The following is a 57,671-nucleotide window of genomic DNA, read 5'->3' as shown; positions in this document are numbered from 1 at the left end:
CCCGCCAGTACCTCACAGCGCCCGCGCGCTGGACATAACAATAAAATGCTTGAGGAGTACTCGCTGTGGAAAGCCGCAAATCCGAAGCCCCAACGCTGGATCTCTCACCACCGCACACTGGCTGGCTGGAACGCCTGTTCAAACTGCGCCTGCATGGCACCACAGTGAAGACCGAGCTGATCGCCGGCCTCACCACCTTCATCACCATGGCCTACATCATTTTCGTCAACCCCAACATCATGGCCGACGCCGGTATCGACCATGGCGCGGCGTTCGTCGCCACCTGTATCGCCGCCGCCCTGGGTTGCCTGTTGATGGGGCTGTACGCCAACTGGCCGGTGGGCCTGGCGCCGGGCATGGGCCTGAATGCGTTTTTCACCTACACCGTGGTCGGCACCATGGGCTACCACTGGGAAACCGCGCTGGGTGCGGTGTTTATCTCCGGGGTCCTGTTCATGGGGCTGACGCTCTCGCGCGTACGTGAATGGCTGCTCAACAGCATTCCGGTGAGCCTGCGCCATGCCATGGGCGCCGGCGTAGGGTTGTTTCTCGGGGTGATCGGCCTGAAAACCGCCGGCATTATCGTCGACAGCCCGGCCACGCTGATCAAGCTCGGTTCGCTGCATGAACCGGCACCGCTGCTGGCGGCCGTGTGTTTCCTGCTGATCGCGATTCTCAGCTACCACCGGGTGTTCGGCGCGATCCTCATCAGCATCATCGCCGTGACCCTGGCCGGTTGGGGCCTGGGCCTGGTGCACTACGACGGCATCCTCTCCACCCCGCCGAGCCTAGCGCCGACCTGGATGGCCATGGACGTGAAGGGTGTATTCAATGTGAGCATGATCAGCGTGGTATTCGCCTTCCTGTTTGTGCACATGTTCGACACTGCGGGTACCTTGATGGGCGTTGCGCAACGCGCCGGGCTGGTGAATGCCGACGGCAAGATCGACAACCTGTCCCGCGCCCTCAAGGCCGACAGTGCCTCCAGCGTGTTCGGCGCCATGGTCGGCGTACCGCCGGTGACCAGCTACGTGGAAAGTGCCGCCGGGGTCGCCGCCGGTGGCCGCACCGGGCTGACGGCCGTGACCGTGGGCGTGCTGTTTGTGGCGGCGATGTTTTTTGCACCGCTGGCGGGCATGATCCCCGCCTACGCCACCGCCGGCGCGCTGATTTACGTGGCGATGCTGATGATGGCAAGCATGGCCCACATCCATTGGGATGAAGCCACCGACAGCATTCCAGCGATTGTCACGGCGATCATGATGCCCCTGACCTTCTCGGTCGCCGACGGTATTGCCCTGGGTTTTATCACCTATGTGGCGCTGAAGGCCGGCACGGGCAAGTACCGCGAGATATCCGTCAGCCTGTGGGTGCTGTGCGCAATCTTTATCGCCAAGTTCATCTTTCTATAAAGCTGCGCAGCGGCACGGGCGAGGGCGAGTTCAATCGCGTCAGTGCGGCCCTGTTCGGTGGTGCCGGGGTTATCGCGCTGGTAAACGCTCGTTCGGGCTCACTTTGACAAAATAAACGGTGGGCGGTCGATTGCCATGACGAGGCCATTGAATGCCGGCGATGATCCGAACCAGTCGCCCATCGCCCATCGCCGCGCTGACCGTCGTCGACAGGGATGAAGCATGGTGCTGCCTGATGGCAGCTTTGAGCCATGGCTGCGTGAGCTTCGTCCCCACGGCAAGGGTGCCTCGATCCAGCCACTGAAAGGTGATGTAGTACAACGCGCTGGATTGGGGATGGCTGGCCACCCATTCATGGCTGAGTACCGGGCCGCGCCGGACTAGCCACGTCTGCAGGCTGAAGCCCTGCTGTTCCAATACCGCCCCGGTTGCCGCGCGCTGCGCGGTGTGCATCTGTGCCGAAAGCGGCGGGCCGCCGAACTTGAGCCTCGCGTCCAGCGCGATGGACGGGTTGAAGTCGACACGCGTGAAGCCCGGAGCCTTGCCTTCAAATCCAATGTACATATAAGCGCCGCGCCGTTCGGTGGGCCGCAGCATCATCAGCAAATCATCGGTCTGGCCCAGCCTGACGGGGTTTGGGGTCAACCATTTATCCAGCGTCGCACGCACATTGAGCAGATGGCTGGCGGTTACCGAGCGGGAAGAGTCTGCCAACTCGATCAACCTTGCGACGGCAAATTCCTGGCTGCTGTGGGTCAAGGTCGGGAAAGCCGTGCCGACCAGCGGCTCCAATGGTCCATCGAACAGGGGCGCGTGCAGTTGCCAATCGCCCGTTGCAGTGCGCGAAACCGGAATCGGTTGTTGATCGTGCGCGGTGCTGCTCCAGCGCTTGATATCCACGCGAGCGAATGACACCAGCGGTTCGTTCGGGGCGATAAACGCAATATTGCCCACCGGCGCATGATCGCCCTGGTGCAGCAGCCGGTAATAGCCGATCCCCGATTGCGTCGCCGTGTCATAGCGGGGGCCCACGTAGATGACATCGTAGGGGAACCCCGGCGGTTCCTGATGCACATGAAACACCCCGGCAACCGAGGATCCCAGCGGCTGGTTGTGGTTGCCCTGAATGCGCCAGTCGAACCAGTGACGGGTCGGCACGGTTGACTGGCGAATCCGCTCTTCGGTCAGAGTCCGCGCCGCCGGTGGTTGCCAGTCCACCCGCGTGGCCGGCGCACGCCAGGGGTTGAGCACTCCCGAGCTCGGCCCGGGTGCAGGCGCATCCGCACCCAGCAGCCAATCCTTGGGTTCATGCAGCGTCAGGATCAATTCATCCTGCCCTGGCGCCTCCTTGTTCTTCAGGCGAAAAAAACCTTCGTCGCCGCGCCGGTAGACCGGGTAGTGATGTGTATCGTCGATGACGAAGTGCTCGCCGCGCTTCACATAGACGCCTCTTTCCCCCGCGCCCTTCAACGCGATGGCGTCCTCAGGCACTCCCAGGACCTTGAACCGCTCCAGGGGTTTAAACCGAGTGAGCATCGAAGGTGGCCTGGGCGGCGCGGCGATAGGGCCAAACCTGGAAAGGGTGGAGCGATGCAACCGATGCAGGCCGGCGCTTATCGAACGTATCCCTGGGCGCGCCAGACTTCCCGGTTTCAACTTGGGACCGGGCACAAAGCTCAGCAAAAGGTCCACCGCCAGGAACACCGCGCCAAACATCACGGCCACCGCATCGCGAGGATCGCCCTCACGGTGATAACGCCGCGATATCAGCAGTAACTCATACAACTGATTACCCAGGCCAAAAAACGGCACGACCATCGACAGCAATGCTCGCCGGCGGGTATCGCTGAGTTCCTCCAGCCGCTGTTCCCGATACGTCTCCAGGGTCCTGCGGGAGTTGCTGCTGGCCTGCGCTCGACGCTGCAGGTCGAGTACCCGCGCCTGATACAACAATGCACCGGCATCACCGTGTGAGGTCGGTACCAGCGCCAGCCAGTTCAGCGGATCACTGGCAATTTGCTCAAGGGTCTGTTGTTCAATTTCCTCGGCCAGCGCCGTGGGCACCAGATGCCGGACCTTGAATGAACGCACGAACCCGGCGACGCGCCAGAGCCCTTGCAGCATCGTAACCCCCGGCAGGAAATTCAACGGATTGAGTAACGACGACCTCTTGAGCATTTCGCCAGGGTGATGATTGATGGCTTCGAACGCCCAGCCGGGCGCGACGTGACGGGCCAGCGCCGTGACGTGATCGGGCCGGGCACCGATTTGATTGAGATGCTCGCGAGCCTGCTGCAGGCTGGTGTGTTCGCTGATGCTCCTGGCATCCGGCGCGGCGGGCCAATAGACCACGCAGCCTTGGGAAACCCGGTCTTGAATCACCAGGACCCCGGCGATGTAGCGATCATGCTGCAGGGTGTGACCGACCAGATGCACCACGTGGAGTTGCAATTGGTGGCCGTTCTCGTGCAAGCCCTCGGGTGAATGCGCCGCCATGGCCGTCTTGAAGATGCTCTGCGCATTGGCCGTGAGGCCCTGTCGGATCGCCGAGTAGAGATTCGCGTCGATACCTGCCTGCACCGCACGCCTTAACAACTGCGGGAGCCCCCGCTCCGGCCTCTCAGGCGGGTAGAACTCACGGCGGATCAACGCCTCGTACTGCCCGCCGATATCCAGCGAGGACACCAGGTTGATCAAGTAGCCTGGGCTCAGGCGCTGCTTCCACACCGGTTGCAGGTAGGTAGCGTACTTGAAGCGCCAATAGGTGGGCCGCATCTGCGGGTCCAGGTTATGCAGCGCCAGTTGCAGCAGGCTGAACTGCGTACGCCCCTGGCTGGGGGTGAGCACCTCCTTGCGATCGCCCACCGTACAGGCGCTTTCCCACCCACAGAACCGGCCGTCGACCTGGTCGGGCATGTCGATGAAAGGGGTGTCGATGTTCAATTGTGGGTACAGACCATCCTCGCGTAGACGGGCGATCAGGTGTGTGCGGGCAAACTCGTGCACATCGGGCAGGCGCTGCCTGAGGCGCTCTTCAAATGCGAAGACCCCACCCAGGTAGCGACCCTGCACGCGCTTGAAACGGTTGACTTGGGCTGGCGTCGCTTGGGTCAGCCACGGCGGCAGTTTTTTTTTCGCTTCGGCGGCTTTTCGCACCAGATCGAAATGGCGGCGCGCATGAGTCAGGGCATCGTGGCCCGGCGCCTCCAACTGCTCGCGTAACTCAGTCGCCAGCAGCAGACGACTCAATTGCCCATCGTCGACCTCGTCGAAAATGTTGGCGCTGCGCTGCAGCAGAACATAGCCCTTGAGCAGCCGTTTTAGCGCGATCAGCACCGGGTTGCCTTCGATGGTCTGGTAGCGCACCGTCAGGGCCCGGGCGGCGACCTGCTCGCCCACGGTGAGACGTTGTTGCCGCTCGACATAGCGCCATATCAACGATTCATCACGGCTGCCGAGGCTGGCTCGCACGCTGCGGGATAACGCCGCCAGGCTGGGGAATGCCGCCACGCCACCCTGGCGCCCGAATGCGCACAGCACCACCGGCACCCGCCGTTCGGGATCACCCAGCGCCGCTGTCCGGGTCACCGCAAACACGCTGTGCAGGGCCTGGAAAGTCTCGGGCTCGCGGCCCACCAACACCGACAGCGCACACGTATCACTGCCCTCGCGTTTACTGGCCAGCGGTTGCTCCAGCACTTCGAGCAACAGATCCCGATGATCACTACGGATCAACTTGAGCCGGTGCTGCATCTGAACGTCACAGCGCAGCCAGTCTTTCAAGGCGTGGATGAACGACGTGGCGCGCTTGAGTTCTCCGGCGGGTCGCGCGCGCCAGAACGTCGCCTCGAACAGTTGCAAGGGCGCATCCTGTAACAGCGTACTCAGGGTGTCGGCGTGGACCTTGAGCTGGCCTTCAAGCGCGACGAAGTCTTGCAAGCCGGGCGTGTCTTTGCCGGGGTCCTGTGGGTCGAGCAGCGCCATCAAGCCTTTTTCATAGCGCTTGACCTGTTGCAACACCGTGTTCATCGCCAGCCCTGACGCGGTGCTGGCGAAAATGATTTCCGCGCGCCGCCGCTGCTGGTCCCAGTCCTGCAGCTCACGGCGTAGAAGCCCCAGCCGCGCCTTGCCGATCCAGTGTTTCCTGGCGCGTTCGATGTAGGCGAGAAAGCGTGCGGGGTTCGTGACCGTGGGTTGGGACTTGGCGGAAAACACCTGTGCGAGATTGATCGATACGGCACAGGCCAATTCGTTTTCCCATTGCGCGTCCAACACCGCCTTGGCGCTGAACGCCAACGCATCGTCCGTCATCACGGCCCCGTAGCCCGCGACAGGGGTGGCGACCGGCTCGCACACCTCGTGCCGGCGCCGCAGCGGCAGGCACTGCCACAGGTCGTCGAACAGGGCTCCATTGATCAGGGCCACCAGACCACACTGCAATTGGGCAAAGGACGGGTATTCGTAGAAGTTGCGATGCGCCCCCGGCAGATACATCACGTGGGGCATCCCCACCGGGTCGCTCTCGCGATAGATATGCAGGGCACCGGGGATCGGCATCAGCCGCGGTCCGATGCCCGGCCACATCACCTCGCCGACCTGCACACTGGCCCACCGCTCACCCGCGCGCTGGCGGGCCTCGGCCGTCGGTGCGTCCACCAGCGCCTGCACCATGACCTGCCCCGCACTCGACAACTCGTCCAATTGCCGCGCCACAAAAGCCTGGTGAGCGAACGATTGCTTGTGCAAATGCACCCAGCGCTCCTCGCGTGTGAGCCAGGAACCTGCAACCAATGCCTGCCAATAACCGCTGTGCGCCTGGGTAAGCCGATTCAACAGGTTGAGGGCGATGACCCGCTGCAACACTTCCAACGGCGTAAACGGCACGCGGCGGGTCGAATCGCCCTTCAGGCTCAGGACGGTGAACTGATTGAGGTTGATCGACACCGAGGGCAAGGCCATCAGGCGCAGCGCGCGGTCGGTCAAGCTGTCGACTTTCTGCGCGGCAGCCGGCGGCTTGGGTTCGGTAAAGAGCAGGGTGTCCGGGTCCAGGTCAAACGCCCTGCGCAGCTCGGCGCGAATCACCCGCAGCACCCTGGGCGCACGGAGGATCAAGCGGCTCAACTCACTGGCCGATTCGGCACATTGCAAGTCGGCGACGGCGAGCCGATTGATCAGGCGGCTGGGATGGGGGCTGCTGTTGATCCGCAACGTCAGTTGGGCACGCAGGGCCTGTAATGCATCGTCGTCAGATACATCGGGGTCGGTGGATGAGGTCACGGCGGTCTCTTCGTCAAGGAAAACACCTAGCCTATGCAGCGGGCTCCACCGTGGGGCTTTAGATAATTGAACGCTGCGCCGCGCAAAAAAAGCCCGCCGTGTGTGCGGGCGAAACCAACGAAGCGCTTGGGGAGTGAAGCGAGGCGGCGACTCAGCTACCGCGATAGGTGGAGTAGCTGTAGGGCGAAATCAGCAAGGGCACATGGTAGTGATCCTGTTCGGCACTGATGCCGAAGCGCAGCACCACCACATCCAGAAAGGCCGGCTCGGGCAACTGCACGCCCCGGGCGCGGTAGTAGTCACCGGCGCTGAACTGCAACTGATAAACGCCACTGCGGTAGTCATCCCCTTGCAGCAGCGGTGCGTCGCAGCGGCCGTCACTGTTGGTCACGGCGCTGGCGACCAGCGTCAGTTGCGCGCCGTCGACGCGGTACAGCTCAACCTGGATGGCGCTGCCTGGGCAGCCGTGGGCGGCGTCCAGTACGTGGGTGGTCAGTCGTCCCATGGGTCGGGGCTCCCTTGCATAAAGTGAGATGGGCCGCACCTTTACGGGGCATGAAAAAGTCGGCGAGGGGCTGATTAAGACACTTTCAACAAAAATTGTACACAATAAATTCCACAGCCCTGTTGACCACTGCCGCCACCGATCCTATAGGAGCGAGCTTGCTCGCGAAAATCGCCAACGATGACGCGTGCAGCCTGAATGAATGCGGTGTTCTTGAGTCCTTCGCGAGCAAGCTCGCTTCTACAAAGAACCGGCGAGGATTTATTTTAATTTAGCTGACCAGTCAGGCAGGTTTCTTGCTAGGGGTTAAGCACCCACCGTTCAGAAAAAATGCAGAAATTCGGGCTTACAATGTTGCCAATAAGTTGTATACAATCAGCCCATCGCTGTGACGCCACCCAGTCTTTCCGCTGGCCGCCACACACTTGCTACCACGCACAAGAAGGAAGACTGCAGTGAGCGCTGACTACCCACGCGACCTGATCGGTTACGGCAGTAACCCTCCTCACCCCCACTGGCCTGGCAATGCGCGCATCGCCTTGTCGTTCGTCCTCAACTACGAAGAAGGCGGCGAACGCAACATCCTGCATGGCGACAAAGAGTCCGAAGCCTTTCTCTCGGAAATGGTCTCCGCCCAGCCGTTGCAGGGCGAGCGCAACATGAGCATGGAATCGCTGTATGAATACGGCAGCCGTGCCGGCGTGTGGCGCATCCTCAAGCTGTTCAAACAATTCGATATCCCGCTGACCATCTTCGCCGTGGCCATGGCCGCCCAGCGCCACCCGGATGTGATCCGCGCCATGGTTGCCGCCGGCCACGAGATCTGCAGCCACGGCTACCGCTGGATCGACTACCAGTACATGGACGAGGCCCAGGAGCGCGAGCACATGCTCGAAGCCATCCGCATCCTCACCGAACTCACCGGCGAACGCCCGCTGGGCTGGTACACCGGGCGCACCGGCCCCAACACCCGGCGGCTGGTGATGGAGGAAGGCGGTTTCCTGTATGACTGCGACACCTATGACGACGACCTGCCCTACTGGGAACCCAACAACCCCACCGGCAAGCCGCACCTGGTGATCCCCTACACCCTGGACACCAACGACATGCGCTTCACCCAAGTGCAGGGTTTCAACAAGGGCGACGACTTTTTCGAGTACCTCAAGGACGCGTTCGACGTGCTGTATGCCGAAGGCGCCGACGCGCCGAAGATGCTGTCCATCGGCCTGCATTGCCGCCTGATCGGCCGCCCGGCGCGCCTGGCCGCGTTGAAGCGTTTTCTCGAATACGCCAAGGGCCATGAACACGTGTGGTTCACCCGTCGCGTCGACATTGCACGCCACTGGCACGCCACCCATCCGTACCCGGAGGCCGCCAAGTGACCGCGTTCCAGACCTTGAAACCGTCGAGCCTGAGCCGCGATGAGTTCGTCAACGCCTTCGCCGACATCTACGAACATTCGCCATGGGTCGCCGAAAAGGCCTACGACCTGGGCCAGGACGCATCGCTCGACCAGATCGAAACCCTGCACCAGCGCATGAGCGATATCCTGCTCCGCGCCGATCACGCCCGGCAACTGGCGCTGATCAACGCTCACCCGGACCTGGCCGGTAAAGCCGCCGTCCAGGGCCAACTCACCCAAGCCAGCACCGATGAGCAAGCTGGCGCGGGGATTCACCAATGCACGGCCGAAGAGTTCTCACGCTTCACCGAGCTGAACGCGGCCTACAAGGCCAAGTTCACGTTTCCCTTCATCATGGCGGTAAAAGGCAGCAACCGGCATCAGATCCTCGCAGCGTTCGAGACACGCCTCCACAACGCGGCGGACACCGAGTTCCACTGCGCGCTGGCCGAGATCAACAAGATCGCGCTGTTCCGCTTACTGACCCTCTAAACGACCATCCCCAGCCACTTTATCCAAGGCAGACAAGAAGAATGAAAGCTCACGCCGTACCTTTCGAGAAGTTCGTCAACCTCGCCGACGCCCGCCTCGGCACCAAAATCATCTCGGTGACCGATGACTGGTTCGCCGACGCCAATCGCCTGTTCCAGCCGACCCCGGCCGTGTGGAAGGAGGGCGTTTTCGATGACAACGGCAAGTGGATGGACGGCTGGGAGTCGCGCCGCAAACGCTTCGAAGGCTACGACAGCGCAGTGATCCGCCTGGGCGTGCCGGGCTCGATCAAGGGCGTGGACATCGACACGTCATTCTTCACCGGCAACTACCCGCCGTCGGCGTCCCTGGAAGCCTGCTTCCTGGCCTCGGGCGAGCCGGATGACACCACCCAGTGGGTGGAAGTGCTGTCGGCCGTCGAGCTGCAGGGCAACAGCCACCACTACCACGAGATCAACAACGACCAGGCATTCAGTCACCTGCGCTTCAACATCTACCCGGATGGCGGCGTGGCCCGCTTGCGCGTGTATGGCGTGCCGTTCCGCGACTGGTCTGCGGTGGGCGACAACGAACAGATCGACCTGGCTGCCGCCTTGAACGGCGGCCGCGCCCTGGCCTGCTCCGACGAACACTTCGGCCGCATGAGCAACATCCTCAACCCTGGCCGTGGCATCAACATGGGCGATGGCTGGGAAACCGCACGTCGCCGGACGCCGGGCAATGACTGGGTGATCGTCGCGCTGGGGCATGCGGGCGAGATCGAGAAAGTCATCGTCGACACCCTGCACTTCAAGGGCAACTACCCGGACACCTGCTCGATCCAGGGCGCCTTCGTCAAAGGCGGCACCGACAGCCAGATCGAAACCCAATCGCTGTTCTGGCGCGAACTGCTGCCGGCGCAGAAGCTGGAAATGCACGCCGAACACACCTTTGCCGAACAGATCAAGGCGCTGGGGCCGATCACCCACATCCGCCTGAACGTATTCCCCGACGGCGGTGTGAGCCGCCTGCGGGTCCTGGGCAAAGTCGCCAAGTAAGCGGTGAACCCCATCGCGGGCAAGCCCGCTCCCACATTTGGAATGCATTCCCCTGGGGGAGCGGGCTTGCCCGCGATAGCGATAGATCCAACAACACTGAATCCGGATAAGAAGCCAGCCATGCGCACACTGATGATCGAACCCCTGACCAAAGAAGCCTTCGCCCCCTTCGGTGACGTGATCGAAACCGACGGCAGCGATCACTTCATGATCAACAACGGATCGACCATGCGCTTTCACAAGCTGGCAACGGTGGAAACCGCCCTGCTGCAAGACCACGCGATCATCAGCATCTTCCGCGCCGACGCGCTGGAAATGCCACTGACCGTGTGCATGCTGGAACGACACCCGCTGGGCAGCCAGGCCTTCATTCCGCTGCTCGGCAACCCCTTTCTGATCGTGGTCGCGCCACTTGGCGATGCACCTGTATCAGGCTTGGTCCGCGCCTTCGTCACCAACGGCAGGCAGGGCATTAATTACCATCGCGGCGTCTGGCACCACCCGGTGCTGACGATCGAAAAGCGGGATGACTTCCTGGTGGTTGATCGCAGTGGCACAGGCAATAACTGCGATGAGCATTTTTTCAAAGAGGATGAGCGGTTGATCCTCGCCCCCCACCAATAAGAGAAGGCCGGATCACCCGACAACAAGGGTGACAGGCGAGAGGTAAAGACTGTGGAAGCACATCTGTTGGAATGGCTGAACCTCAGCGTGCGCTGGGTTCACATGATCACCGGCGTGGCCTGGATCGGCGCGTCGTTCTACTTCGTCTGGCTGGAAAACAACCTCAATCGCGTCAACCCCAAGAACGGCCTGGCCGGTGACTTGTGGGCGATCCACGGTGGCGGTATCTACCACCTGGAGAAATACAAACTGGCCCCGCCGACCATGCCGGACAACCTGCACTGGTTCAAATGGGAGGCCTATTTCACCTGGATGTCGGGCGTCGCGCTGCTGTGCGTGGTGTTCTACCTCAACCCGACGCTGTACCTGCTCGCACCCGGCAGCAGCCTGAGCGGCACCGAAGGCGTATTGCTGGGCCTCGGCTCGCTGTTCGCCGGCTGGTTCATCTACTCCTTGCTCTGCGACTCGGCCCTGGGCAAGCGCCCGGCCCTGCTCGGCCTGATCCTGTTCGTGCTATTGATTGCCGCCGCGTACGGCTTCAGCAAAGTGTTCAGCGGCCGCGGCGCGTACCTGCATGTGGGGGCGATAATCGGCACCATCATGGTGGGCAACGTGTTCCGCATCATCATGCCGGCGCAACGCGCGCTGGTGGCGGCCATCGCCGAGAACCGCACACCCGATCCGGCGCTGCCGGCCAAGGGCTTGTTGCGTTCGCGGCACAACAACTACTTCACCTTGCCGGTGCTGTTCATCATGATCAGCAACCACTTCCCGAGCACCTACGGCAGCCCATACAACTGGCTGATCCTCGCGGGGATCGCCGTAGCGGCGGTGCTGGTGCGGCATTACTTCAATACCCGGCATAACAGCCAGAAGTATGCGTGGACCCTGCCGGTGGGCGCCTTGGCCATGATTTCCCTGGCGTATGTGACCGGGCCCAAACCGGTGGAGCCCGTCGCCAAGGCTCCGGCGGCCATCGAGTACCAGCCGTTGCCGGAGACCGCGCAGGGGGGAGGATTGAAACCCGCAGCGCCCGCAACGCCGCCAGCGCAACCTGCAGCGGCACCCGCCCAGGCAACCATCGATTTTGAAAAAGTGCATGGGGTGATCCAGGAGCGCTGTGCCGTGTGCCATTCGGCCAAGCCCACCAGCCCGTTGTTCAGCACCGCACCGGCCGGGGTGATGTTCGATACACCGGCGCAGATCCAGCAGCAGGCCGCGCGGATTCAGGCCCAGGCCGTGGCCAGCCAGATCATGCCGCTGGGCAACATCACCCAAATGACCCAGCAGGAACGCGATTTGATTGGCACCTGGATCAACCAGGGCGCGCGCACCAATTAGATCGCCCGGGGCCGGCCACCTGCCGTGCCCCATTCTTGCCCTACGCGCTCTCTAACAGCGCACTTGAGCCAAGGCGTTGGAGCCAGTATTCTCCGCGCCCGCTCGAATCGACTCAAAAAAAACAGCCCATGTAAAAACTGACTGTAAGGCCAACTTATCCCAGCCCTACAGCGGCCTCCGACGTGCGCAAAAGTCCTCCGAATTCGGCTGCATCCCCGGCAGCCGACGGGAATTTTTTGGCTTTTTAAACACCTTGGCGCAGCTCTTGCTAAAAGCATTAAAGCTGACCGAACAGACGATTTTTGCAGCACACCAAAAGGCGCCACACCAGAGCGTCGGCGTAGAAAAAAAACCATAAAACTTTAACTCGGGAGCAACCGAATGAAACCTATGTTCAAAGGCCTGATGCTGGCAGGAACCCTGCTGGCCGGTGGGCAGGCTGTGGCTGGAGACTTGTTGCAGTGGCAAAACAACAGCCTCACGTACTTGTGGGGCAAGAGCTTCACCGTCAACCCGCAGATCCAGCAAACCGTCACATTCGAACATGCCGACGCGTGGAAGTATGGCGACAACTTCTTCTTCTTCGACCGCATCTTCTATAACGGCAAGGAAGACGGCAACGCCGGTCCGGACACGTACTACGGCGAGTTCAGCCCACGGTTATCATTCGGCAAAATTCTGGACAAGGACCTGTCCTTCGGCCCGATCAAAGACGTATTGCTGGCCTTCACTTACGAGTTCGGCGAAGGCGATAACGAGTCCTACCTGGTGGGTCCGGGTTTTGATTTGAACATCCCTGGTTTCGATTACTTCCAGTTGAACTTCTACCAGCGCCAGACCGAAGGCAATCGTGCGGGTGACGGCGTATGGCAGATCACCCCGGTGTGGTCGTACACCCTGCCGGTGGGCAACTCCAATATCCTGATCGACGGCTACATGGACTGGGTGGTAGACAACGACAAGAACGCCCGTGGCACTTACCACGCCAACCTGCACTTCAACCCGCAAGTTAAATACGACTTGGGCAAGGCGCTGAACTGGGGCGAGAAACAACTGTATGTCGGTTTCGAATACGACTACTGGAAGAACAAATACGGGATCGAGGATTCCGGCGCGTTCAAGACCAACCAGGATACGGCGAGTTTCCTGGTCAAGTACCACTTCTGACGCGTCACCTGTAGTGCGATTACGCCAGGCCGAGGAAGCGGGTTATTTCCTCGCGCTTGGCCAACGCATCGCGCCGTCCCAATTCAATCAACTCGCTGCAATACCCCGCCTCGAACAACAAGTAACTCAACACCCCCGCCCCGCTCGTCTTGGTCGCCCCTGGCCCACGTAAAAACAAACGCAACGCCGCCGGCAATTCCTGCCGATGGCGCGCGGCGATTTCGTCGATCGGCTGGCTCGGTGCAATCACCAGCACGTCCACTGGTGCCAGGCCTCGGGCCGCGCTGTCGGCCGGCTGAAAATGGCTGAACTGGTTCAGGCGTTCCAGCAGCTCGATATCACTTTCCAGGCTGTCAATGAACGTACTGTTGAGCATATGCCCGCCGATCTGCGCCAAGGTCGGCTGCTGGCCGGTGTAGCTGCGTTGCGCCGTCGGCTCATTGCCGCGTGGGTTGCCGCTGACACCGACCACCAGCACGCGGGTGGCCCCCAGGTGCAAGGCCGGGCTGATGGGCGCCGATTGCCGCACGGCGCCGTCACCGAAATACTCCACGTCGAGTTTCACCGGGGCAAACAGCAAGGGGATCGCCGAACTGGCCAACAGGTGCTCAACCGTCAGTTGGGTGGGCACCCCGATGCGACGATGGCGCAACCAGGGGGCGATGGCGCCGCCGCCTTGATAGAACGTCACCGCCTGCCCGGATTCGTAACCGAAGGCGGTCACCGCCACCGCATGCAAATGCTGACGGCGGATCGCTTCGTCGATACCGTCCAGGTTCAAGCGTTCCTGCAACAACTCGCGCAACGGCGAGCTGTCGAGCAAGGCCACCGGGACGCGTGCGCCCAGGCCCAGCAGGCTGTGGAGACAGAAGCGGCTCGCCTGGTGAATCACCCCCGGCCAATCGCTGCGCAATACCAGATGGCTGCGAAAGCTCTGCCAGAAGGCGGTGAGACGTTCGATGGCGGCGGTGAAGTCCATGGCGCCGCTGGCCAGGGTCACCGCATTGATCGCCCCGGCCGAGGTGCCGACGATCACCGGGAACGGATTGGGCGCCCCCGGCGGCAACAGTTCCGCAATCGCCGCCAATACCCCCACCTGATACGCCGCTCGCGCCCCGCCGCCGGAAAGAATCAAACCTGTCACCGGTTCAGCTGGGCGCATTGCATCACTCCGTGTTGGGAAAGGTCAGTCTTATCGACGGCGTTTTTCGTACAGCTTGGGTTCACCCGGCGGCCGGCTCTTGAAGCGGCGGTGGGTCCACAGGTATTGCTCGGGGCATTCGCGCACCGAGGCTTCGACCCACCTGTTGATGCGCAGGCAATCAACTTCATCGCTCTCGCCGGGAAAGTCGGTCAACGGCGGATGGATCACCAGGCGGTAACCGCGGCCGTCGGCCAGGCGCTCCTGGGTGAACGGCACCACCAACGCCTTGCCCAAGCGCGCAAACTTGCTGGTGGCCGTCACGGTGGCGGCCTGGATGCCGAACAGCGGCACGAAGATACTTTGCTTGGCGCCGTAATCCTGGTCGGGTGCGTACCAGATGGCGCGGCCGGCGCGCAGCAGCTTGAGCATGCCGCGCACGTCTTCACGCTCCACGGCGAGGGAATCGAGGTTGTGGCGCTCGCGGCCACGGCGCTGGATATAGTCGAACAACGGGTTGCCGTGCTCGCGGTACATGCCATCAATGGTGTGCTTCTGCCCCAGCAGGGCGGCGCCGATTTCCAGGGTGGTGAAGTGCAGGGCCATGAGGATCACGCCCTTGCCATCCGATTCGGCCTGCTTGAGGTGTTCGAGGCCTTCGACATGGGCCAGGCGCGCCAGGCGCGGCTTGGGCCACCACCAACTCATGGCCATTTCAAAAAAGGCGATCCCGGTGGAGGCGAAGTTTTCCTTGAGCAAGCGCTGACGTTCCTGGGCGGATTTTTCCGGGAAGCACAACTCCAGGTTTCGCGCGGCGATGCGGCGACGTTCACCGGCCACACGGTACATGCCGGCACCGAGCAGACGACCAATGGTCAGCAGTGCACGGTACGGCAGTTGGGTCACCAGCCACAGGAGGCCGAGTCCCAGCCATAACAGCCAAAAACGCGGATGAAGAAATACAGCTCGAAAACGCGGGCGATCCATTACAGATTCCGGTAAAGACAAGGGCCGCGCATTCTACAACGGTTCGACTCGGCTTGCGGCCAGTGGATGTTCTCGTTATAAGTCTCGACACTTTTCGTGACAAGCCGCTTTTGCCGACCATGAGCCAAACCGAACCGCTAGACCAAGATCCCGTGTTCCAGCTAAAAGGCAGCATGCTCGCCATCACCGTGCTGGAACTGGCCCGCAACGACCTCGACGCCCTGGACCGCCAGCTCGCCGCCAAGGTCGCCCTCGCGCCGAACTTCTTCAATAATGCCCCGCTGGTGCTGGCCCTGGACAAACTGCCGGCCGGCCAGGGCGCCGTCGACCTGCCCGCGCTGATGCGCGTGTGCCGCTCCCATGGCCTGCGCACCCTGGCGATTCGCGCCAGCCGTATCGAAGACATTGCCGCCGCCATCGCCATTGAACTGCCAGTATTGCCGCCGTCGGGCGCGCGCGAGCGTCCCCTTGATCCTTTGGTCGGAGAAGTGAAGAAAAAACCGGAAAAACCGCCGGAGCCGACGATCAAGCCTACAAAGATCATCACCACGCCCGTACGCGGTGGACAGCAGATTTACGCCCAGGGCGGCGACCTGGTTGTAGTCTCCTCGGTCAGCCCCGGCGCGGAACTTCTCGCCGATGGCAACATCCATGTATACGGCCCGATGCGCGGGCGTGCACTCGCCGGCATCAAGGGTGATACCAAGGCGCGTATTTTTTGCCAGCAGTTGACCGCTGAACTCGTATCCATCGCAGGCCAGTACAAGGTTTCCGAAGATTTGCGCCGTGACCCGCTGTGGGGGGCCGGGGTGCAGGTCAGCCTGTCGGGCGATGTGTTGAACATCATCCGTCTTTAACGGATACTGCCGCATTTTCCAAGCATCTCTAAACTCTGATAGCACAGCGAAACCGGCAAGACTTGCGTAGGAATAATTGGAAGTTGGCGTTTCCCCCATGGAAACCACATCTTTTTCCTACGAAGGCTGTCCGCCTGCGGCGAGTTCCAAGAGATGTTTTTCAGGGACTGAAAGTCCTTTTTCCTTAGGGGTGAAACACCTTGGCCAAGATTCTCGTGGTTACATCCGGCAAGGGTGGTGTGGGTAAGACCACCACCAGCGCCGCTATCGGTACCGGCCTCGCTCTGCGCGGCCACAAAACAGTCATCGTCGACTTCGACGTCGGTTTGCGTAACCTCGACCTGATCATGGGCTGCGAACGCCGCGTGGTGTATGACTTCGTCAACGTGGTCAACGGCGAAGCCAACCTGCAACAGGCCCTGATCAAGGACAAGCGCCTTGAAAACCTGTACGTGCTGGCCGCCAGCCAGACCCGTGACAAAGACGCGCTGACCAAGGAAGGCGTAGGCAAAGTCCTCGCTGAACTGAAAGAAACCTTCGAATACGTGGTCTGCGACTCCCCGGCCGGTATCGAAACCGGTGCTCACCTGGCAATGTACTTCGCCGATGAAGCCATCGTGGTGACCAACCCGGAAGTGTCCTCGGTACGTGACTCGGACCGTATGCTCGGCCTGCTGGCCAGCAAGTCCCAGCGCGCCGAGAAAGGCGAAGAGCCGATCAAGGAACACCTGCTGCTCACCCGTTACAACCCTGAGCGCGTCAGCAACGGCGAAATGCTCGGCGTTGAAGACGTCAAGGAAATCCTCGCGGTGACCCTGCTGGGCGTGATCCCGGAATCCCAGGCCGTCCTGAAGGCATCCAACCAGGGCGTCCCGGTGATCCTCGACGACCAGAGCGACGCCGGCCAGGCGTACAGCGATGCGGTCGATCGCTTGCTGGGCAAGACCGTGGAACATCGCTTCCTCGATGTTAAGAAGAAGGGATTCTTCGAGCGTATCTTTGGAGGCAACTAAACAATGAAATTTCTCGACTTCTTTCGCGCCAACAAAAAGCCAAGTACCGCGTCGGTAGCGAAAGAGCGTCTACAGATCATCGTGGCGCACGAACGCGGCCAACGCAGCACCCCGGACTACCTGCCAGCCTTGCAGAAGGAACTGGTCGAAGTGATCCGCAAGTACGTCAATATCGGCAACGATGACGTGCATGTCGCTCTGGAAAACGACGGCAGTTGCTCGATTCTGGAACTCAATATCACCCTGCCTGATCGTTGATCGACCAGGCGGCTGCCACGGCGGCTCGTTCACCTTGATCCCTTAACGGGAGCCGGGTGGGCGAGCCGCCGTTGGCGTTTGTTACGAGGCTGTTTAATGCCGTTGTCCAACATCCATATCCTTCATCAGGACGACGCTGTCCTGGTAGTGAACAAGCCGACTTTGCTGCTTTCGGTGCCTGGCCGCGCCGACGACAACAAGGACTGCCTGATCACACGCCTGCAGGAAAACGGCTACCCCGAAGCCCGCATCGTCCATCGCCTGGACTGGGAAACCTCGGGAATCATCCTGCTGGCCCGCGATGCCGATACCCATCGCGAACTGTCCCGCCAGTTTCATGACCGTGAAACCGAAAAGGCCTACACCGCCCTGGCCTGGGGTCAACCGGAACTGGACAGCGGCAGCATCGACCTGCCCCTGCGCTACGACCCGCCGACCAAGCCGCGCCACGTGGTGGACCACGAATTCGGCAAGCATGCGCTGACCTTCTGGAAGGTGCTGGAACGTTGCGGCGACTGGTGCCGCGTCGAGCTGACGCCGATCACCGGGCGCTCGCACCAGTTGCGTGTCCACATGCTTTCCATCGGCCATCCGCTGCTGGGCGACGGCCTGTACGCCCATGAACAAGCCCTGGCCGCCTGGCCGCGCCTGTGCCTGCACGCGAGCATGCTGAGCTTCACCCACCCGCAAAGCGGCGAGCGGCTGCGCTTCGAGTGCCCGGCGCCCTTCTAAAGCTGGCAATACCATCAACATATGGGAGGCGGCTTGCTCCCGATGGCGGAGGCTCAGTCACTGTATTTTTTGACTGAACCACTGTAATCGGGAGCAAACCCCCTCCCACATTTGTTCTGTGCACTTCTTGCCATCGAACGGTAAACTCCGCGCACTGCTGTCTGGAGCTATTTATGCGCGAAGCGTTGAATCAAGGCCTGATCGACTTCCTCAAGGCCTCCCCTACTCCTTTTCATGCCACTGCCGCCCTGGCCCAGCGCCTCGAAGCAGCCGGTTTCCAGCGCCTTGACGAGCGCGAAACCTGGACCACCGAAGCCAACGGTCGCTACTACGTGACCCGCAACGACTCCTCGATCATCGCCTTCAAGCTCGGCCGTCACTCGCCGCTGCAAGGTGGTATTCGCCTGGTCGGCGCCCATACCGACAGCCCGTGCCTGCGGGTCAAGCCCCAGCCGGAGCTGCAGCGCCAGGGCTTCTGGCAATTGGGCGTGGAAGTCTACGGCGGTGCGCTGCTGGCGCCGTGGTTCGACCGCGACCTGTCCCTGGCCGGCCGCGTCACGTTCCGCCGCGACGGCAAGGTCGAAAGCCAACTGATCGACTTCAAGCTGCCCATCGCCATCATCCCCAACCTGGCCATTCACCTGAACCGTGAAGCCAACCAGGGCTGGGCAATCAACGCGCAGACCGAACTGCCGCCGATCCTCGCGCAATTTGCCGGTGACGAGCGCGTGGACTTCCGCGCCGTGCTCACCGAGCAACTGGCACGCGAGCATGGGCTGAACGCCGACGTGGTGCTCGACTACGAGCTGAGCTTCTACGACACCCAGGCCGCCGCCGTGATTGGCCTCAACGGCGACTTCATCGCCGGCGCACGCCTGGACAACCTGTTGTCGTGCTATGCCGGCCTGCAAGCCCTGCTCACCAGCGAAAGCGATGAAACCTGCGTGCTGGTGTGCAACGACCACGAAGAAGTCGGTTCCTGCTCGGCCTGCGGTGCCGACGGCCCGATGCTGGAACAGACCCTGCGGCGCCTGTTGCCCGAAGGTGATGAATTCGTACGCACGATTCAGAAATCCCTGTTGGTATCGGCCGACAACGCCCACGGCGTACACCCGAACTACGCCGAGAAGCACGACGCCAACCACGGTCCCAAGCTCAATGCGGGCCCGGTGATCAAGGTCAACAGCAACCAGCGCTATGCCACCAACAGCGAAACCGCCGGCTTCTTCCGCCACCTGTGCATGGCCCAGGAAGTGCCGGTGCAAAGCTTTGTGGTACGCAGCGACATGGGCTGTGGCTCGACCATCGGCCCGATCACCGCCAGCCACCTGGGTGTGCGCACCGTGGACATCGGCCTACCGACGTTCGCCATGCATTCCATTCGTGAACTGTGCGGCAGCCATGACCTCGCCCACCTGGTGAAGGTCCTGGGTGCGTTCTACGCGAGCCACGACCTGCCCTGATGCGGCATGGGGTTGATATGTTTGTGATGCATATCAACCCCATTTCCCAGCATCGGACCTAGACTTGCCCCTATTCATCACCTGACAAGGCTGTCCTCCCCATGATCTCCATGTCCTCTTTCCACGCCATGCTCATCCCCATTCTGATCGGGATGATCATGCTCGCCGTCGGCTTCAATTTTCGCGACAAGCCCCTTGGCGTATTCGGCATGTGGGTCGGCATGCTGCTGATCCTGGGCACTGTGGTGTTCAAGATCCTCGCCAAACTGGCGGAATGACAAATGCACTCGCATCTGGCATAGCAGCCTCGTACACTCGGTCGACCTGTCGTTTTCAAGGTTGACCGCTGAGTGCTTTCCCGTCTTTTCGCCCTGCCCTGCTGCTTCCTGATCGCTCTGCTCACGCTGCTGCCGTTCACCTCTGCCCAGGCCGTGGGCCTGACGGGCCTGCTGGGCACGGCCAACAAAACCCAACCCCAGGCAGACGTCCCCCTCGGCCAGTCCCTGGACGAGGTGATCAAGACCCTGGAAAACGACCAGCAGCGCACTCAACTGCTGAGCGACCTGAAAAAACTGCGCGCCGCCACACAAAAGGCTCAACCAGTCGCCGAACAAGGCGTGCTCGGCCTGATCGGCACTACGCTGTCGGACCTGGAGCAGCAGTTTTCCGGCGCCAACAGCCCGCTGGGACGCTGGTCCGACGAAGTCGATCTGGCCAAGGATGAGCTCAGTGCATTGATGATGCCGGCCAGTGAATGGCTGCCGATCATCTTCGGCTTTGCCTTGATCCTGGCGGTGTGGAGCCTGCTGGCCGCCGCGTTGATCTGGCTCAGCCACCGTCTGCGCGAGCGCTTCGGTCTGCCGGATGAGCTGCCGCAACACCCACGCACCTGGGACATGCTGCGCTTCGCCCTGCGCAAACTGGGGCCGTGGCTGATCGCGCTGGTGATCACGGTGTACCTGAGCTACGTACTGCCCTCGTCCCTGGGCAAGTCACTGGCGATGGTGCTGGCTTACGCACTGGTGGTCGGTACCTGTTTCTCGGCGATCTGCGTGATCGCATTCTCCGTGCTGGACGGGCCCCATCGCCGTCACGCCTTGTATATCCTGCGGCGCCAGGCGTTCCGGCCCTTGTGGTGGATCGGCAGTTTTGCCGCCTTTGGCGAAGCCCTGAGCGACCCCAGGCTGGTCGCCGCGCTTGGCCAGCACCTGGCGCACACGGCGGCAACCGTGGCCAATGTCATGGCCGCGTTGTCCACCGGCGTGTTTATCCTGCGCTTTCGCCGCCCGATTGCGCACCTGATCCGCAACCAGCCGCTGTCTCGGCGCCTGACCCGCCGCGCCCTCAGCGATACGATCGAAATCATCGGCACCTTCTGGTACATCCCGGCCCTGCTGCTGGTGGGCATCTCCCTGTTCGCCACCTTTGTCTCCGCCGGCGACACCAGCACCGCCCTGCGTCAGTCACTGTTATGCACGGTGTTGCTGGTGTTGTGCATGGTGATCAACGGCCTGGTGCGCCGCCATGCCCTCAAACCGCAACGCGGGCACAAACGCCATGCGCTGTACTCCGAACGCTTGAAGAGTTTTGTCTACACCCTCGCCCACCTGGTGGTGTGGCTGGTGTTTATCGAGCTGGGGCTGCGGGTCTGGGGCTTGTCGTTGGTTCGCTTCACCGAAGGCGACGGCCATGAAATCAGCGTCAAGCTGTTCGGCCTGGCCGGGACCTTGCTGTTCGCCTGGCTGATCTGGATTCTCAGCGACACCGCGATCCACCACGCCCTCACCCGTTCGCGCAAAGGCCTGGCCAACGCGCGTGCGCAGACCATGATGCCGCTGATTCGCAACGTGCTGTTCGTGACCATCTTCATCATTGCGGCCATCGTCGCCCTGGCCAATATGGGCATGAACGTCACGCCACTGCTGGCCGGTGCCGGTGTCATCGGCCTGGCCATCGGTTTTGGCGCGCAGTCGCTGGTGGCAGACTTGATCACCGGCCTGTTCATCATCATCGAAGATTCCCTGGCCATCGATGACTACGTCGACGTCGGCGGCCACCTTGGCACCGTCGAGGGCCTGACCATCCGCACCGTGCGCCTGCGCGATATCGACGGCATCGTGCACACCATTCCGTTCAGTGAAATCAAGAGCATCAAGAACTACTCCCGGGAATTCGGCTACGCGATCTTCCGGGTGGCGATCCCCTACAACATGGAAATCGACGACGCGATCAAGCTGATGCGCGACGTTGGCCAGAAAATGCGCCATGACCCGCTGCAGCGTCGCAATATCTGGTCGCCGCTGGAGATCCAGGGCGTGGAGAGCTTCGAGTCCGGCAGCGCCATCCTGCGAGCGCGGTTCAAGACGGCGCCGATCAAACAATGGGAAGTGTCGCGGGCGTTCAACCTGTCGCTGAAACGGCATCTGGATGAAGCGGGACTGGACCTGGCGACGCCGCGCTTGAGTGTGCAGGTGGTGACGGGGGCTGCGGGCGGGTTGGAGAAAGAGAAGAACGGTTAAGGGGGCTGGGGCCAGCCGACTGTCTGTGGCGAGCCCGCTCGCCACAGCAGGCTCAGTGGGCACAGGGTCAGACGAGCGCAGCGCCGTCCATCTTCTGGCGCAGGCTCAGCGGGCGCATGTCAGTCCAGACTTCTTCGATGTAGGCCAGGCATTCTTTCTTCACACCGCTCTTGCCCACGGTGCGCCAGCCGTCCGGCACGGCCTTGTAGTCGGGCCAGATGGAATACTGCTCTTCATGGTTGACCACTACCTGAAACAGGATGTCTTCACGGTCAAATACTGAGGTCATTGCTGTTCTCCGTTGTTCAAGGGCGTGCTGCGCACCACGCGCAGCGCTGATATCTGTAGAAACGTAGCGGGACGCTGAAAAATTAGAGGCTGGCGACTGCGGCAGCGAGGGCGCGACCGAAAATCTCGGCCACCTGGTCCAATTCGGCGGCAGTGATCACCAGCGGCGGCAGGAAGCGCACCACGCTGCCATGCCGACCGCCCAGTTCGAGGATCAGACCGCGCTTGAGGCATTCACGCTGCACCAGCGGCGCCAACTGGCGATGCACCGGTGGGTGGCCCTGGATGTCGGGCGTGCCGGCCGGGTCCACCAATTCCACCCCGAGCATCAGCCCGCGACCGCGAATATCGCCCAGGTGCGGGAAGTCGCGCTGCAGCAGGCGCAGGTGTTCACCCAGGCGCTCGCCCATGGCCGCCGCGTGGCCGGCCAGGTCGTGCTGCTTGAGATAGCGCATCACCGCCGACCCCGCCGCCATCGCCATCTGATTGCCACGGAAGGTCCCGGCATGGGCGCCCGGCAACCAGGTGTCGAGCCAGTTGCGATACACCACCACGGCCAACGGCAGGCTACCGCCGATGGCCTTGGACATCACCACCACATCCGGGATGATCCCCGCGTGTTCGAAGGCGAACATCTTGCCGGTGCGGCCGAAGCCGCTCTGGATTTCATCGACGATCAACGCCACACCGGCCTGCTCGGTGATCCGCCGCAAGCCGCGCAGCCAGTCGAGGTCCGCCGGAATCACCCCGCCCTCGCCCTGCACCACTTCGACAATCACGGCGGCCGGCGGCAACACCCCGGCCTCCGGGTCGTTGAGCAGGTTTTCCAGGTAATGCAGATTGACCCGCACACCGTCCGCGCCGCCCAGGCCGAACGGGCAACGGTAGTCGTAAGGGAATGGCAGGAATTGCACACCATTGCCGAGCAACGCACCCAAGGGCTTTTTCGGCCCAAGGCTGCCCATCAGACTCAGCGCGCCCTGGCTCATGCCGTGATAACCGCCCTGGAACGACAGCACCGTGCTGCGTCCGGTGGCAGTGCGCACCAGTTTCAGCGCCGCTTCCACCGCATCGGTACCGGTGGGGCCGCAGAACTGGATTTTGGCCTCCCGCGCCAGCTCCACCGGCAACAGGCCGAACAGGTCCTGCACGAACTGATCCTTGACCGGCGTGGTCAGGTCCAGGGTATGCAGCGGCAGTTCATCACTGAGCACTTGCCGGATCGCCTCGATCACCACCGGGTGGTTATGCCCCAGCGCCAGGGTGCCGGCGCCGGCCAGACAGTCGATGAAACGGCGGCCCTCCACATCCTCCACATAGATCCCCTTGGCCCGCTTGAGCGCCAGGGGAATGCGTCGCGGGTAGCTGCGGGCGTTGGACTCCTGCTGGCGCTGACGGGCCAGCAGCGGGGTTTCGTCGAACTGGTAAAGCGTTTCCACAGGTGCCGGGCTGACATGCACCTGGGCGTCTTCGATACGGCTGGTAGCGACTGACATCTCTCGATCCCTCAATACGCTGATGATGGTGACCAAACTGCCGATCCGCTGGCATCTGGCCCAAGGGCATGCGCACGGATTTCCTGTTCTGGAAACGCATAAGCGTCGGGGGGATTTAGGACTGTCATCGTTTTTGTAGGAGCGGAGCTTGCCCGCGATGGGCGTCAATGAAAACGCGGGGAACCTGGGTTAACGCGCTGCTCTTGCGTTTTTCGCGAGCAAGCTCGCGCCTACAGTGGGTGTCGCGTCGTAGGCAGGCGGTACCGAAGCAATGGAGAATCAAACCCAACCTCAAAGCCCCCGGTATTTTTCATTCAACGCATACAGAATCGCGCAGGTCTGCGCATCCAGCCCCCCACCATACTCTCGCGGTCGAAAGTGCATCTGAAACGCCCGTGTCCTGCGTTCAAAGCCCTGGCGATTCTTGGCCGGTGCGTAGCCATAGCGCTGAAACGCGCGCTCCACTTCAACCTCGGGTGGCAACGCCACGCAGAACCGCCGCAGGTACATCGCCTGGGTCGGCTCATCGAACCAGGCGCCGATGCCGGCTTCGTACAAACAACGCCAGGGCAACCGAGGCCCCGGATCGTTCTTGCGCCAGTACGCCACGTCGCTATGGCCGAGAATGTCGGTAGGACCGATCTGCGGATAACGCTCCAGAATGTCGCGAAGCAGTGCGATCAAGACTTCGATCTGCTCGTCAGGGTACGCCGGAAAGCGCAATACCCCGCCGTCATCCCGCGCCTGGTTGACGATTTCGATGCCGATCGAACGGCTGTTGAGGTTGTCGCGCCCACGCCACTGACTGGCCCCGGCGTGCCAGGCGCGCTTGTCCTCGTCCACCAGGCGAAACGCACGCAGCTCGTCGTAGCCGGCGGCGCGGTAACTGGGGTCGTGCGGGTCGGGCAGCAGATAGTGTGCGCTGACGCCACGCCGCGTCAGGCAATGCAGGGATGAGGCAAAGGGTTCGGCGGTGTAATGCAGCACCACCTGCCGCACCGGTTCGTTGTTGCGGTCATTGAAATCTCTGGCGGGAAAACTGGTATCGATCACCAACATGAGAGCTGTCCTTTTCAAGCCAGGCCGAGTCATTCAGCCCGTTCAAGCGCAAAAAATCATCGCCATCCTGAAGGGTTGAACTTCAAGAGGGCGGTAACTATTTGGCACGTGAAAAACTCGATCAGCGCCGCAGTGGCATGCCCAGGTCGACGCGCAGGCCATCGGGCTGGCTGTCGAAGGTCAACGAGCAGGCGCAGCGCTGCACGATCGCCTGCACGATCGCCAGCCCCAGGCCACAGCCTTCGCTGCTGCCATTGCGCCAGAAGCGTTGGGTCAGGTATTGCAGGTCTTCGGCGGCTATCTGCTTGCCGTGGTCACGCACGCGGAACACCACCTGCTCGCCCGCGGTGAACACACTGAGCTCCACCCGTGTGTCTGCTGGCGTATGGCGCAAGGCGTTGTCCAGCAAGTTGCGCAGGGCCGCGACCGCCAGCCCCACGGGCATGTCCACCGGGGTGTCGATGAGGTTGTCCGGCAGGATCAGGTCGATGCGCTGATTGTCGCCGGCATTCGCATCCTGGATCGCCAGCCGCGCCACTTCCTCGGCGCTGGACTGCAGGCCATCGTCAAACGACAGGCTGCCCTCCACCCGCGCCAGCAACAGCAATTGCTCCAGGGTGTGGTGCAGACGGTCGGCGCCTTCCTCGGCGTGGGCCAGGGACTGATCGCGGGCCGCACCGTCGGTCATGCGCGCCACTTGCAGGTGGGTCTTGATTGCCGTCAGCGGGCTGCGCAGTTCATGGGCGGCGTCACCGGTCAGGCGGCGTTCGCGCTCGATGGTCTTGGCGATGCGCTGCAGCAGTTGGTTCTGGGTGTCGAGCAACGGCTTGAGTTCGCTGGGCAATGGGTGAATCTGCAGCGGCTCAAGGGAGTCGGCGCTGCGCCGCATCAGCGCGTCGCGCATGCGGTTGAGCGGTAGCAGGCTCTGGCCGATGCCCAGCCACAGCAGGCACAGGCAACCCAGCATCGCCACGCCCACCGGCACCGAGGCCGCGAGCAGGATCGACAGGTTCAACGCCTCACGCTCCACCTGGCGGTCGGCGGTGGTGATCAACAGGTCGCCACGGGACAGGGTGAAACTGCGCCAGGCCACGCCGTCGATCACCTGGTCGCGAAAGCCGCTCCTGTGCGACTCCAGGCCTTCATCCGGCGTGGTATGGCTGCGCGCCAGGATTTCCCCGCGCAAGGAGCTGACCTGACAGGCCATGCCGCCCGGCACATGCAACTGCTCGGTGCTCAAATGCGCACCGCCGCTCACACTGGCCAGGCCCGGCATCTGCTCGGTCAGCCCCGCCACCATGCGTGCGGACGCCACCAGGCGCTGATCGAGGGAAAACATCATCTGGTTGCGCAGATCGTTGAGCATCCAGGCCGCCGCCAGGGCCCAGATCAGCACGAAAGCGGCGCCGAGCTTGAAGGTCAGGCGCAGGCGCAGGCTGTTCACTGGGGTGGTTCTCCACCGTCAGCCGGGCCCAGGCGGTAACCGAGGCCGCGCACGGTCTCGACGATGCCGTTGCCCAATTTGCGCCGCAGGTGGTGGATGTGCACGTTGAGGGCGTTGCTTTCCAGTTCGTCGCTGAAACCGTAGACGCTGTCCTTGAGCTGCTCGCTGGACAGCACCCGGCCCTTGTTGTGGAGCAGGGCCTGCAACAGCGCCTGCTCGCGGCGCGAGAGGTCCACCGGCTGGCCGCCGAGGAAAGTCTCGCGGCTGCTCGGGTCGTAGGCCAGGCGGCCGTGCTCGATCAGGTTGACGCTGCGTCCCGCCACGCGCCGCAACAGGGTTTGCAGGCGCGCGGCGAGTTCACGCAGGTCGAACGGCTTGAGCAGGTAGTCGTCGGCGCCGGCCTGCAGGCCGTCGACGCGGTTGGTCACCGAATCCCGTGCGGTGAGAATCAGCACCGGGATCTCCAGGCCCTGGCTGCGCTGTTGCTGCAGCAGCTTGAGGCCGTCTTCGTCGGGCAGGCCGAGGTCGAGCACCATGATGTCGAACGTCGCCGCCTTGAGCATCGCCCGCGCGGCAGCAGCCGTGGCCACGTGTTCGACGGTAAAGCCCTGGGCGCCGAGGCCGGCGACGATGCCGCTGGCGATCAGCTTGTCGTCTTCACAGACCAGTACGTGCATGGTGAACCCTTCATGAAAGATGGGGGGATTAGAAAAGGAATGGATTAAGCGCGCATTATGCCGCCAAAGTTCGCTACATCAGACAATCCCTACCCTCTAGAATAGCGCCGGTTAATCATCGGTTAATCAACGGCACACATTGTGTGCCTACTTGCAACGAACTAAGGCTTGACCATGGGGCATCTGTTTACCTTTTTGCTGGTGTTGTTCGCCGGGTTCGCCCAGGCCGCGCCGGGCAACCCTTTTGAGACCAAACCCGATTTCCTCCCGGTAGAAAAGGCGTTCACCTTTACCTCCGAACGCCTGGAGTCCGGCGAGACCCAACTGTATTGGCAGATCGCCGACGGCTATTACCTGTACCAGCAGCGCATGAAGTTCGACGGCCTGGCCGAAAAGCCAGTGCTGCCCCAGGGTGAAGCCCACAGCGATGAGTTCTTCGGCGAGCAGCAAGTGTATCGCCAGGGCCTGGAAGTGAAGATTCCCCCCGGGGTTACCGGCCAGGTCAAACTGGGCTGGCAGGGCTGCGCCGACGCGGGCCTGTGCTATCCACCGCAGTCGATCAGCGTGGACCTGGGCGGCAACCCGGCCGTTGCGGCCACCGCGCAAGCCCAGGACCAGAGCCTGGCCAGCGGCCTGCAACAACGCAGCCTGGGCTGGAGCCTGCTGGTGTTCTTTGGCTTGGGCCTGTTGCTGGCGTTTGCTCCGTGTTCGTTGCCGATGTTGCCAATCCTCGCCGGCCTGGTCGTGGGCAGTGGCGCCGGCCCGCGTCGCGGCTTTGCCCTGGCCGGCAGCTACGTGGTGTGCATGGCCCTGGTGTACGCCGCGCTGGGCGTCCTGGCCGCCCTGCTCGGCGCCAACCTCGCTGCCCTGCTGCAAACTCCGTGGATCCTCGGCAGCTTCGCCGCCTTGTTCGTGATCCTCGCCCTGCCGATGTTCGGCTTCTTTGAATTACAACTGCCGGTGGCCGTGCGTGACCGCCTGGACAACGTCAGCCGCAGCCGCAGCGGCGGCAGCCTGATCGGTGCCGGAGCGCTCGGCGCCCTGTCCGGCCTGCTGGTCGGCCCCTGCATGACCGCGCCCCTGGCCGGCGCGCTGCTCTATATCGCCCAGAGCGGCAACGCCCTGCATGGCGGGCTGATCCTGTTCGCCATGGGCATCGGCATTGGCGTGCCGCTGTTGCTGCTGGTGACCGTGGGCAATCGCTTCCTGCCCAAGCCCGGCACCTGGATGAATGTGCTCAAGGGCGTCTTCGGCTTCCTGTTCCTGGGCACCGCGATCCTGATGATTCGCCCGGTGGTCGGCGACAATCTCTGGCTTGGCCTGTGGGGCGCATTGGCGTTGGCCATGGCCTATTGCGGCTGGCGCCTGGCCCAGGATTTCGGCCGCGTGGCCATGCTGTCCGGCGCCGGTTCCATCGTCCTGGGGCTGTGGGGCGGGCTGCTGCTGGTCGGCGCGGCGGGCGGCAGCGATGACGTCTGGCAACCGTTGAAGGTCTACAGCGGTTCGCGAGCCGAGGCCGCAACCAGCGCCCACGAAGCCTTTACCACCGTGACCACACCCGCGGCCCTGCAAGGCCAGCTCGACGAAGCCAAGGCCAAGGGCCAATGGGTGTTGCTCGACTACTACGCCGACTGGTGCAGGTCGTGCAAGGTCATGGAAAAAGACGTGTTCGGTCAACCCGAGGTCATGGCAGCCCTTAACGGCGTGCGCCTGCTCAAAGTTGACGTGACCGCGGACAATGCTGCCAGCCGTGAACTGCTGGAACGCTACAAGATTCCCGGCCCGCCGACCTTTATCTGGATCGGCCCCAATGGCGAAGAACGCCGCGCCCAGCGCATCACCGGCGAGGTGAATGCCGACACCTTCCTGCAACGCTGGAATCAGACCCGGGAAGCCCGCTGATGCTGACCCTGACCATCGGCACCTTCGCCATCGCCCTGAATCACATCCTGCTGATCAGCGCACTGATTCTCGCCACCCTGGTGGGTTGGCGCGTGGCCAAGCGTGGCGGTGAAAACCCGGAGTCGGTGCTGTTCAGCCTGTTCCTCTTGGGCATGCTGACTGCACGTATCAGCTTCGTGCTGATGTACTGGAGTTACTACCGCAACGACTGGCTGCAGATGGTCGACCTGCGCGACGGTGGCTTTCTCGCCTGGCCCGGTGTGATTGCGCTGATCCTGGGCGCGCTGGCTTATGGCTGGCGGCGCCCGGCGCTGCGCAAGCCGTTGAGCGCCGGGGTGATCACCGGGCTGCTGTTCTGGGGCATGACCAGCCTGTCCCTGAGCCTGTACGACAAGGGCTCGCAACTGCCGGACATCACCTTGCGCAACGCCGAGGGCGAGGTGGTGCAACTGGCCGACTACAAAGGCGGCCCGCTGGTGATCAACCTGTGGGCCACCTGGTGCCCGCCGTGCCGCCGGGAAATGCCGGTGCTGGAACGCGCCCAACACCAGCGTCCCGACGTGACCTTCCTGTTCGTCAACCAGGCCGAAGGCATGCAAAGCGTCAGCACCTTCCTCGCCACCCAGGGCCTGACCCTCGACAACGTGCTGTTCGACGCCAGCGGCCGTCTCGGTCAGGCCGTGGGTTCCATGGCCTTGCCGACCACGCTGTTCTACCGAGCCGACGGCCGCCTGATCAACAGCCACCTGGGTGAATTGTCCGAGGCCAGCCTGGCCCGTGCGATGGAACCCTTCGACACCGAACCTGCCGCCCCAAGGAAACCGACATGCCCCGCCTCCGCCACCTGCTGACCCTGCTGCCGCTCACATTGATGGCCACCCTGGCCCAGGCCGAAGACTGGCCGGCGCCGATCAAACAGATCGAAGCCAAGGGCGCCAAAATCATCGGCAAGTTCGACGCCCCCAGCGGCCTCACCGGCTACGCCGCGCAATACCAAAACCGCGGCATGGCGCTGTACCTGACCGCCGACGGCAAGAGCGTGATCGCCGGCAACCTGTACGACGCCCAGGGCAACGACCTGAGCACCGCACCCCTGGAACAACTGGTGTACGCGCCGATGGCCAAGGAAATCTGGGCCAAGATGGAAAAAAGCAGCTGGATCCAGGACGGCGACAAAAACGCACCACGTACCGTCTACCTGTTCAGCGACCCCAACTGCCCATACTGCAACATGTTCTGGGAACAGGCCCGCCCGTGGGTAAAAGCCGGCAAGGTGCAGTTGCGCCACATCATGGTCGGCATCATCCGCGAAGACAGCCCCGGCAAGTCGGCCGCCCTGCTCGCTGCCAAAGACCCGCAAAAAGCCCTGGAGGAACACGAAGGCGCCGGCAAAGGCAGCAAATTGAAGGCGCTGGACAAGATCCCGGCGGACATCGAGGCCAAGCTCGAGGCGAACATGAAGTTGATGGAAGAACTGGAGCTGTCGGCCACGCCGGCGATTTTCTATCTGGACGACAAGGGCGGCTTGCAGCAACAGCAAGGGGCGCCGTCGCCGGAGAAGTTGGTGAAGATACTTGGCGCCAAGTGATTTACGCTGAAAAAACAGATAAAAATACCCGCCTCACAGGCGGGCATTCTTAATGACTCAACACCTTACGGACGATAATGCATCGTAAAGTTATCGATGAATGAATAGTCTTCTACGAGGACCTCCATACTTGAAATAACATGTCCGTTTGACGCTGAATACTCAACCCAAAATCCGCCACGATTTTCTTCAGGAAAATCAAGCGCGGCAAGTACATGATTCCGATCATCATAAAATATTACTTGTCCCGGAAACTGCTTCCATACCCAGGCAAACTTCACGTACTCCAACATATACTTAAAATCAAACCGATGTTTTTGCGGGAGCTCTGTATGGTGAATATCCCGGCATAACACATACGTTTGTCCAGACGAAAACTGATTATATTCATATGCCAAGATGCCTGCGGTAAACGGGCCTGAAACGAATGTCACGTTCATGGTAGGCGTCTCGACAACACCACCGGCCGTATAACTACGCGTAGTTTGATCTTCAAATCGCTCTTCAATAATGATAAGCGGCCTTCTCAAAACCAGTTCCAGCGCAATGAACACCACAGCCTCGCTTTCGCGGGCACTTCCATCAGCGGTGACCTTGCAGGTGAATATCAAGGATGAGTCATGTTTCAACAGTCCAAGTTCAGATCGACTTAGCACTTTATTCAACCCCGCATTCACTTCTGTCGCCGTTAACACCTCCCCCAAGTAGACATTGATGGTGTAGGCAGTACCGTCAACTTTAGTGCCCTCTGCGCGTAACCAGACTCTTTGTCCCGGCAAGATAAACCACCATGGATCAACGGTGATATCGGCGTCACCGCTAAAGGTCGCCAAATCCAGAATGCTATCGGTCGCCTGCGGCACTACCGGCGCCGGCAGGCGCACCGGCACGCTGATCTGCAAATCCAGGTCCGGCGAAGTGGCAACCTTGCAGCGGCTGTTCACGGTGTAGTTGATCTTGACCGTCTTGCCGATGCCCCGGATCACCGCTTCCCGAGGAATCTGGAAGTCCACGTGGCTCGGCTCGGTGCTACCGGGTTTGGGCGCCAGCGGCAAGCAGGTACCGTCGGTGCGTTGCCAGCACAGGCTGATGCTATGTCGGGAGCTGATCAGCGCGTAGGCCACCCGCACCGTTACGCCGTCGCGACCATTGTAGACCGTGAGCTGCGAACCCACCGCTTCGCGCACCGCGGGCGCGTCGAGCACCAGGTCTTCCTGGGCGATGCCGAGGGTCAACACCGGGAACTGCTTCGCATCAGCCTGATTGCCCCGGCCATTGAAGCTCACCGCAAAATGCACCTCAAAGTCGCTGCAATCCGCCAGCTTCTGCAGCTCCTGACGCGGTAACGGCGTATTGACGCCACTGACCAGCCACGCCTCGCTCAGCTGTTCGCCTTCCAGTACCTCGAAGCGATAGGGGCTGCCATCCTCCAGCGTGCCGGTGACCCACAGCCAGCAAAGCTGGCCCAGGGCGATGTAGTTCCAGGGAATGACCACGCCATCGGGATCGCCGCTGAACGTATTGAGGTCCAGCGTCGTCCCGGTAGCTTGCTCGACCATCGGGCCCGGCAACCCGCTGATATCCAGCACAGTTACCTCCCGCGACGGCGACAGCCAGGTCCCGGAACGGCTGTAAACCACATAACTGAGTACCATCTTCTGCCGGAAATTGGCACTGATCACCGAGGGCGCCAACTTGAACTCAAGGCTGTTTTCCCCCTCCTGCACCGTACGGCATTCAAGCGCGGGTGAACCAGCACCTGCGGCCCCCTCAACGTTCGGACAAACCCTGTCACCAGCGTGAATCCCGTCGTAGGCAATGACAATATGCGCCCCCTCCACAGTGTTCACCGGGTTGACCAGCCAGCCCTCGGCCCCGCAATCCACTGACTCCTTGAGGTGCGGTGGCTGCAGGTGCAACGCAGGGTCCACCCGCAGCAATGTCGTGGTACGCAGGTGAAAATCCTGGGCGTTGATGGGCAGCGGATTCTCATGCACAGGATCATCGGGAGTCGGCAGCACAGGTTCGCTACCATCCCAGATCACCCCCATATGGGTGGTCAACGCCGAATAGTCCTCGCGCTGGGCCAGCCAACTACGGGGCAACCTGAACTTGAACTCATGCGCTGGATCGGCCTCCTCTGCCGTCACGACATGGTCAAAGGCCACCCAGATGAACGCGTACGGCACTTGATGCTGGTCACCGGCAACCGTGACGAACAGCCTCTGCCCCGCTTGGATCATCGGCCACGCCTTGATCTCGATACTCTCATCGCCCTGAAAGTCGAACATGTTCAGCCATAACGTGCTCCATTCCAGCTTGGCGTGGAAAAATTTCGGCAGTGATTCGCGCAGGTCCGCTTCGCGGATTTGCTGGATCTCCAATTCCAGCACCAGCGACTGACTGGCCTGGCCACCTACGATTGCCGTGTACCAGATCAACACCGTGCGCCCGATGCAACTGCTCACGTACGGCCATGGAATGGGCACAGTGCTCGTGCCACTGGCGCTACCCGCATGGGCGATTGGCTCGAACGTCGGTTGTTGCTGATCCTTGATCGCCCAATGAAGCAAAATATTTTGCCCAAGCAGGCCCGATGCAGCGGTGCCGTGTTCCGCATCGAGGGGGTACAGGATGTTGTTGTTTGTCGCGGACTGGATCTGCGGGTACGGCAATTCGGCAGTGGCCGTTTGCGAATGCTGGGGGGGCGTTTTTTTAACCATGACGAAACCTCCTGTCCAAAGGAAGATAACCAGCCAGCCTGGCGAGCAGGCGCAAATCTACGGTTATCTAACGCTTGAAATACAGGGGTTGCCTACTGTCAGAATTCACAGTTAAGACGGTCGAAAGCACTCTGGCCGACCAACGGTACCCCTGCCTGGTCATCCAGGATGGGGGTACCATCACGACTTAAAGCCCCTCCAACTCCGCCATCAAATCACTCAACCGATCCACCTTCTCTGCGCTGATCTCATTGCCCGCCAACCCGTCGATGTACGCAGCCAATTCCGCCACCGTGCTGCACTCGAACATGGCCCGCAGCGGCACGTCCCGTTGCAGGGTTTTCTGCACCCGTGAGGCAATCTGCGTGGCCAGCAACGAGTGACCGCCCAACTCGAAGAAGTTGTCCTGCACCCCCACCCTTTCGACCTTCAGCACCTCGGCCCAGATCGCGGCCAGGGTGGTTTCCAGTGCGTTGCGCGGCGCCAGGTAATCCTGGCTGTGCAACTGGCCGATCTCCAGGGCCGGCAGGGCCTGGCGGTCGAGTTTGCCGTTGGCGTTGAGCGGCAGGCGCTCGAGCCAGAGCCAGTGCACCGGCACCATGTAGTCCGGCAGTTCGGCGCGCAGGTGTTGCTTGATGCGCTCCAGGCGCTCGGTTGAAGGCAGCGTATCGTCAGCCGCCACCAGGTAACCCACCAGGTGCTTGCCGTTGACGCCCTCCTGCACGCCGACGGCCGCATCGCGAACCTCCGGCTGCTCATGCAGACGCGCTTCGATTTCCCCCAGTTCGATGCGGTAGCCGCGGATCTTCACCTGATGATCGATACGCCCGACATATTCCAGCACGCCATCGCGACGTCGACGGGCCAGGTCGCCGGTGCGGTACAAGCGCTCGCCCGGCGCGCCGAACGGGTTGGGCACGAACACCGGCGCGGTGCGCAGCGGATCGCCGACGTAGCCGCGACCGACACCGATACCGGCCACGCACAACTCGCCCACCGCGCCTTGGGGCACCAGTTCCAGCGCGCCGTCCAGCAAGTACAGGCGGTTGTTATCGGTCGGTGTGCCAATCGGCAGGTAAGTACCACGGGTCGAGGCCTCGTCGACCCGGAAGAACGCCACATCGTCGGAGCATTCCGCCGGGCCGTAGGCGTTCACCAGGCCGATCTGCGGATACCGCTGCAGCCACTGGTGCGCCAGTTCCGGCGGCATTGCCTCGCCGGTCGGCAACATCCAGCGCAAGCCGTCCAGGTGCAGACGCTCCTGGGCCAGCATGCCCTGGATCAGCGACGGTACGCTCTCCAGCACACTGATGCCGTGGGCCTGTACATGGGCCAGCAAGCCTTGCGGATCGTGGGCGATGGCGTTCGGCACGATGTCCACCCGCGCACCGAACAGCGGCGCGGCGAGGAATTGCCACACGGAAATATCGAAGCTTTGCGAAGCGGTCTGGGCGATCACATCGCTCTCGCTCAGTTGCAGGTACGGCACCTTGCTCAACTGGTTATTGAGCATGCCGCGCTGTTCGACCATGACGCCTTTGGGCAAGCCGGTGGAACCCGAGGTGTAGATCACGTAGGCGAGGCTGTTCGGGGCGCTGTAGAGGCCTGGGTTTTCGCCACGGGCCGGCACGTCCTCCCACACCAGCAACTGGCAGTCGACGCCATCCAGCAACGCAATGGCCTGCTCGCGGCACGCCTCGGTGCACACCAGCAACGGCGTACGGCTCAGCTCGATGATGCGGCTCAGGCGCGGCAGCGGCAGGCCGGGGTCCAGCGGCAGGTAACCGGCACCGGCCTTGAAGCTGCCGACGATCATGCCCAGCAGATCGAGGCTGCGCTCGGCCAGTAACGCCACCGGCTGATCCACACCAACGCCGGCAGCGATCAGCGCATGCCCCAGGCCGTTACTACGGCGGTTCAACTCGTCATAGCTCCATTGCTGGTCGAGGCAACGGGCGACGATGCGTTGTGGATGCTGCTGCACCTGCGCCTCGAACAGCTCGACATAGCTGCGCTCCAGCGGGTAGGCGTGCTCGCTCTGGTTGCAGCCATCCACCAGGAACGCGCGCTCCTGCGCACCGATCAGCGGCAGGTCGGCCATGTCGCCATGGAAGCCCTGCACCAGCGCCAGCAACAGGCGCTTGAACTCGCCGAGCATGCCTTGCACGGTGGTTTCGTCGAAGTAGCGCTGGTCATAGGACAGATGCAGGCCAAGCTCATCCCCCGGATAGCACACGGCGGTCAGCGGGAAGTTGGTGTGGGTGCGACCGGAATCCGAAGTGGCCTTGAGGCGGTGGGCGCGGTCCAGCACCGATACGTCCACCGGGGCGTTTTCAAACACGAACAGGCTGTCGAACAGCGGCTGGCCCTTGGGCAGTTCGCTGTGTTCCTGGATCGTCACCAACGGCAGGTATTCGTACTCGCGCAGTTGCATGTTGCTGTCGAGCAACGCGTTCAACCACTGGCGCACGCTGCAGCGCTGATCGTCCTCGGGCAGCGTCACCCGCAGCGCAACGCTGTTGATGAACAGACCGACCGTGCGTTGCATCTGCGGCATGTCCACCGGGCGACCCGCCACGGTGACGCCGAACAGCACGTCGCGCTCGCCGCTCAAGCGCCGCAGTACCAAGGCCCAGGCTGCCTGGGCGAAGGTGTTGACCGTGAGTTGATGGGCCTGGGCCAGTTCGCGCAGTTGCACACCGTCGCTGGCATCGAGGCGCGTGTAGCAGTCGCCCACCAGCATGCCGCCGCTGTGGCCCGCGTGTTCGCGCAGGAACGGCCGGTCGCTGGGGATCGGCGTGGTGCGCTCGAAACCCTGCAGGTTCTGCTGCCACCACTGGCGCGCTTCGGCCAGGTTCTGGCGTTGCAGCCAGGCGATGTAGTCGCGGTAGCGCGGCGGTGTGGCCAGTTGCGCGTTGCGGCCTTCGCCGAGGGCGATGTAGAGATCGAAGAAGTCATTCATCAGCAGCGAACGGCACCAGGCATCGATGAGGATGTGGTGGTTGCTCATCATGAACCAGTAGCGCGCTTGGCCGACGCGGATCAGGCGCAGGTGGAACGGCGCCTGGTTGAGCAGATCGAAACCGGCCTCGCGCTCTTGCTTGAGCAGGGCTTGCAGACGCGGCTCGTGTTCGGCCTCGGGGTCGGCGCTCCAGTCCAGGTACTCGATCGGCGTGCTGCCGGGTTTGTGGATCACTTGCAGCATGTCTTCGCCGACGTTCCAGCAGAATGAGGCGCGCAAGGCTTCGTGGCGGGCGATCACCGCTTGCCAGGCCTGGGCGAAACGCGCAGGGTCCAGGGCGCTGTCGATGCGGTAGCGGTCCTGCATGTAGTAGAGGCCGGTGCCGGGTTCGAGCAGGGTGTGCAACAACAGGCCTTCCTGCATCGGGGTCAGCGGGTACACGTCTTCGATGGCGCTGGCCGGTACCGGCAGGGCATCCAGTTGCGGCTGGGTCAGGCGCGCCAGGGGGAAGTCGGACGGCGTGAGGCCGCCGGCATCGGGCGTGAGGCAATGGGCGATCAGGCTGTGCAGTTCGGCGCGGTACGCATCGGCCAGGTCCTGGATCGTCTGCGGGTCGTGGCGTTCGCGGCTGAAGGTCCAGCGCAGCAGCAGTTCGCCGCCGTACACCTGGCCGTCCACGCTCAGGTCATTGGGCAGCGGCGCGTCCGGGTCATGGGCCAGGCCGGCGGATTCGTCCAGCGGGTGGAACAGCGCCTCGGCACCAAAGCTCTGGTCGAACTGGCCGAGGTAGTTGAAGGTGATCTCGGCCGTCGGCAGCGCGGCCATGGCCTGCCGGCACGCATCGTCCGCGAGGTAACGCAGCACGCCATAGCCCAGGCCTTTGTGCGGTACGCCGCGCAGTTGCTCCTTGATCGCCTTGATCGAGTCGCCCTGCCCGGCGTGCGGAGTCAGGCGCAACGGATAAGCGCTGGTGAACCAGCCGACGCTGCGGGTCAGGTCGATGTCATCGAACAGGGCTTCGCGGCCATGGCCTTCCAGTTGGATCAGCGCCGAGGCGTGCCCGCTCCAGCGGCACAGCACACGGGCCAGGGCAGTCAGCAGCAGGTCGTTGACCTGGGTGCGATAGGCGCTCGGCGCCTGTTGCAGCAACTGGCGGGTGCGCTCGGCATCCAGGCGCACGCTGACGGTGTCGGCGTCGCGGTTGCGCCGCGCGCCCTGGGGACGCTCCACCGGCAACGGCACGGCGGGACCGGCCAACTGCTGCTGCCAGAGCTGCAATTCTTCGCGCAGGGATTCGCTGCCGGCATACGCCTGCAACCGCGCGGCCCAATCGCGCAGGGCGCAGGTCTTGGCCAGCAGGCTGACGGGCTGGCCGTCGCTGAGTTGGCGGTAGACGTTTTGCAGGTCTTCCAGCAACACCCGCCACGACACGCCGTCCACCACCAGGTGATGGATCGCGATCAGCAGGCGTTGCTGGCCCTGGGGACCGTCCACCAGCAGCGCGCGCATCAGGGGGCCGTGTTGCAGGTCGAGGCTGCGCTGGGTGTCGGTGAACAGCGCGGTGCATTGTTGCATCTCTTGTACTTGCGCCTGCATCAACAGGCCGCCCGCGGGCACGGCCATGTGTTCGGCGTGCCAGCGGGCATCGCGTCGGGTGAAGCTCAGGCGCAGGGCATCGTGGTGTTCCAGCACCGCCAGCAGCGCTTGCTCCAGGCGATGGGGCTCCAGCAGTTGCAGCGGCTTGAGCAGCAATGCCTGGTTCCAGTGCTGACGATTGGGGATGTCGGTGTCGAAGAACCACTGCTGGATCGGCGTAAGGCCTGAGCTGCCGGTAAGCACGCCCTGCTCGGCCGTGACCTGTTCGGCGCGTGTGGCCACGGCGGCCAGGGTCTGCACGGTCTGGTGCTGGAACAGGTCGCGGGGGCTGAAGTGAATCCCGGCCTGCCGCGCGCGACTGACCACCTGGATCGACAGGATCGAGTCGCCGCCCAATTCAAAGAAGTTATCGTCGAGGCCGACTTGCGGCACGTTCAGCACCGCGCACCAGATCGCCGCCAATGCGCTTTCCAGCGCGTTGCGAGGGGCCACATACGCTTGGCGATTGGCTTCGGGGTCCGGTGCCGGCAACGCCCGGCGGTCGAGTTTGCCGTTGGCGGTCAACGGCATGCTGTCCAGCACGATCAGGTGCGCGGGCACCATGTAGTCGGGCAACTGCGCCTTGAGATGAGCCTTGAGTGCTTCGCGCAAGGTGCCGTGCTCGGCATCGCTGACCAGGTACGCCACCAGTTGCTTGCCACTCGGTGAATCCAGGGCCAGCACCACCGCTTCGCGCACCGTAGGGTGTTCCAGCAGGCGGGTTTCGATCTCGCCCAACTCGATGCGGAAACCGCGAATCTTCACTTGGTGGTCGATGCGCCCCAGGTATTCCACCAGGCCATCGGTGCGTTGGCGCACCAGGTCGCCGGTACGGTACAAGCGGCCGCCATCGGCGGCGAACGGGTCGGCGACGAAACGCTCGGCGGTCATGCCCGGACGTTCGTGGTAACCCTGGGCTAAACCGGCACCGCCGACATACAACTCACCGGTCGTGCCTTGCGGCACCAGGGCCAGGTCGGCGTCGAGAATGTAAGCCATCCGCTCGCCGATGATGCTGCCGATCGGCACACTGCCGGCGCCCTCCTCCAGTTGCTGCGGCGCAAGGCTGGCCAGTGGCATCACCACGGTTTCGGTCGGGCCGTAGGCGTTGAAAAACAGCGCCGGCTGGAACGCCGCGCGGATGCGCTGCAGGTGCTCGCCGGTCAGCGCTTCGCCGCCGGTGATGCACATGCGCACCGGCAGGGTCTGCTGCTGGGTCGCCAGCCATTGCGCCAACTGGCTGCCATAGCTGGGGGTGAACCCCAGGACCGTGACGCGATGGCGGCGAATCAGCGCGCAGATTTCCTCGGCATCCCACTGGCCCTGGGCACGCACCACCACCTGCGCACCGCAGAGCAACGGCACCAGCAAGCGCTCGGTGGCTGCGTCGAAGTTGATCGAATAGAAATGCAGCTCGCAGTCATCGGCACGCATGCCGAAACGGCGGATCACCGCCTGGCAATGCATGGCGATTTCACCGTGGGACACCACCACGCCTTTGGGCTTACCGGTGGAGCCGGAGGTGTAGATCAGGTACGCCTGATGCTGCGCCAGGCTGATAAACGGCAACTCGCGCGCCGGGTAATGGGCGAGCACCGGCGAATCATCTTCCAGGCACCAGCACGCCACCGTCGCCGGCAATTCGCCAAGGGCTTCGAACATTGCCGCATCACTGAGCAGCAGGCCGATGCCGCTGTCTTCGATCATGTAATGCAGGCGATCCAGCGGGTATTCCGGGTCCAGCGGCACATAGGCGCCGCCGGCCTTGAGGATCGCCAGCAGGCCGATGACCATTTCCAGCGAGCGCGGCAGCGCCAGGCCGACACGCACCTGCGGGCCGACGCCACGCTCGCGCAGCATCCAGGCCAGGCGATTGGCGCGGGCGTTCAGTTCGGCGTAAGTGAGGGTCACCCCTGCAAAGGTCAGCGCGGGCGCCTCGGCATGCTGAACCGCCTGCTGGCTGAATAGCGCATGGATGCACTGGTCGAGGCGATGCTCGCCGACCTCCACGCCCAGGCTGTCCTGCAACGCCCGCTGTTCGACGGCGCTGAGCAACGGCAGCTCACTGAGACGCTGTTCGGGGCTGGCGATCAACGCTTCGAGCAGATTGCGCCAATGCTCGGCCATGCGTGCGATGCGCGGCTCGTCGAACAGGTCGGTGCTGTAGGTCAGGCAGCAGCCCAGGCGATGGTCGAGGTCGGTGACTTCCAGGTTGAGGTCGAACTTGGTCGCGCGGGCATCGTTGGCCAGGTATTCCACGCTCATGCCGGCCAGTGGGCGGCGCTGCTGGAATTCCCAGCGCTGCACGTTGCACATCACCTGGAACAGCGGGTTGTACGCGGCGCTGCGCGGCGGTTGCAGGGCTTCGACCAGATGATCGAACGGCAGGTCCTGGTGGGACTGGCCCTCAATCACGGTGTGGCGCACCTGGTCGAACAACTCACCGACTTGCATCTGCCCGTTGAGCTGGCAACGCAGCACCTGGGTGTTGAGGAATGCGCCGATCAGCCCTTCGCTTTCCGGGCGGATCCGGTTGGCCACCGGTGCGCCGATACGCAGGTCGGTCTGGCCGCTGTAGCGATAGAGCAACACCGCCAGGGTGGCGGTCATGGTCATGAACAACGTGAGGCCACGTTCGGCATTGAACGCCCGGACGCGCGCGGCCAGTTCATCGCTCAGGTCGAAACGGTACAGTTCGCCCCGGTGGCTTTGCACCGGCGGGCGTGGACGGTCAGCGGGCAGTTCCAAGAGCGGGTGTTCGCTGCCCAGTTGCGCGGTCCAGTAATCCAGTTGGCGCTGGCGTTCGCCGCCTTCCAGCCACTGGCGTTGCCACACGCTGTAGTCGAGGTACTGCACCGGCAACGGCGCCAGCGGCGAGTCGCGCTCGTCGATGAAGGCTTCGTACAGGGCGCTGAGTTCACGGGCAAAGATGTCCATGGCCCAGCCTTCGGTGACGATATGGTGCAGGGTCAGCACCAGGTAATGTTCCTGCTCGCCGGCCTTGATCAGGCTCGCGCGCAGCAATGGCCCGGTTTCCAGATTGAACGGCGTGTGGGCCTCGACATCGGCCAGTTGCTGCAGACGCTGCTGGCGTGCGGTTTCGTCGAGCGCGGAGAAATCCTGCCAGCCCATGCGCAGGTCGGTCTGTAGCGAAACCCGCTGCCAGGCCACGCCGTCGACGCTGGGGAACGTGGTGCGCAGGGTTTCGTGGCGCATGATCAGGGCCTGCAATGCCGCCTCGAAACGCCCCACATCCAGCACGCCGCGCAGGCGCGCCATGCCGCCGACGTTGTAGGCCGGGCTGTCCGGTTCCATCTGCCACAGGAACCACATGCGCTGCTGGGAATAGGACAACGGCACCTTCTGGCGGCGGTCGACCTTGGCGATGGCCGTCTGTTGGTTACGTTGCCCGGCCGCCTGGATCAACCGCACTTGCTCGGCAAACGCGCCCAGTTCACTGGCATCGAACAAGGTGCGCAGCGCCAGCTCGACGTCGCAGGCCTGGCGGGTGCGGGAGATGATTTGCGTGGCCAGCAGCGAGTGGCCGCCGAGGGCGAAAAAGTCATCGCCCAAGCCGATGCGCGGCAGGCCGAGGACTTCGCGCCAGATCGCCGCGATCTGCTGCTGCAACGGTGTTTGCGGTTCCACATGTTCGCGGGTTTGCCACACCGGCGCCGGCAAGGCACGGCGGTCCAGTTTGCCGCTGGGGCTCAGGGGCATGGCGTCCAGGTGCATCAAGCAGGCCGGCACCATGTATTCCGGCAGTTCGGCGGCCAGGGCGGTTTTCACCGCCGGCTCGTTCAGCGCGGCATGGCCGGTGTAGTAGCCGATCAACTGCGCATCGCGCACCAGCACCACGGCCTGGGCGATGCCGTCGAGGGCCAGCATACGGGCCTCGATTTCTTCTGGCTCGACGCGAAAGCCACGCAGCTTGACCTGCTGATCGAGGCGACCAAGGTACTCCAGCACACCCTCGGCGCTCCAGCGTGCGCGGTCGCCGCTGCGATACAGGCGCGCGCCCGGCTCGCCCAGGGGGTCGGCGACAAAACGCTCGGCGGTCAACCCGGCACGGCCGAGGTAGCCACGCGCCAGGCCGATGCCGCCGATGCACAGTTCACCCGGCACACCGAGCGGCACCGGATTGAGCTGCGCATCCAGCACGCGGCAGATCACATTGCCCAGCGGTCGACCAATCGGCGAGCGCTCGCCATCCGAGGTGCGACAGTGCCAATGGGTGACGTTGATCGCGGTCTCGGTCGGGCCATAACGGTTGTGCAATTGCACCGCCGGCAACTGCGCCAATACACGATTGCGCAGCTCGGCGGGCAAGGCTTCGCCGCCGGAGAACAGGCGTCGCAGGCTGGTGCATTCGGCCGCCAACGGTTCGTCGATAAACAACTGCAACAGCGGCGGCACAAAGTGCAGCGTGGTCACGCCATACATCTGCACCAACTGCGCAATGCGCTGCGGATCACGATGTTCGCCAGGACCGGCCAGCACCAGGCGGCAACCGGTGATGAGGGGCCAGAAGCATTCCCACACCGACACGTCGAAACTGATCGGCGCCTTTTGCATCAGCACATCGGTGTCGTTGAGTTGATAAGTGGCCTGCATCCACTGCAAGCGCTCGGCCAGGGCCGCGTGGGTATTGCCCACGCCCTTGGGCTGGCCGGTGGAACCGGAGGTGTAGATCACGTAGGCGAGGTTGTCGCCCTCCAGATGCAGGCCCGGTGGCTGGGTGGGCCAGTTGTCCAGGTGCAGGCTGTCCATGGCGATCACGCCCACGCCGACGGCGCTCGGTATGCGGTCGAGCAACGCGGTCTGGGTCAGCAGCAGGTGCACGCCGCTGTCCTTGAGCATGTAGGCCAGGCGCTCGGCGGGGTAATCCGGGTCCAGCGGCACATAGGCGCCACCGGCCTTGATGATCGCCAGCAGGCCGATCAGCAGTTGCGGCGAACGCTCGGCGGCGATGGCCACGCACACGTCCGGGCCGACGCCTTTATCGCGCAGGTAATGGGCCAGGCGGTTGGCCTGGGTGTGCAGTTGGGCAAAGGTCAGGCTGCCGCCCTCCCAGACCAGCGCGGTGCGCTCCGAGACCTGTTGGTTGAGCAACTCCGGCAGCCACTGCCGAGCGGGCGCGCACGGCGCCTGGCTCCATGCTTGCTGTTCATCCTGCGGCATCAATTGGAGGTCGCCGAGGGCACGTTGCGGTTGCGCACACACCGCGTGCAACAGGGTGACGAAGTGCTCGGCCAGGCGCTGGACCGTCGCGCCGTCGAACAGCTCGTCGGCGTAATCGAACGACAGGCTCAGGCGCCCATTGCGGTCTTCTTCGCTGTGCAGTTGCAGGTCGAACTTGGCTTCGCGGCTGTGCCAAGCCAGCTCATCGGCGAGCAGGCCGGGCAAGCGGCGCAAAGCCGTGAGGTCGCGTTGCTGGTGGTTGAACATGACCTGGAACAGGCCTTGTTCGCGGGCGTGAGGGAAGGCTTCCAGCAGTTGTTCGAAGGGCAAGTCCTGATGAGCCTGAGCGCCCAATGCGGCCTGGCGTGTCGCCGCCAGCAGTTGGTTGAATGGCTGGCGCCCATCCAGTTCGGCACGCAGTACCTGGGGGTTGATAAAGAAGCCGATCAGCCCGTGGGTTTCCTGGCGCGGGCGGTTGGCGTTGGGCACGCCGATACGAATATCGCGCTGGCCGCTGTAGCGATAGAGCAAGGTCTGGAAGGTCGCCAGCAACAGCATGAACGTGGTGGCCTCATGGGCCTGGGCGGTCTGGCGAAGCGCTGCGCAGAGGCCGGCGTCCAGGCGCACCGTATGGCGCGACGCGCTATGGCGCTGCTGCGCCGAACGCGGGTGGTCGGTGGCCAGGCTCAAGGGCGGATGCTCATCGCCCAACTGCGCTTTCCAATACGCCAGTTGGCGCTCACCTTCGCCTTCGGCCAGCCATTGGCGTTGCCAACTGGCATAGTCGGCGTACTGCAAGGCCAGCGGCGGCAGCGCCAGGGGCTGGCCCTGGACCGTGGCGGCGTACAGGCGCGAGAACTCGTCGATCAACAGCGTGAGCGACCAGCCGTCAGCGATGATGTGGTGCAGCGTCACCAGCAACTGGTGATCGTCATCGTCCAGACGCACAAGGGTGACCCACAGCAGCGGGCCGCTTTCCAGGTCGAACCGGGTGCGCGCTTCGTCGTCGCGGATCTGCTGCGCGCGGGCTTCGCGCTCGGCCGCCGGCAGGTCGCTGAGGTCGATCACTTGCAGGTCGAACTCGACGCTCGCCTCCACGCGCTGGAAGGCACGGCCATCGCGCTCGTAGAAGCGTGTGCGCAGGGCGTCGTGGCGCTGGATCAGGTGCTCGAAGCTGGTGCGCACCGCGTCTTCGTCCAGCTCGCCGCGCAAGCGCAAGGCACCGGGAATCGTGTAGGCGCTGCTGTGCGGGTCCAGTTGCCAGGTGATCCACAGGCGGTTCTGGGCCAGGGATTGGGGCAGGTCTTCGTGACGCGACAGGCTGTGGATCGCGCCTTGGGCAACGCCGCCGTCCTGCTGCCATTGCGCGACGCTCGCGGCAAAGCCTTCCAGGGTTGGCGCTTCGAACAGCAGGCGCAGGTTCAACTCCAGGCCCAGGCTTTCGCGCAGGCGTGCGACCACTTGGGTGGCGCTGATGGAGTTGCCGCCCAGCAGGAAGAAGTGGTCGTCGGCAGCGACCGTGGCGACCTGCAACTGCTCGCACCAGATCGCGGCGATCCGCTGTTGCAGTTCGGAGGCCAATCCGGCCTCGCTCGCCGGCGCGTGCAGATCGGGAAATTGCGCATAACTGTCGAGGCTGCCATCGGCCTGGCGAATCGCACACGCCCCACGCTGCACCTTGCCGCTGGAGGTCTTCGGCAGTGCGCCCGGATTGAGCAACACCACCACGCTCGGCGCCTCCTGGTAAGCCTCGGCCACGGCCTGGCGGATCGCCTTGATCAACGCTTCGGGCGGCAGAATCTTTTGCACGCTGCGGCTGATTTCCGCCGCGATGCCGATGCCTTCCTGGCCCTGGTCATTCACTGCGAATGCGGCGACCCGGCCCTTGCGCACCACCTCCACTTCGCGCTCGATGGTCTGCTCGATGTCCTGGGGATAGAGGTTGTGGCCGCGCACGATCAGCAGGTCTTTCAGGCGCCCGGTGATGTACACCTCGCCCTCGTGGATAAAGCCCAGGTCGCCGGTGCGCAGCCAGGTACGACCGGCATGCTGCACGAAGGTACTCGCCGTGGCTTCGGGGTTGCGCCAGTAGCCGTGGGCGATGCTCGGCCCGCTGGCCCAGAGTTCGCCGACGCAATGGTCGGCCAGTTCGCGCAAGGTGTGGGGGTCGGCGATCAAGACCGCGTGGTCCGGCTGGCGGGTGCCACAGCTCATGATCGCAGGGCCCTGCCCAGGCTCGGCGCGGTTGGCGGCCAGGGCCTGCGCGTCCACGCGCAGCGCTGGAATGCCATGACCGCGGCGGCCGCCGGCAACAAACAGCGTGGCTTCGGCCAGCCCATAGGAGGCGAAGAAATTGCTCGGAGTGAAACCGCAGGGGGCGAACTTCTCGGCGAAGCGTTCCAGGGTGTCGAGGCGGATCGGTTCGGAGCCCGAATAGGCCATGCGCCACCGGCTCAAGTCCAGGCGTTCCAGCGCCGACTCACTGACCCGTTCGCTGCACAGGCGGTAGGCGAAATCCGGCCCGCCGCTGATGGTGCCGCCGTATTCGCTGATCGCTTCCAGCCAGCGCAATGGCCGCCCCAGAAAGTACGCCGGCGACATCAACACGCACGGCACGCCGCTGAAGATCGGTTGCAACAGGCCGCCGATCAGGCCCATGTCGTGGTACAGCGGCAGCCAACTGACGATCACATCGTCGGGGTTCAGGTCGATGCCGAAGCCGCGCCGGATCAGCACTTCGTTGGCCACCAGATTGCCGTGGCTGACTTGCACGCCCTTGGGCTGCGCGGTGGAGCCGGAGGTGTATTGCAAGAAGGCGATGTCATCGGGTTGCAGCGCGGGCGCGATCCAGGCGCTCGCGATCTGGGCGTCGAGGGTGTCGACGCTCAGCACCGGCGGCGCGTTGTCGAGTTGCGCCAAGCCATCGCTCAAGCTGGCGACGGTCAGCAGCAGGCAAGGCTCGGCATCGCTGATGATCGACAGCAGGCGCGCCTGGTGGTGACGTCGCGTGGATTCCGGCGGATAGGCCGGCACCGCGATGATTCCGGCGTACAGGCACCCAAAGAACGCGGCGACGTAATCCGGGCCACTGGGGAACAACAGCACCGCACGGTCGCCCAACGCTGCCCGCGCCTGCAAGGCGGCGGCGAGGGTGCGGGCGCGCAGGTCCAGGTCGCGGTAAGTGAGTACAACGTTGTGCTCGGCCGACTCGGCGAGGAAGCGCAGGGCCACCTGGTCCGGGGTCTGCGCGGCGCGACGTTGAAGGGACTGGACCAGGGTACGGGGAAGTTCGAAGGCGTCCATCATGGGGTTCCTGCCTGAAATCGGCTTACGGGAAATTCGGGAATCGAAGCGCTGTCAGCCAGCGGCCAGTTGCCGCGCCGCGCCGTTGCGCCAGCGGGCCAGGTGTTCGTCGGCGTAACGTCGGATGCAGCGCAGCACCGCACTTTCGTGCTGGATGAGGAAGAAGTGGTGACCGTCGAACATGTCCAGGGAAAAGCCGCTGGCGGCGTCGAGCTGCCAGTCGAGCAACTGGTCGGCGCGCACGCTGTCCTGCTTGCCGCCGAACACGTGGATCGGCATGTCCAGCGGCGCGCGCTCGCCATAGCTGAAGCTGCCGCACAGGAGGAAATCGGCGCGCAGGATCGGCAGCATCAACTGCATCAATTCGGGGTTGGCCAGGGCTTCTTCGGCGGTGCCTTGCAGTTCGCGCAGGCGGGCGATCAATTGCTCGTCGGTCTTGGCGAGGGCGTATTCGCTGACATCGCGGCGCGCCGGGCCGGCGGTGCCGGAGGCGAACAGCGCCAGCGGCGCCGGCAGATTGCGTGCACTTAAGGCATGGGCCAACTCGAAGGCCAGCAGGCCGCCAAGGCTGTGGCCGAACAGTGCGTAGGGGCTGTGCAAGTCGCGGCTGATTTCCTCCGCGAGCTGCTCGGCCAGGGCCTTGATATCGCTCTGCAGCGGTTCATCCATGCGCCTGCCACGCCCAGGCAATTCCAGCGGGCACACGTGCAACCAGTCCGGCAGCGCCCGGCGCCAACGCATGTAAACCATGGCACTGGCACCCGAATAGGGCAGACAGAACAAGCGCAGTCGCGTCGGTGTACTCATCCCTCGAGCACTCCAAACCGAAATACGCCGTGTGCACGATACAAACCCATCTCGCCCTCCTGCGGGTGCTGATCCTTGGCCGCTTGACTCACGGACCTGTCACCCAGAAGAACGGACGGCACCGGCAAATAATTAGTCGCACGGGACAAGCGAGACGGCGCTCACATTCAAGCGCAAAGCGTAAGATTAGTTCGACTTCTCATTTGACAATAATTATCATTCAGCATAATTTGTTGCCCGATGTGTAGGAGGCCTCAGCACGGACGCCCTCTCCCAACCTCTCCAGCGACAAGGTGATTTCCATGACGGAACAAGTATCCACAGGCAGGTGCGACTCACCGCTTCTCCAGGCATTCGTCGACAATCGACTGATTCTGGTGAAGATCGCGGCACGCATTACCGGGTGCCGCTCCCGGGCCGAAGACGTCGTGCAGGACGCCTACTTCCGGCTGCAATCGGCACCGACGATTACCTCATCGTTCAAGGCCCAATTGAGTTATCTGTTCCAGATCGTGCGCAACCTGGCGATCGATCACTACCGTAAGCAGGCCCTGGAGCTCAAATATTCGGGGACCGAAGAGGAAGGCTTGAATGTGGTCATTCACGGCGCTTCACCGGAAACCTCACACATCAATTTCAACACCCTGGAAAACATCGCCGACGCCCTGACGGAGTTGCCCCAGCGCACCCGCTATGCGTTCGAGATGTACCGCCTGCACGGCGTGCCGCAAAAGGACATCGCCAAGGAACTGGGCGTGTCGCCGACCCTGGTGAACTTCATGATTCGCGATGCATTGGTGCATTGCCGCAAGGTGTCGGGCAACCATAGCGATACGTTTGCGCGACGGATCTGACACCCCGCCCGCAGCCTCCGTAGGAGCGAACGTCAACGCTAACGCGGCGCGTCTGGAAGCCCGCGGATTCAGGGCACGGCCATCACATCAATCCGGTAGGGCTCGAAGATTTTCAGCATCTCTCCGCTGTCTCGCAAACGTTTGAGCAGTTCGGCAAACGCTACGCTGCTGATCGGTGCCTTGGGCCGCAGCAAGGCGTAATGGTGGTACACCTGATCGATGCGCTGCGACACCATGAGTTGCCCCGCCATATCGGCATTGCGCACCATGAAATCGCTCAGGTACGAACGGGTCACCAGCGCGATATCGGCACGCCCACGGGCAACCATCAGCAGGTTGCTGTCGTGGGAATAGGTCAACGTGGCGTTGAAGCGCTCGGCCACGTACTTGGGGTCCGGGTTGAAATTGGCAAAGGCATAGTGATAACCGCTGAACACCGCCAAGCGCTTGCCGGTGAGGTCGGCAAAATAACCTTGATCACGCTCGGGCTTACGCAGCGCGACGAACACTTCCGCATCCTCGAGCCCCATGTCGACACTGGTGTGGGCAATCGCCTGCCAGCCCCAGTCGGGATTTTCAAAGATCGCCATATCGACCCGACCCTGCTCGAAATCCCGGAAACGCCGTGGGATTGAGGTGGGCACCAGCACAAATTGGTAGTCGGTTTGCGAAGCGTTCAGCGCCTCCACCAGTTGTGGCAGTAAACCGGTGTCGGCACCCTGCTCGGGACGTATGGTGTAGGGCGGAAAATGCGCAGCGCCAATGCGTACCAATTGCGCAGCGCAAGCCGGCATCCACCACAGGGTGCCCAATGCCCATAAAGTCAGTCCTGCAGCCAGCCGCCATGGCGAAAACATTAAGGCACACACCGTTCGCTAGGTTGATGGCGATAAGCTAGGCGTTTTTGTCCAGCGAGACAACTTTTCACCCACAAATTAATAGCTTGTGCCTCAGTCGGCTTTCAGAACCATTAACAGTGCTTGCTCGGCCAACTCTTCGAGCGTGAGGCTGCCCTCGGCGCGAAACCAGGTGGTGCTCCAGGACAGGGCACCGGTGAGGAAGCGCCGGGTGATAAACACATCGCCGCGGATATAGCCGGCGGCCTTGGCCTCGCCCAGCACTTGCAGCCAGATCGCTTCGTACACGTCACGCAGCGCCAGCACCTGGGCCTGGCCTTCGGCCGACAGCGAGCGCCATTCGTACACCAGCACCGCCATGGCCTCGCCGCTGCCGCCCATGATCGACTGCAACTCGCAGCGAATCAGCGCCAGCACGCGTTCGCGCACGTTGGTCGCCTCTTCCAGCGAGGCGCGCATCAGGGCGGTGTTGTAGCGGATGGTTTCCTCCATCACCGCGCGCAGGATCTCGTCCTTGCTCTTGAAGTGATGAAAGATGCTGCCGGACTGAATCCCCACGGCGCCGGCCAGGTCACGCACGGTGGTGCGCTCGAAGCCCTTGTTGCGAAACAGATGCGCCGCGGTCTGCAGCAGCTTGCCCCGGGCACTGTCGGGGTCGGTCAATTGGCCACCGTCGACCAGGGTGCGCATCACCTGCAGGGCTTTGTGCTCATCCATGCCTTTCTCCTCTACTTCTGCGGACGTCTTGGCCGGCAATTTAGGCTGTGGCCGTCACCCAAGCAAGCGCTTGGCTAAAACTTGCCGGCGGCGTTTACAAACCAAGCGCTTGCTTGGTAGTCTCGCTAGCAGCCATTCGAGGAAGGATTTCTCATGAGCAAGACGGTTCGTATCGGCTGTGCCAGCGCCTTTTGGGGCGACACCTGCACCGCCGCCGCCCAGTTGGTGCACGGCGGCAAGCTCGATTACCTGGTGTTCGACTACCTGGCGGAAGTCACGATGTCGATCCTCGCCGGCGCGCGGATGAAAGATCCCCAGGCCGGTTACGCCAGCGACTTTGTCGAGGTCCTGACGCCGTTGCTGGGCGACATCCAGCGCCAGGGCATTCGCGTGATCAGCAACGCTGGCGGCATCCACCCCCAAGCCTGCGCCGCCGCCCTGCAAGCGGCCTGCGACAAGGCCCAGTTGCCATTGAAGATCGCCGTGCTGCTGGGCGACGACCTGCAACCCCAACTCAAGCACCTGCACGGCGTCACCGACATGTTCAACAGCGCGCCGTTGCCGCCGGTGTGCGTATCCGCCAATGCCTACCTCGGTGCGCCGGGCATCACCCAGGCGCTGGCACTGGGCGCGGATATCGTGATCACCGGTCGCGTGGTCGACAGCGCAGTGGTCAGCGCGGCGCTGGTGCATGAGTTCAACTGGTCATGGCACGACTACGACCGCCTCGCCCAAGCCGCGCTGGCCGGGCACATCATCGAGTGCGGCGCCCAATGCACCGGCGGTAATTTCACCGATTGGCGCGAGGTACCGGACTACGCGCACATCGGTTTTCCCATCGTCGAGGTCAGCGCCGACGGCCAGTTCACCGTCAATAAAGTCGAGGGCAGCGGCGGCTTGATCAGCGAGCTCAGCGTGGCCGAACAGTTGCTGTATGAAATCGGTGATCCGCACGCCTATTTGCTCCCCGATGTGATCTGCGACTTCAGCCAGGTCAAGGTGCAGCAGCAAGGCAAAAACCGCGTGCGCCTGCACGGCGCCAAGGGCTTGCCGCCCACCGACCAGTACAAAGTCAGCGCCACCAGCCCGGATGGCTTTCGCTGCACCGCCAGTTGCCTGATCGCCGGGATCGACGCGGTGGCCAAGGCCGAACGGGTCAGCCAGGCAATCATCGACAAAACCTCGGAACTGTTCAGCCAGCGCGGCTGGGCACCCTACACCGAGGTGAGCATCGAACTGCTCGGCAGCGAAGCGACGTATGGCGCCCACGCCAAGCGCCATGACACCCGCGAGGTGGTGCTCAAGCTGGCCGTACGACACCCGAGTAAACCGGCGCTGGTGCTGTTCGCCCGCGAGATTGCCCAGGCAGCCACTGGCATGGCGCCGGGGCTGACCGGGATTGTCGGCGGACGCCCCACGGTGTATCCGCTGATTCGGCTGTTTTCGTTCCTGATCGATAAGGCCGCCTGTGAGGTGCACATCGATCTCCAGGGCGAACGCCACGCCTGCACGCTGCCTATCGCCGAGGCGCCCCGCCTGCCCGCCGCACCGAGCGATCCGCCCAAACCCCAAGGCCGTGCCGATGCCAGCGTGCCGCTGGTGAAACTCGCCGTGGCGCGCTCCGGCGACAAGGGCAACCACAGCAATATCGGGGTCATCGCCCGCAGCCCCGAGTACCTGCCGTGGATCGCCGAAGCCCTGACCCCGGCGGTGATCGCCGACTGGATGGGCCACGTGCTCGACCCCGTCCACGGTCGCGTCCAACGCTGGTACCTGCCCGGCAGCCATAGCCTCAACTTCCTGCTGGAAAACGCCCTGGGCGGCGGCGGTATCGCCAGCCTGCGCATCGACCCGCAAGGCAAGGCCTTCGCCCAGCAACTGCTGGAAATCCCCATTGCCGTGCCGCAACACCTCGCCGATCAACTCACTTAAAGGAGCGTTGCCGTGGCCTACGATTCGATCTTCAAAGCCGACCTGTTCCAGGGCCACACCGTGATCGTCACCGGCGGCGGCAGTGGGATTGGCCGCTGCACCGCCCATGAGCTGGCGGCGCTTGGCGCGCGGGTGATCCTGGTGGGACGCACCGCGCACAAGCTGGAACAGGTCGCGGCGCAGATCACCGAAGACGGCGGCACTGCCCATTGGCAAGCCTGCGATATCCGCGATGAAGAGGCGGTGAAGGCGCTGGTCAGCCAGATCGTCCAGGCACACGGCGTCATCCATGGCCTGGTCAACAATGCCGGCGGCCAGTACCCCTCGCCCCTGGCCTCGATCAATCAAAAAGGCTTTGAAACCGTGCTGCGCACCAACCTGGTCGGCGGGTTCCTGATGGCGCGGGAAGTGTTCAACCAATCCATGAGCAAGCACGGCGGCGCCATCGTCAACATGCTCGCCGACATGTGGGGCGGCATGCCCGGCATGGGCCACTCGGGCGCGGCGCGCTCAGGCATGGACAACCTCACCAAGACCGCCGCCTTCGAGTGGGGCTACGCCGGGGTGCGAGTCAATGCGGTAGCGCCGGGCTGGATTGCCTCCAGCGGCATGGACACCTACGAAGGCGCGTTCAAGGCGGTGATCCCGACCCTGCGCGAACACGTGCCGCTCAAGCGCATCGGTACCGAGTCGGAAGTCAGCGCGGCCATCGTGTTTCTGCTCAGCCCCGCCGCCGCCTTCATCAGCGGCAGCACCCTGCGCATCGATGGCGCCGCCAGCCTGGGCAACCGGGCCTGGCCGTTGCACAAGGCGCAGTCGCCGAGCGCACCGTTCAACGGTTTCCACCGCGCCTACCTGCCCGATGTGCTCAAGGCGGAGCAATAAACCATGCCGGTGATTGAAAGCTCGATCGACCCTCACAGCCCACAGTTCGCCCACAACCGCGCGGCCATGCTTGCCGCCATCGCGCACCTGCGCCAGTTGGAACACACCCTGCTCAACAAAGCTGAGGAGGCCAAACCCAAGTTCGACAAGCGCGGTCAGTTGCTGCCGCGCGAACGCCTCAACCGGCTGCTGGACCCCGGCGCGCCGTTCCTCGAACTGGCGAGCCTGGCCGGCTACAAACTCCACGACGACAAGGACGGCAGCGCCGCCGGCGGCGGGCTGATCGCCGGCATCGGCTATGTCAGCGGCGTGCGCATACTGGTGGTGGCCAATAACAGCGCGATCAAGGGCGGCACCATTTCCCCCACGGGCCTGAAGAAGTCCCTGCGCCTGCAACAGATCGCGGTGGAAAACAAACTGCCGATGGTGACCCTCGCCGAAAGCGGTGGCGCCAACCTCAATTACGCGGCGGAAATTTTCGTCGAAGGCGCACGCAGTTTTGCCAACCAGGCGCGCATGTCGGCCATGGGGTTGCCGCAGATCACTGTGGTGCACGGCTCGGCGACAGCAGGCGGGGCGTACCAGCCGGGGCTGTCGGATTACGTGGTGGTGGTGCGTGGCAAAGCCAAGCTGTTCCTGGCCGGGCCGCCGCTGCTCAAGGCCGCCACCGGCGAAATCGCCACCGACGAGGAACTGGGCGGCGCCGAGATGCATGCGCAAACCGCCGGAACCGCTGAATACCTGGCGGAAAACGACGCCGACGGCGTGCGTATCGTGCGCGAGATCGTCAGCCTGTTGCCCTGGAACGATCACCTGCCGCCCGCGCCAGCACGGGCGTACGCCGAGCCGCTGTACCCCATCGACGACCTGCTCGGGCTGATCCCGGACGACCCGAAAAAACCCTACGACGTGCGCGAAATTCTCGCGCGCCTGGCGGACGGCTCAGTCTTTCTTGAGTTCAAGGGCGAGTTCGATGCCCACACCGTCTGCGGCCATCTGCATATTCACGGCCGCGCCGTCGGCGTGATCGGCAACAACGGCCCGATCACGCCCAAGGGTGCGAGCAAGGCCGCGCAATTTATCCAACTGTGCGACCAGAGCCGCACGCCGCTGCTGTTCCTGCACAACACCACCGGGTTCATGGTGGGCACCGAGTCCGAGCAGCAAGGGGTGATCAAGCACGGCGCGAAGATGATCCAGGCGGTGGCCAACGCGCGGGTGCCTAAACTCACGGTGGTGGTCGGCGGTTCCTACGGTGCCGGCAACTATGCGATGTGCGGCCGAGGACTGGACCCGCGCTTCATCTTCGCCTGGCCCAACAGCCGCACGGCGGTGATGGGCGGCGCGCAAGCGGGCAAGGTGCTGCGGATCGTCACCGAAGCCAAGCAGTTGAAGGACGGTCTGGTGCCCGACCCCAAGATGCTGGACATGCTGGAACAGGTCACTGCGCAGAAACTCGACAGCCAATCCACCGCGTTGTACGGCAGTGCGAACCTGTGGGACGACGGGCTGATCGACCCCCGGGATACCCGGACCTTGCTGGGGTTTGTGCTGGATATCTGCCAGGAAGCCGACGCGCGGCAATTGCAACCCAACAGCTTCGGTGTGGCCCGTTTCTAACGATCAGGAGAACAACAAAAAATGATCTTTACCCAGGAACATCAAGCACTGCGCCGCACCGTTCGCGCCTTCGTCGACCGTGAGATCAACCCCCACGTGGACACATGGGAAAAAGCCGGGCGCTTCCCCATCCACGAGATCCTGCGCAAAGCCGGCGACCTCGGCCTGCTGGGCATTTCCAAGCCGGAACAATTCGGCGGCATGGGCCTGGACTACAGCTACTCGATCGTCGCCGCCGAAGAGTTCGGCACCATCCGCTGCGGCGGCATTCCCATGTCCATCGGCGTGCAGACCGACATGTGCACCCCCGCCCTCGCCCGCTTCGGCTGCGATGAACTGCGCGAAGAATTCCTGCGCCCGGCCATCAGCGGCGAGCAAGTGGGCTGCATCGGTGTGTCGGAAACCGGCGCCGGCTCCGACGTGGCCGGGCTGAAAACCCACGCGCGCAAAGACGGCGACGACTACGTGATCAATGGCAGCAAAATGTGGATCACCAACTCGCCCAGCGCCGACTTTATCTGCCTGCTGGCCAACACCTCCGACGACAAGCCGCACATCAACAAGTCGCTGATCATGGTGCCGATGAACACCCCTGGCATCAGCGTCAGCCCGCCCCTGGAAAAACTCGGCATGCACAGCTCCGAGACCGCCCAGGTGTTCTTCGATGATGTGCGCGTGCCGCAACGCAACCGCATCGGCCACGAAGGCGCAGGCTTCATGATGCAGATGCTGCAGTTCCAGGAAGAACGCCTGTTTGGCGCGGCCAATATGATCAAGGGCCTGGAATATTGCATCGACAGCACCATCGAGTACTGCAAGGAACGCCAGACCTTCGGCAAAGCACTGATCGACAACCAGGTGATCCACTTTCGCCTGGCCGAGTTGTCCACCGAAATCGAATGCCTGCGCGCCCTGGTCTACCAGGCCACCGAGCAGTACATCAAAGGCCAGGACGTGACCCGCCTGGCCTCCATGGCCAAGCTCAAGGCCGGGCGTCTGGGTCGCGAAGTCAGCGACAGTTGCCTGCAATACTGGGGCGGCATGGGGTTCATGTGGGACAACCCGGTGGCGCGGGCGTATCGCGATGTGCGCCTGGTGTCGATCGGCGGCGGCGCCGACGAGATCATGCTGGGCATCATCTGCAAACTGATGGGCACGCTGCCGGGGAAAAAGTCATGAACACCTTGCTGCTCGAACCGCATAACGGCGTGCTGCACATCACCCTCAACCGCCCCGAGTGCCGCAATGCGATGAGCCTGGAGATGGTCAACGACTTGCACACGGTGCTGGCGCAACTCGACAGCCAGGTGCGCGCGGTGGTGATCAGCGGCGCGGGCGGGCACTTCTGTGCCGGGGCGGATGTGAAGGATCTGGTCAGCGCGGGCAATCAGCTCGCCGCGTTGAACCGTGCGTTCGGCACCTTGCTGCTAGCCGTGGAAGCGCTGCCGCAAGTGGTGATCGTGGTGCTGCAGGGCGCGGTGCTCGGCGGCGGCTTTGGTTTGGCGTGCGTCAGCGATATTGCGATTACCGACCATAAGGCGCAGTTCGGTTTGCCGGAGACCAGCCTGGGTGTACTGCCGGCGCAGATCGCGCCGTTCGTGGTCAAGCGTATCGGCCTGACCCATGCGCGGCGGCTGGCGCTGACGGCGGCCAGGTTTGACGGCGTTGAAGCACAGCGATTGGGTGTGGTGCATTTCACCGAGTACGACCCACAGGCCTTGGCGCAGCGCCTGGATGAAGTGCTGGGCGACGTGCTGCGCTGTGCGCCAGGGGCCAATGCACGCACCAAGGCGCTGTTGCTGGCCAGTGTGGAACAGCCGTTGGGGCCGTTGCTGGACCAGGCGGCGCAGTGGTTTGCCGAGGCGGTGACGGGGGAAGAAGGGATTGAGGGGACGCAGGCGTTTGTGCACAAGCGCAAGCCGAGTTGGTGCCAATAACGCCATCGGGAGCAAGCCCCCTCCCACAGAAGAAACGCATTTCAAACGGTGGGAGGGGGCTTGCTCCCGATGAGGCCAGCCTCTACATCACCTTCGCCCAGGAATAGCCCAATGCCCACATTCACCAAGATCCTGATCGCCAACCGCGGCGAAATCGCCTGCCGCATCCAGCGCACCGCCCAGGCCTTGGGCTATCGCACCGTGGCGGTCTACAGCGACGCCGACGCCCAGGCCCTGCACGTGCAGATGGCCGACGAAGCCGTGCACATCGGCCCCGCACCGGTGCAGCAGTCCTATCTCAACATCCCGGCGATCCTCGACGCCGCGCAAAAAACCGGCGCCGACGCCATCCACCCCGGCTACGGCTTCCTCTCGGAAAACCCCGATTTCGCCCGCGCCTGCCATCAAGCCGGCCTCACCTTCATCGGCCCAAGCCCGGAGGCCATTGAACTGATGGGCAGCAAGCGCCTGTCCAAACTCGCCATGCTCGAAGCCGGTGTGCCGTGCATCGCCGGCTACCAGGGCCGCGCGCAGGATGACAGCAGCCTGCAACGCGAAGCCGAGCGCATCGGCTATCCGCTGATGATCAAGGCCAGTGCCGGCGGCGGCGGACGCGGCATGCGCCGGGTCCAGCAGCGCGAAGCACTGCTCGAGCAACTGCGTACCGCACGCTCCGAAGCCCTGAACGCGTTTGGCAGCGACGAACTGATCCTCGAGCAAGCACTGATCGAGCCGCGCCACGTCGAAATCCAGGTGTTCGGCGACAGCCACGGCAACCTTATCTACCTCGGCGAGCGCGACTGCTCGATCCAGCGCCGCCATCAGAAAATCATCGAAGAAGCGCCCTGCCCGGTGATGACCCCCGCGCTGCGCCAGGCCATGGGCGAGGCCGCACTCAAGGCCGGGCGCGCGGTGAGCTACGTCGGTGCCGGCACCGTGGAATTCCTGCTTGAAAGCGATGGCCGCTTCTACTTCCTGGAAATGAACACGCGCCTGCAGGTGGAACACCCGGTGACCGAGTTGATCACCGGCCTCGATTTGGTGGATTGGCAACTGCAGGTCGCTGCCGGCCAGCCCCTGCCGTTGACCCAGGCCGATGTGAACCTGAGCGGCCATGCCATGGAAGTTCGCCTGTACGCCGAAGACCCGGCCCAGGGTTTTCTGCCGCAAACCGGTGAGGTCGTGCGCTGGGAGCCGGCGGCCGGCGTGCGGGTGGACCATGGGGTGCTGGAAGGCCAGCGCATCAGCCCGTTCTATGACCCGATGCTGGGCAAGATCATCGCCCACGGCGCCACCCGCGAAGAGGCCCGGCGCAAATTGCTGCGGGCGGTGCAAGACACGGTGCTGCTGGGGGTCGCGAGCAACCAGCGGCTGCTGGCCGATCTGCTCCAGCACGCAGAGTTTATCGACGGCGATTTCAGCACCGGGTTTATCACCGAACACTTCAGCGACATTCCATGCCACACGGCATCCCCTGAAGAGCTGGCGTTGGCTGCGGCGCTGTTTTATCGGCACAGCGCCGCCCTGCATCGCCAGGGTTTATCGGGATGGCGCAACAACGCCACGGTGCCCTGGCG

General features: G+C 63.2%; 39 protein-coding genes (1 of these 39 only partly in view). 25 read left to right on the top strand and 14 right to left on the bottom strand.

What is annotated here, in order from left to right; genetic code table 11:
* The first annotated feature begins 65 nt into the window (after positions 1-65).
* A complete protein-coding gene (locus ACLH0J_RS13405; RefSeq protein WP_411392339.1) occupies positions 66-1,412 on the top strand; it encodes an NCS2 family permease in 1,347 nt (448 codons plus the stop codon).
* Positions 1,413-1,481: 69 nt separating this feature from the next.
* Here the strand turns inward: ACLH0J_RS13405 and ACLH0J_RS13400 are convergent, their stop codons facing one another.
* Both ACLH0J_RS13400 and uraH read right to left on the bottom strand, forming a co-directional pair.
* Positions 1,482-6,689, bottom strand: coding sequence for a dermonecrotic toxin domain-containing protein (locus ACLH0J_RS13400; protein WP_411392338.1), 5,208 nt, complete (start codon positions 6,687-6,689; stop codon positions 1,482-1,484).
* A gap of 151 nt (positions 6,690-6,840) precedes the next feature.
* Positions 6,841-7,194: a hydroxyisourate hydrolase gene (uraH, locus tag ACLH0J_RS13395; RefSeq protein ID WP_411392337.1), complete on the bottom strand. Its 354-nt coding sequence runs from the start codon at positions 7,192-7,194 to the stop codon at positions 6,841-6,843.
* A 455-nt stretch (positions 7,195-7,649) separates the two neighbouring features.
* Here uraH and puuE point away from each other — a divergent pair, with 455 nt between their 5' ends.
* The 7 genes from puuE (at position 7,650) to ACLH0J_RS13360 (ending at position 13,257) form a co-directional block, all read left to right on the top strand.
* A complete protein-coding gene (gene puuE, locus ACLH0J_RS13390) occupies positions 7,650-8,576 on the top strand; it encodes an allantoinase PuuE (RefSeq protein WP_411392336.1) in 927 nt (308 codons plus the stop codon).
* Positions 8,573-9,088 (top strand): 2-oxo-4-hydroxy-4-carboxy-5-ureidoimidazoline decarboxylase, encoded by a 516-nt coding sequence (gene uraD / locus ACLH0J_RS13385; protein ID WP_411392335.1) that lies wholly within the window; start codon positions 8,573-8,575, stop codon positions 9,086-9,088. The genes puuE and uraD overlap by 4 nt, the downstream gene beginning before the upstream one ends.
* Positions 9,089-9,129: 41 nt before the next feature.
* Positions 9,130-10,125 (top strand): allantoicase, encoded by a 996-nt coding sequence (alc, locus tag ACLH0J_RS13380; protein WP_411392334.1) that lies wholly within the window; start codon positions 9,130-9,132, stop codon positions 10,123-10,125.
* Between the two features lie 120 nt (positions 10,126-10,245).
* On the top strand, positions 10,246-10,749 hold the full coding sequence (locus ACLH0J_RS13375) for an ureidoglycolate lyase (protein WP_411392333.1): 504 nt from the start codon (positions 10,246-10,248) through the stop codon (positions 10,747-10,749).
* Between the two features lie 51 nt (positions 10,750-10,800).
* Positions 10,801-12,090 (top strand): urate hydroxylase PuuD, encoded by a 1,290-nt coding sequence (locus ACLH0J_RS13370; RefSeq protein WP_411392332.1) that lies wholly within the window; start codon positions 10,801-10,803, stop codon positions 12,088-12,090.
* 76 nt (positions 12,091-12,166) lie between these two features.
* Positions 12,167-12,448 (top strand): hypothetical protein, encoded by a 282-nt coding sequence (locus ACLH0J_RS13365; RefSeq protein WP_411392331.1) that lies wholly within the window; start codon positions 12,167-12,169, stop codon positions 12,446-12,448.
* Between the two features lie 23 nt (positions 12,449-12,471).
* Positions 12,472-13,257, top strand: coding sequence for an outer membrane protein OmpK (locus ACLH0J_RS13360; RefSeq protein WP_411392330.1), 786 nt, complete (start codon positions 12,472-12,474; stop codon positions 13,255-13,257).
* A 19-nt stretch (positions 13,258-13,276) separates the two neighbouring features.
* Here ACLH0J_RS13360 and ACLH0J_RS13355 read toward each other — a convergent pair whose 3' ends face one another.
* Positions 13,277-14,419 (bottom strand): patatin-like phospholipase family protein, encoded by a 1,143-nt coding sequence (locus ACLH0J_RS13355; protein WP_411392329.1) that lies wholly within the window; start codon positions 14,417-14,419, stop codon positions 13,277-13,279.
* A gap of 30 nt (positions 14,420-14,449) precedes the next feature.
* A complete protein-coding gene (locus ACLH0J_RS13350; protein WP_411392328.1) occupies positions 14,450-15,385 on the bottom strand; it encodes a lipid A biosynthesis lauroyl acyltransferase in 936 nt (311 codons plus the stop codon).
* A 119-nt stretch (positions 15,386-15,504) separates the two neighbouring features.
* On the opposite strand from ACLH0J_RS13350, the gene minC reads away from it, so the two are divergent.
* The 7 genes from minC (at position 15,505) to ACLH0J_RS13315 (ending at position 22,227) form a co-directional block, all read left to right on the top strand.
* Entirely contained in the window at positions 15,505-16,242 is a 738-nt protein-coding gene (gene minC, locus ACLH0J_RS13345; protein ID WP_411392327.1) for a septum site-determining protein MinC, read from the top strand.
* 200 nt (positions 16,243-16,442) lie between these two features.
* On the top strand, positions 16,443-17,255 hold the full coding sequence (gene minD / locus ACLH0J_RS13340; protein ID WP_010566398.1) for a septum site-determining protein MinD: 813 nt from the start codon (positions 16,443-16,445) through the stop codon (positions 17,253-17,255).
* 3 nt (positions 17,256-17,258) lie between these two features.
* Positions 17,259-17,513 (top strand): cell division topological specificity factor MinE, encoded by a 255-nt coding sequence (minE, locus tag ACLH0J_RS13335; RefSeq protein WP_003175252.1) that lies wholly within the window; start codon positions 17,259-17,261, stop codon positions 17,511-17,513.
* A gap of 96 nt (positions 17,514-17,609) precedes the next feature.
* Positions 17,610-18,245 (top strand): RluA family pseudouridine synthase, encoded by a 636-nt coding sequence (locus ACLH0J_RS13330; RefSeq protein ID WP_005789965.1) that lies wholly within the window; start codon positions 17,610-17,612, stop codon positions 18,243-18,245.
* 173 nt (positions 18,246-18,418) lie between these two features.
* A complete protein-coding gene (locus ACLH0J_RS13325) occupies positions 18,419-19,708 on the top strand; it encodes a M18 family aminopeptidase (protein ID WP_411392326.1) in 1,290 nt (429 codons plus the stop codon).
* Positions 19,709-19,818: 110 nt separating this feature from the next.
* The gene (locus tag ACLH0J_RS13320) at positions 19,819-19,986 is read left to right on the top strand and encodes a hypothetical protein (protein WP_162097538.1); all 168 of its coding nucleotides are present in this window, start codon (positions 19,819-19,821) and stop codon (positions 19,984-19,986) included.
* 72 nt (positions 19,987-20,058) lie between these two features.
* On the top strand, positions 20,059-22,227 hold the full coding sequence (locus ACLH0J_RS13315; RefSeq protein ID WP_411392325.1) for a mechanosensitive ion channel family protein: 2,169 nt from the start codon (positions 20,059-20,061) through the stop codon (positions 22,225-22,227).
* A 67-nt stretch (positions 22,228-22,294) separates the two neighbouring features.
* Here the strand turns inward: ACLH0J_RS13315 and ACLH0J_RS13310 are convergent, their stop codons facing one another.
* The 5 genes from ACLH0J_RS13310 to ACLH0J_RS13290 all read right to left on the bottom strand — a co-directional run bounded on the left by ACLH0J_RS13310 (position 22,295) and on the right by ACLH0J_RS13290 (position 27,191).
* A complete protein-coding gene (locus ACLH0J_RS13310; protein WP_411392324.1) occupies positions 22,295-22,516 on the bottom strand; it encodes an MbtH family protein in 222 nt (73 codons plus the stop codon).
* Positions 22,517-22,598: 82 nt separating this feature from the next.
* The gene (locus ACLH0J_RS13305) at positions 22,599-24,011 is read right to left on the bottom strand and encodes an aspartate aminotransferase family protein (protein WP_411392323.1); all 1,413 of its coding nucleotides are present in this window, start codon (positions 24,009-24,011) and stop codon (positions 22,599-22,601) included.
* A 291-nt stretch (positions 24,012-24,302) separates the two neighbouring features.
* On the bottom strand, positions 24,303-25,070 hold the full coding sequence (locus ACLH0J_RS13300; protein ID WP_411392322.1) for an N-acetylmuramoyl-L-alanine amidase: 768 nt from the start codon (positions 25,068-25,070) through the stop codon (positions 24,303-24,305).
* A gap of 121 nt (positions 25,071-25,191) precedes the next feature.
* Positions 25,192-26,514 (bottom strand): ATP-binding protein, encoded by a 1,323-nt coding sequence (locus ACLH0J_RS13295; RefSeq protein ID WP_411392321.1) that lies wholly within the window; start codon positions 26,512-26,514, stop codon positions 25,192-25,194.
* Positions 26,511-27,191, bottom strand: coding sequence for a response regulator (locus ACLH0J_RS13290; protein ID WP_411392320.1), 681 nt, complete (start codon positions 27,189-27,191; stop codon positions 26,511-26,513). The genes ACLH0J_RS13295 and ACLH0J_RS13290 overlap by 4 nt, the downstream gene beginning before the upstream one ends.
* 174 nt (positions 27,192-27,365) lie before the next feature.
* On the opposite strand from ACLH0J_RS13290, the gene dsbD reads away from it, so the two are divergent.
* Genes dsbD through dsbG form a run of 3 tightly spaced genes read left to right on the top strand, consistent with a single transcriptional unit; the run spans position 27,366 to position 30,681 of the window.
* Complete coding sequence (gene dsbD / locus ACLH0J_RS13285) at positions 27,366-29,093, top strand: protein-disulfide reductase DsbD (protein WP_411392319.1); 1,728 nt, start codon at positions 27,366-27,368, stop codon at positions 29,091-29,093.
* Entirely contained in the window at positions 29,093-29,944 is an 852-nt protein-coding gene (locus tag ACLH0J_RS13280) for a prolipoprotein diacylglyceryl transferase family protein (RefSeq protein WP_411392318.1), read from the top strand. Before dsbD ends, ACLH0J_RS13280 begins: the two co-directional genes overlap by 1 nt.
* Complete coding sequence (gene dsbG / locus ACLH0J_RS13275; protein WP_411392317.1) at positions 29,920-30,681, top strand: thiol:disulfide interchange protein DsbG; 762 nt, start codon at positions 29,920-29,922, stop codon at positions 30,679-30,681. The genes ACLH0J_RS13280 and dsbG overlap by 25 nt, the downstream gene beginning before the upstream one ends.
* Positions 30,682-30,746: 65 nt before the next feature.
* On the opposite strand, the gene ACLH0J_RS13270 is transcribed toward dsbG, so the two are convergent.
* From ACLH0J_RS13270 to ACLH0J_RS13260, 3 genes are all read right to left on the bottom strand, one after another.
* Positions 30,747-33,404 carry a hypothetical protein gene (locus ACLH0J_RS13270; protein WP_411392316.1) on the bottom strand — a complete coding sequence of 886 codons (2,658 nt, stop codon included), beginning with the start codon at positions 33,402-33,404 and terminating at the stop codon, positions 30,747-30,749.
* 187 nt (positions 33,405-33,591) lie between these two features.
* Entirely contained in the window at positions 33,592-46,488 is a 12,897-nt protein-coding gene (locus ACLH0J_RS13265; RefSeq protein WP_411392315.1) for a non-ribosomal peptide synthetase, read from the bottom strand.
* Positions 46,489-46,539: 51 nt separating this feature from the next.
* Complete coding sequence (locus ACLH0J_RS13260; RefSeq protein ID WP_411392314.1) at positions 46,540-47,292, bottom strand: thioesterase II family protein; 753 nt, start codon at positions 47,290-47,292, stop codon at positions 46,540-46,542.
* A gap of 302 nt (positions 47,293-47,594) precedes the next feature.
* On the opposite strand from ACLH0J_RS13260, the gene ACLH0J_RS13255 reads away from it, so the two are divergent.
* Positions 47,595-48,146: an RNA polymerase factor sigma-70 gene (locus ACLH0J_RS13255; RefSeq protein ID WP_321144594.1), complete on the top strand. Its 552-nt coding sequence runs from the start codon at positions 47,595-47,597 to the stop codon at positions 48,144-48,146.
* A gap of 68 nt (positions 48,147-48,214) precedes the next feature.
* On the opposite strand, the gene ACLH0J_RS13250 is transcribed toward ACLH0J_RS13255, so the two are convergent.
* Both ACLH0J_RS13250 and ACLH0J_RS13245 read right to left on the bottom strand, forming a co-directional pair.
* The gene (locus ACLH0J_RS13250) at positions 48,215-49,003 is read right to left on the bottom strand and encodes a substrate-binding periplasmic protein (RefSeq protein WP_411392313.1); all 789 of its coding nucleotides are present in this window, start codon (positions 49,001-49,003) and stop codon (positions 48,215-48,217) included.
* A 93-nt stretch (positions 49,004-49,096) separates the two neighbouring features.
* On the bottom strand, positions 49,097-49,720 hold the full coding sequence (locus ACLH0J_RS13245) for a TetR/AcrR family transcriptional regulator (protein WP_411392312.1): 624 nt from the start codon (positions 49,718-49,720) through the stop codon (positions 49,097-49,099).
* Between the two features lie 153 nt (positions 49,721-49,873).
* On the opposite strand from ACLH0J_RS13245, the gene ACLH0J_RS13240 reads away from it, so the two are divergent.
* The 6 genes from ACLH0J_RS13240 to ACLH0J_RS13215 form a co-directional block, all read left to right on the top strand.
* Positions 49,874-51,652: an acyclic terpene utilization AtuA family protein gene (locus tag ACLH0J_RS13240; protein ID WP_411392311.1), complete on the top strand. Its 1,779-nt coding sequence runs from the start codon at positions 49,874-49,876 to the stop codon at positions 51,650-51,652.
* A gap of 12 nt (positions 51,653-51,664) precedes the next feature.
* A complete protein-coding gene (locus tag ACLH0J_RS13235) occupies positions 51,665-52,537 on the top strand; it encodes an SDR family oxidoreductase (protein ID WP_411392310.1) in 873 nt (290 codons plus the stop codon).
* Between the two features lie 3 nt (positions 52,538-52,540).
* Positions 52,541-54,157 (top strand): geranyl-CoA carboxylase subunit beta, encoded by a 1,617-nt coding sequence (gene atuC / locus ACLH0J_RS13230; protein ID WP_411392309.1) that lies wholly within the window; start codon positions 52,541-52,543, stop codon positions 54,155-54,157.
* A gap of 21 nt (positions 54,158-54,178) precedes the next feature.
* Positions 54,179-55,336, top strand: coding sequence for a citronellyl-CoA dehydrogenase (atuD, locus tag ACLH0J_RS13225; RefSeq protein WP_411392308.1), 1,158 nt, complete (start codon positions 54,179-54,181; stop codon positions 55,334-55,336).
* Entirely contained in the window at positions 55,333-56,094 is a 762-nt protein-coding gene (locus ACLH0J_RS13220) for an enoyl-CoA hydratase/isomerase family protein (protein ID WP_411392307.1), read from the top strand. Before atuD ends, ACLH0J_RS13220 begins: the two co-directional genes overlap by 4 nt.
* Positions 56,095-56,205: 111 nt before the next feature.
* Positions 56,206-57,671, top strand: partial view of an acetyl/propionyl/methylcrotonyl-CoA carboxylase subunit alpha gene (locus tag ACLH0J_RS13215; RefSeq protein ID WP_411392306.1) — the 5' portion only. Its footprint extends 457 nt past the window's final position; 1,466 of the gene's 1,923 nt are visible here — the first part of the coding sequence; it begins with the start codon at positions 56,206-56,208; the stop codon falls past the right edge of the window.

The sequence above is a fragment of the Pseudomonas sp. MPB23 genome (assembly GCF_046605395.1).
Lineage (GTDB): Bacteria > Pseudomonadota > Gammaproteobacteria > Pseudomonadales > Pseudomonadaceae > Aquipseudomonas.
Note: the sequence above shows the minus strand (reverse complement) of the source record. Positions and strands in the feature narration are given on the sequence as shown.

Bases quoted from the DNA above. Each gene is read 5' to 3' on its own strand.
- uraH (WP_411392337.1), bottom strand. From the start codon at position 7,194: ATGGGACGACTGACCACCCACGTACTGGACGCCGCCCACGGCTGCCCA.
- alc (WP_411392334.1), top strand. From the start codon at position 9,130: ATGAAAGCTCACGCCGTACCTTTCGAGAAGTTCGTCAACCTCGCCGAC.
- ACLH0J_RS13375 (WP_411392333.1), top strand. From the start codon at position 10,246: ATGCGCACACTGATGATCGAACCCCTGACCAAAGAAGCCTTCGCCCCC.
- ACLH0J_RS13360 (WP_411392330.1), top strand. From the start codon at position 12,472: ATGAAACCTATGTTCAAAGGCCTGATGCTGGCAGGAACCCTGCTGGCC.
- ACLH0J_RS13355 (WP_411392329.1), bottom strand. From the start codon at position 14,419: ATGCGCCCAGCTGAACCGGTGACAGGTTTGATTCTTTCCGGCGGCGGG.
- ACLH0J_RS13350 (WP_411392328.1), bottom strand. From the start codon at position 15,385: ATGGATCGCCCGCGTTTTCGAGCTGTATTTCTTCATCCGCGTTTTTGG.
- minC (WP_411392327.1), top strand. From the start codon at position 15,505: ATGAGCCAAACCGAACCGCTAGACCAAGATCCCGTGTTCCAGCTAAAA.
- minE (WP_003175252.1), top strand. From the start codon at position 17,259: ATGAAATTTCTCGACTTCTTTCGCGCCAACAAAAAGCCAAGTACCGCG.
- ACLH0J_RS13330 (WP_005789965.1), top strand. From the start codon at position 17,610: ATGCCGTTGTCCAACATCCATATCCTTCATCAGGACGACGCTGTCCTG.
- ACLH0J_RS13325 (WP_411392326.1), top strand. From the start codon at position 18,419: ATGCGCGAAGCGTTGAATCAAGGCCTGATCGACTTCCTCAAGGCCTCC.
- ACLH0J_RS13320 (WP_162097538.1), top strand. From the start codon at position 19,819: ATGTCCTCTTTCCACGCCATGCTCATCCCCATTCTGATCGGGATGATC.
- ACLH0J_RS13310 (WP_411392324.1), bottom strand. From the start codon at position 22,516: ATGACCTCAGTATTTGACCGTGAAGACATCCTGTTTCAGGTAGTGGTC.
- ACLH0J_RS13305 (WP_411392323.1), bottom strand. From the start codon at position 24,011: ATGTCAGTCGCTACCAGCCGTATCGAAGACGCCCAGGTGCATGTCAGC.
- ACLH0J_RS13300 (WP_411392322.1), bottom strand. From the start codon at position 25,070: ATGTTGGTGATCGATACCAGTTTTCCCGCCAGAGATTTCAATGACCGC.
- ACLH0J_RS13290 (WP_411392320.1), bottom strand. From the start codon at position 27,191: ATGCACGTACTGGTCTGTGAAGACGACAAGCTGATCGCCAGCGGCATC.
- dsbD (WP_411392319.1), top strand. From the start codon at position 27,366: ATGGGGCATCTGTTTACCTTTTTGCTGGTGTTGTTCGCCGGGTTCGCC.
- ACLH0J_RS13280 (WP_411392318.1), top strand. From the start codon at position 29,093: ATGCTGACCCTGACCATCGGCACCTTCGCCATCGCCCTGAATCACATC.
- dsbG (WP_411392317.1), top strand. From the start codon at position 29,920: ATGCCCCGCCTCCGCCACCTGCTGACCCTGCTGCCGCTCACATTGATG.
- ACLH0J_RS13270 (WP_411392316.1), bottom strand. From the start codon at position 33,404: ATGGTTAAAAAAACGCCCCCCCAGCATTCGCAAACGGCCACTGCCGAA.
- ACLH0J_RS13265 (WP_411392315.1), bottom strand. From the start codon at position 46,488: ATGATGGACGCCTTCGAACTTCCCCGTACCCTGGTCCAGTCCCTTCAA.
- ACLH0J_RS13260 (WP_411392314.1), bottom strand. From the start codon at position 47,292: ATGAGTACACCGACGCGACTGCGCTTGTTCTGTCTGCCCTATTCGGGT.
- ACLH0J_RS13255 (WP_321144594.1), top strand. From the start codon at position 47,595: ATGACGGAACAAGTATCCACAGGCAGGTGCGACTCACCGCTTCTCCAG.
- ACLH0J_RS13250 (WP_411392313.1), bottom strand. From the start codon at position 49,003: ATGTTTTCGCCATGGCGGCTGGCTGCAGGACTGACTTTATGGGCATTG.
- ACLH0J_RS13245 (WP_411392312.1), bottom strand. From the start codon at position 49,720: ATGGATGAGCACAAAGCCCTGCAGGTGATGCGCACCCTGGTCGACGGT.
- ACLH0J_RS13240 (WP_411392311.1), top strand. From the start codon at position 49,874: ATGAGCAAGACGGTTCGTATCGGCTGTGCCAGCGCCTTTTGGGGCGAC.
- atuC (WP_411392309.1), top strand. From the start codon at position 52,541: ATGCCGGTGATTGAAAGCTCGATCGACCCTCACAGCCCACAGTTCGCC.
- atuD (WP_411392308.1), top strand. From the start codon at position 54,179: ATGATCTTTACCCAGGAACATCAAGCACTGCGCCGCACCGTTCGCGCC.
- ACLH0J_RS13220 (WP_411392307.1), top strand. From the start codon at position 55,333: ATGAACACCTTGCTGCTCGAACCGCATAACGGCGTGCTGCACATCACC.